The 57671-nt window shown below is 73.8% G+C and carries 44 protein-coding genes and 1 pseudogene (1 of these 45 running past the window's edge); 22 read left to right on the forward strand and 23 right to left on the reverse strand.

What is annotated here, in order from left to right; translation table 11 throughout:
* The first annotated feature begins 11 nt into the window (after positions 1-11).
* Positions 12-2195 (forward strand): alpha-N-acetylglucosaminidase, encoded by a 2184-nt coding sequence (locus ABZ497_RS25470; RefSeq protein ID WP_359808497.1) that lies wholly within the window; start codon positions 12-14, stop codon positions 2193-2195.
* Between the two features lie 134 nt (positions 2196-2329).
* On the opposite strand, the gene ABZ497_RS25475 is transcribed toward ABZ497_RS25470, so the two are convergent.
* Positions 2330-2560, reverse strand: coding sequence for a hypothetical protein (locus ABZ497_RS25475; protein WP_359808499.1), 231 nt, complete (start codon positions 2558-2560; stop codon positions 2330-2332).
* Between the two features lie 760 nt (positions 2561-3320).
* Between ABZ497_RS25475 and rph the strand changes: the two genes are divergently transcribed.
* Complete coding sequence (gene rph / locus ABZ497_RS25480) at positions 3321-5918, forward strand: rifamycin-inactivating phosphotransferase (RefSeq protein ID WP_359808501.1); 2598 nt, start codon at positions 3321-3323, stop codon at positions 5916-5918.
* 84 nt (positions 5919-6002) lie between these two features.
* Here the strand turns inward: rph and ABZ497_RS25485 are convergent, their stop codons facing one another.
* Positions 6003-7226, reverse strand: coding sequence for a saccharopine dehydrogenase NADP-binding domain-containing protein (locus ABZ497_RS25485; RefSeq protein WP_359808503.1), 1224 nt, complete (start codon positions 7224-7226; stop codon positions 6003-6005).
* A gap of 165 nt (positions 7227-7391) precedes the next feature.
* Here ABZ497_RS25485 and ABZ497_RS25490 point away from each other — a divergent pair, with 165 nt between their 5' ends.
* Positions 7392-8651, forward strand: a complete 1260-nt coding sequence (locus ABZ497_RS25490) for a pyroglutamyl peptidase (RefSeq protein ID WP_359808505.1) — start codon at positions 7392-7394, stop codon at positions 8649-8651.
* A gap of 37 nt (positions 8652-8688) precedes the next feature.
* On the opposite strand, the gene ABZ497_RS25495 is transcribed toward ABZ497_RS25490, so the two are convergent.
* From ABZ497_RS25495 to ABZ497_RS25530, 8 genes are all read right to left on the reverse strand, one after another.
* Positions 8689-9456, reverse strand: a complete 768-nt coding sequence (locus tag ABZ497_RS25495) for an isocitrate lyase/phosphoenolpyruvate mutase family protein (RefSeq protein ID WP_359808507.1) — start codon at positions 9454-9456, stop codon at positions 8689-8691.
* The gene (locus ABZ497_RS25500) at positions 9453-10070 is read right to left on the reverse strand and encodes a hypothetical protein (RefSeq protein ID WP_359808509.1); all 618 of its coding nucleotides are present in this window, start codon (positions 10068-10070) and stop codon (positions 9453-9455) included. Before ABZ497_RS25500 ends, ABZ497_RS25495 begins: the two co-directional genes overlap by 4 nt.
* A gap of 134 nt (positions 10071-10204) precedes the next feature.
* On the reverse strand, positions 10205-12403 hold the full coding sequence (locus ABZ497_RS25505; RefSeq protein ID WP_359808511.1) for a transglycosylase domain-containing protein: 2199 nt from the start codon (positions 12401-12403) through the stop codon (positions 10205-10207).
* A gap of 490 nt (positions 12404-12893) precedes the next feature.
* On the reverse strand, positions 12894-13661 hold the full coding sequence (locus tag ABZ497_RS25510) for a 3-oxoacyl-ACP reductase (RefSeq protein WP_352286669.1): 768 nt from the start codon (positions 13659-13661) through the stop codon (positions 12894-12896).
* Positions 13662-13666: 5 nt separating this feature from the next.
* Positions 13667-15040, reverse strand: a complete 1374-nt coding sequence (locus tag ABZ497_RS25515) for an aldehyde dehydrogenase family protein (protein ID WP_329485421.1) — start codon at positions 15038-15040, stop codon at positions 13667-13669.
* The gene (locus tag ABZ497_RS25520) at positions 15037-15774 is read right to left on the reverse strand and encodes a gamma-glutamyl-gamma-aminobutyrate hydrolase family protein (RefSeq protein WP_359808513.1); all 738 of its coding nucleotides are present in this window, start codon (positions 15772-15774) and stop codon (positions 15037-15039) included. The genes ABZ497_RS25515 and ABZ497_RS25520 overlap by 4 nt, the downstream gene beginning before the upstream one ends.
* Before the next feature lie 158 nt (positions 15775-15932).
* The gene (locus tag ABZ497_RS25525) at positions 15933-17288 is read right to left on the reverse strand and encodes a glutamine synthetase family protein (RefSeq protein WP_329485423.1); all 1356 of its coding nucleotides are present in this window, start codon (positions 17286-17288) and stop codon (positions 15933-15935) included.
* Positions 17285-18736 carry an amino acid permease gene (locus ABZ497_RS25530; protein WP_359808569.1) on the reverse strand — a complete coding sequence of 484 codons (1452 nt, stop codon included), beginning with the start codon at positions 18734-18736 and terminating at the stop codon, positions 17285-17287. The genes ABZ497_RS25525 and ABZ497_RS25530 overlap by 4 nt, the downstream gene beginning before the upstream one ends.
* Before the next feature lie 348 nt (positions 18737-19084).
* On the opposite strand from ABZ497_RS25530, the gene ABZ497_RS25535 reads away from it, so the two are divergent.
* Together ABZ497_RS25535 and ABZ497_RS25540 are read left to right on the forward strand one after the other, a co-directional pair.
* Entirely contained in the window at positions 19085-19834 is a 750-nt protein-coding gene (locus tag ABZ497_RS25535) for an FCD domain-containing protein (protein WP_329485424.1), read from the forward strand.
* Between the two features lie 232 nt (positions 19835-20066).
* Complete coding sequence (locus ABZ497_RS25540) at positions 20067-21872, forward strand: hypothetical protein (protein ID WP_359808515.1); 1806 nt, start codon at positions 20067-20069, stop codon at positions 21870-21872.
* A gap of 162 nt (positions 21873-22034) precedes the next feature.
* On the opposite strand, the gene ABZ497_RS25545 is transcribed toward ABZ497_RS25540, so the two are convergent.
* Complete coding sequence (locus ABZ497_RS25545) at positions 22035-23192, reverse strand: Dyp-type peroxidase (protein ID WP_359808516.1); 1158 nt, start codon at positions 23190-23192, stop codon at positions 22035-22037.
* A gap of 172 nt (positions 23193-23364) precedes the next feature.
* Between ABZ497_RS25545 and ABZ497_RS25550 the strand changes: the two genes are divergently transcribed.
* Complete coding sequence (locus ABZ497_RS25550; protein WP_359808517.1) at positions 23365-24651, forward strand: right-handed parallel beta-helix repeat-containing protein; 1287 nt, start codon at positions 23365-23367, stop codon at positions 24649-24651.
* A gap of 77 nt (positions 24652-24728) precedes the next feature.
* Here the strand turns inward: ABZ497_RS25550 and ABZ497_RS25555 are convergent, their stop codons facing one another.
* On the reverse strand, positions 24729-25634 hold the full coding sequence (locus tag ABZ497_RS25555) for a hypothetical protein (RefSeq protein ID WP_359808519.1): 906 nt from the start codon (positions 25632-25634) through the stop codon (positions 24729-24731).
* 125 nt (positions 25635-25759) lie between these two features.
* Complete coding sequence (locus ABZ497_RS25560; protein ID WP_359808520.1) at positions 25760-28459, reverse strand: SdrD B-like domain-containing protein; 2700 nt, start codon at positions 28457-28459, stop codon at positions 25760-25762.
* A 784-nt stretch (positions 28460-29243) separates the two neighbouring features.
* Here ABZ497_RS25560 and ABZ497_RS25565 point away from each other — a divergent pair.
* The 7 genes from ABZ497_RS25565 (at position 29244) to ABZ497_RS25595 (ending at position 34194) form a co-directional block, all read left to right on the forward strand.
* Positions 29244-29729, forward strand: a complete 486-nt coding sequence (locus ABZ497_RS25565; protein ID WP_359808522.1) for an NUDIX domain-containing protein — start codon at positions 29244-29246, stop codon at positions 29727-29729.
* A gap of 5 nt (positions 29730-29734) precedes the next feature.
* A complete protein-coding gene (locus ABZ497_RS25570) occupies positions 29735-29971 on the forward strand; it encodes a hypothetical protein (RefSeq protein ID WP_359808523.1) in 237 nt (78 codons plus the stop codon).
* Between the two features lie 212 nt (positions 29972-30183).
* Positions 30184-30747 (forward strand): papain-like cysteine protease family protein, encoded by a 564-nt coding sequence (locus ABZ497_RS25575; RefSeq protein WP_359808525.1) that lies wholly within the window; start codon positions 30184-30186, stop codon positions 30745-30747.
* Between the two features lie 10 nt (positions 30748-30757).
* Positions 30758-31633, forward strand: coding sequence for a hypothetical protein (locus ABZ497_RS25580; protein WP_359808527.1), 876 nt, complete (start codon positions 30758-30760; stop codon positions 31631-31633).
* A 256-nt stretch (positions 31634-31889) separates the two neighbouring features.
* Positions 31890-32249 (forward strand): nucleotide pyrophosphohydrolase, encoded by a 360-nt coding sequence (locus ABZ497_RS25585; RefSeq protein WP_359808528.1) that lies wholly within the window; start codon positions 31890-31892, stop codon positions 32247-32249.
* A gap of 117 nt (positions 32250-32366) precedes the next feature.
* On the forward strand, positions 32367-32855 hold the full coding sequence (locus tag ABZ497_RS25590) for a GNAT family N-acetyltransferase (RefSeq protein WP_359808530.1): 489 nt from the start codon (positions 32367-32369) through the stop codon (positions 32853-32855).
* A gap of 169 nt (positions 32856-33024) precedes the next feature.
* Positions 33025-34194 carry a hypothetical protein gene (locus tag ABZ497_RS25595; RefSeq protein WP_359808532.1) on the forward strand — a complete coding sequence of 390 codons (1170 nt, stop codon included), beginning with the start codon at positions 33025-33027 and terminating at the stop codon, positions 34192-34194.
* Positions 34195-34320: 126 nt separating this feature from the next.
* On the opposite strand, the gene ABZ497_RS25600 is transcribed toward ABZ497_RS25595, so the two are convergent.
* The 6 genes and pseudogenes from ABZ497_RS25600 to ABZ497_RS25625 all read right to left on the reverse strand — a co-directional run bounded on the left by ABZ497_RS25600 (position 34321) and on the right by ABZ497_RS25625 (position 40689).
* The gene (locus ABZ497_RS25600; RefSeq protein WP_359808533.1) at positions 34321-35304 is read right to left on the reverse strand and encodes an SDR family NAD(P)-dependent oxidoreductase; all 984 of its coding nucleotides are present in this window, start codon (positions 35302-35304) and stop codon (positions 34321-34323) included.
* 102 nt (positions 35305-35406) lie between these two features.
* On the reverse strand, positions 35407-36591 hold the full coding sequence (locus tag ABZ497_RS25605) for a zinc-dependent alcohol dehydrogenase (protein ID WP_359808535.1): 1185 nt from the start codon (positions 36589-36591) through the stop codon (positions 35407-35409).
* A 369-nt stretch (positions 36592-36960) separates the two neighbouring features.
* On the reverse strand, positions 36961-38406 hold the full coding sequence (gndA, locus tag ABZ497_RS25610) for an NADP-dependent phosphogluconate dehydrogenase (protein ID WP_359808537.1): 1446 nt from the start codon (positions 38404-38406) through the stop codon (positions 36961-36963).
* A 24-nt stretch (positions 38407-38430) separates the two neighbouring features.
* Positions 38431-38691, reverse strand: coding sequence for a co-chaperone GroES (locus tag ABZ497_RS25615; protein ID WP_329485443.1), 261 nt, complete (start codon positions 38689-38691; stop codon positions 38431-38433).
* 266 nt (positions 38692-38957) lie between these two features.
* Positions 38958-39349 (reverse strand): annotated as a pseudogene (locus ABZ497_RS25620) (VOC family protein).
* A 122-nt stretch (positions 39350-39471) separates the two neighbouring features.
* A complete protein-coding gene (locus tag ABZ497_RS25625; RefSeq protein WP_329485445.1) occupies positions 39472-40689 on the reverse strand; it encodes an aminotransferase class V-fold PLP-dependent enzyme in 1218 nt (405 codons plus the stop codon).
* 194 nt (positions 40690-40883) lie between these two features.
* Here ABZ497_RS25625 and ABZ497_RS25630 point away from each other — a divergent pair, with 194 nt between their 5' ends.
* The 7 genes from ABZ497_RS25630 (at position 40884) to ABZ497_RS25660 (ending at position 50414) form a co-directional block, all read left to right on the forward strand.
* Positions 40884-41393 carry a GNAT family N-acetyltransferase gene (locus tag ABZ497_RS25630; protein WP_359808539.1) on the forward strand — a complete coding sequence of 170 codons (510 nt, stop codon included), beginning with the start codon at positions 40884-40886 and terminating at the stop codon, positions 41391-41393.
* Positions 41394-41618: 225 nt separating this feature from the next.
* The gene (locus ABZ497_RS25635; RefSeq protein ID WP_359808540.1) at positions 41619-43118 is read left to right on the forward strand and encodes an FAD-dependent oxidoreductase; all 1500 of its coding nucleotides are present in this window, start codon (positions 41619-41621) and stop codon (positions 43116-43118) included.
* A gap of 58 nt (positions 43119-43176) precedes the next feature.
* Positions 43177-43839 carry an SGNH/GDSL hydrolase family protein gene (locus ABZ497_RS25640; RefSeq protein WP_359808542.1) on the forward strand — a complete coding sequence of 221 codons (663 nt, stop codon included), beginning with the start codon at positions 43177-43179 and terminating at the stop codon, positions 43837-43839.
* Between the two features lie 128 nt (positions 43840-43967).
* Positions 43968-46217: a PQQ-binding-like beta-propeller repeat protein gene (locus ABZ497_RS25645; protein WP_359808544.1), complete on the forward strand. Its 2250-nt coding sequence runs from the start codon at positions 43968-43970 to the stop codon at positions 46215-46217.
* Between the two features lie 2 nt (positions 46218-46219).
* Positions 46220-48604, forward strand: coding sequence for a protein kinase (locus tag ABZ497_RS25650; RefSeq protein WP_359808545.1), 2385 nt, complete (start codon positions 46220-46222; stop codon positions 48602-48604).
* A gap of 155 nt (positions 48605-48759) precedes the next feature.
* A complete protein-coding gene (locus ABZ497_RS25655; protein ID WP_359808546.1) occupies positions 48760-49074 on the forward strand; it encodes a hypothetical protein in 315 nt (104 codons plus the stop codon).
* Positions 49075-49244: 170 nt separating this feature from the next.
* Complete coding sequence (locus ABZ497_RS25660; RefSeq protein WP_359808548.1) at positions 49245-50414, forward strand: acyl-CoA dehydrogenase family protein; 1170 nt, start codon at positions 49245-49247, stop codon at positions 50412-50414.
* A 158-nt stretch (positions 50415-50572) separates the two neighbouring features.
* On the opposite strand, the gene ABZ497_RS25665 is transcribed toward ABZ497_RS25660, so the two are convergent.
* Positions 50573-51445 (reverse strand): serine hydrolase, encoded by an 873-nt coding sequence (locus ABZ497_RS25665; RefSeq protein WP_359808549.1) that lies wholly within the window; start codon positions 51443-51445, stop codon positions 50573-50575.
* 176 nt (positions 51446-51621) lie between these two features.
* Here ABZ497_RS25665 and ABZ497_RS25670 point away from each other — a divergent pair, with 176 nt between their 5' ends.
* Positions 51622-52482 (forward strand): NAD(+)/NADH kinase, encoded by an 861-nt coding sequence (locus ABZ497_RS25670; RefSeq protein ID WP_359808551.1) that lies wholly within the window; start codon positions 51622-51624, stop codon positions 52480-52482.
* Positions 52483-52653: 171 nt separating this feature from the next.
* Here ABZ497_RS25670 and ABZ497_RS25675 read toward each other — a convergent pair whose 3' ends face one another.
* From ABZ497_RS25675 to ABZ497_RS25685, 3 genes are all read right to left on the reverse strand, one after another.
* Positions 52654-54057 (reverse strand): amidohydrolase family protein, encoded by a 1404-nt coding sequence (locus tag ABZ497_RS25675; RefSeq protein ID WP_359808552.1) that lies wholly within the window; start codon positions 54055-54057, stop codon positions 52654-52656.
* A gap of 241 nt (positions 54058-54298) precedes the next feature.
* Positions 54299-55162 (reverse strand): helix-turn-helix transcriptional regulator, encoded by an 864-nt coding sequence (locus ABZ497_RS25680; RefSeq protein WP_359808554.1) that lies wholly within the window; start codon positions 55160-55162, stop codon positions 54299-54301.
* 389 nt (positions 55163-55551) lie between these two features.
* The gene (locus ABZ497_RS25685) at positions 55552-56535 is read right to left on the reverse strand and encodes an aldo/keto reductase (RefSeq protein WP_359808555.1); all 984 of its coding nucleotides are present in this window, start codon (positions 56533-56535) and stop codon (positions 55552-55554) included.
* A gap of 722 nt (positions 56536-57257) precedes the next feature.
* Between ABZ497_RS25685 and ABZ497_RS25690 the strand changes: the two genes are divergently transcribed.
* A protein-coding gene (locus ABZ497_RS25690) for an ATP-dependent DNA helicase (RefSeq protein WP_359808557.1) crosses the window boundary here: on the forward strand, positions 57258-57671 show its 5' portion. It continues 1674 nt past the right edge of the window; 414 of the gene's 2088 nt are visible here — the first part of the coding sequence; its start codon is at positions 57258-57260; the stop codon falls past the right edge of the window.

Genomic DNA, 57671 nt, shown 5'->3' on the forward strand with positions numbered 1-57671 from the left:
AGAGGTGGGCAATGCGCACGGGGGGGTGGGGGCGGGCGCGGGGGCGGGCGGGGCCGGGGGCGCCCGCGGGGCCCCCCGCCGCCGCGCCGGCGGGGCCGGCGTTCGATCCCGGTCCGGCGGCCGCCGCTCTGGCGCGTCTGCTGCCGGCGCAGCACGACCAGTTCACGCTGGTCCCGGTCGCCAAGGGGGCGGGCGGGGACTCGTTCTCGGTGTCCGGCACGGCAGGGGCCGTCACGGTGTCCGGGACGTCGCCGGCGAGTCTGCTGACCGGAGCCGGCTGGTACCTGGAGAACGTCGCCGACGTGGACATCGGCCTGCCGGGAGACTCGCTGGGCGCGCTGCCCGCCGTCCTGCCCGGCGTCGGCTCCCCGGTCGGCCGCACCGCCGTCGTCCCGCACCGCTACGCGCTCAACGACACCGACGCCGGCTACTCGGGCGCCTACCGGGACTTCGCCGCGTACCAGCACGAGGCGGACGTCCTGGCGCTCCACGGCTTCAACGAGGTGTTCGTCCAGACCGGCGCCGAACTCCCCTACTACCAGGCGCTCCAGGGCTTCGGCTACAGCGCCGCCGAGCTGCGGTCGTGGATCCCGGCCCCCGCGCACCAGAGCTGGTGGCTGCTGCAGAACCTGAGCGGGGTCGGCGGGCCGGAGTCCGAGCGGCTGCTCACCGCCCGGGCGGCCCTGGGCCGACGGATCGCGGACCACCTCCGCGGTCTGGGGATGACACCGGTGCTGCCCGGCTTCTTCGGCACCGTTCCCCCCGGCTTCGCGGCGAGGAACGCCGACGCCAGGGTGGTACCGCAGGGCACCTGGGTGGGGCTCGACCGTCCCGACTGGCTCGACCCGACGAGCGCGGCCTTCCCGAGACTCGCGGCCGCCTACTACCGCGCTCAGCGCGAGGCGTTCGGCGACAGCGCGATGTACAAGATGGACCTGCTGCACGAGGGCGGCACCGCGGGGCCGGTGGACGTGGGCGCCGCGGCCGGGGCCGTGCAGCGGGCCCTGCTGGCGGCGCACCCGCAGGCCACCTGGGCGATCCTGGGTTGGGAGAGCAACCCGTCGGGCGCCGTGCTGTCGGGGGTGGACCGCGGCCGGATGCTGATCCTGGACGGCCTGGCCGACCGCTACGACGGGCTCGACCGCGAGCCGCAGTGGCAGGGCGCCCCGTACGCCTTCGGGACGATCCCGAACTTCGGCGGCCACACCACGCCGGGAGCGAACTCGGCCGTGTGGGTGCGGCGGTTCCAGCAGTGGCGGACCAAGCCGGGCAGCGCACTGCAGGGCATCGCGTACCTGCCGGAGGCGGTGGGGACGGATCCTGCGGCGTTCGAGCTGTTCGGCCGGCTCGCCTGGGAGCCCGCCGGGATCGATCAGGCCGCGTGGTTCGCCGCCTACGCGGCGCGCCGCTACGGCGCGGCCGACCCGCATGCGGCGGCGGCGTGGGAGGCCCTTCGGCAGGGCCCGTACAGCATGCCGTCCGGCCGGTGGAGCGAGGCGCAGGACAGCCTGTTCGCGGCGCGCCCGAGCCTGACCGTGGCGACCGCCGCGACGTGGAGCCCCCCGGCGATGCGCTACGACCCGGCACGGGTGCGCGCCGCGCTCGACGAACTGCTGCTGGTGTCACCGGCGTTGCGGTCCTGCGACGCGTACCGGTTCGACCTGGTGAACGTCGCCCGGCAGGCGCTGGACAACCGGGCGCGAGCGCTGCTGCCGCAGATCGCGAGCGCCTACCACGCGCGGAACCGGACGCTGTTCCGGTCGCTGGTGCGCGAGTGGGGGGCCGACCTCGCGCTGGTCGACCGCCTGTCCGGGACCGACGCGCGGTCCATGGTCGGGCCGTGGATCGCCGCCGCCCGCTCGTGGGGCGCCGACGCGGCGGAGCGCGACCGGCTGGAGTACGACGCGCGGTCGGTCCTGGCGAACTGGAGCGGCCGCGTCCCGAGCGACGTCCACGGGCTGCACGACTACGCGAACCGGGAGTGGGCGGGCCTGGTCGCCGGCCTCTACGCCCGGCGGTGGAGCTCCTACTTCTCGTCGCTGGACGAGGCTCTGACGAGCGGCGCGCCGCCGGCGGCGATCGACTGGTTCGCCATGGACGACGCATGGTCGGGGCAGACCGGGCCGCTTCCGACCTCCCCCTCGGGGGACCAGGTGGACCTGGCGCGGGAGGTCGCGAAGGCCCTGCCGGGCTGAACGGGGCGGTGAGCGCCACCCGTTTCACGCGGTTCCGACAACGGCCGGGCCCTACCGGTGACATGCCCCCTCGGCGGAGCGCGGGGCCGGCACCCTTCCGGGTACCGGCCCCGCAGGTCAATCCAGCCGGCGGATCAGTAGAACCAGACGGAGAGTCGGGCCGTGTTCGGGGCCGCGTCACAGAAGTAGGTGACCGCCTGGCCCGACGACACGTAGGCCTTGCCCGCGGTCTCGCACGCGGCAGCGCTCGGGTACATCCCGACGTAGGTGAAGCCGGTCGCCTGGGCGGCCGGGGCCGCCAGGAGCGCGCCACCGGCCAGAACGCCGGCCAGGGCCACGGAGGAGACCACTCTGCGAATCGCCATGATGGTGTAGTCCAATCTCGTAGAGGAACACCTGGAGGCCGCACCCTCGCTGTCTGAAGGGGAGCCTCCACCAGTCCCGGCACCTGCGGCAATGGGCCTCGGGAAGTTCGGCCGGAAGCCATCGGATCATGGAGCACCGCAAACCGGAACCGGCGCCGCCACCTGTGAAAACGCCTACACAACCCACCCGGGTCCGACGCGGCTCGGCCGAAAACAGCAGCACCGCTGGTGCGGACCCGGCACGTGCCCACCTCACGCACCACGCCGGGCGAACCACCCCACCCGCCCCACCCGCTCCACCTCCGGATCCGGCGGACGGCGGTGGGCCCGCACGTGCGAGAAGCTCGTCATTCCATCGCACGGGAATGGGCCCGGAAATGGCGAAGGCAAGGAGAGAACTCTCCTTGCCGTTATCAAGATATAGCGCAGCGGGGGGCTTGCCGCAAGGCCCCCGGCACGGTGCAGAATCGTCGGCCGAAGCCACCACCTGCGGAAATCGGGGTGCGCCGGCCGTGTGTCGCTGTCGACGCACGGCGGGCACGGTGGCGTCGAATCAGGGGCAGGACCAGTGGCGGGGCCAGCGGTGGAGTCGCCGGTGACCGGTGCGGATGCGTGGGGGTACGCCCCGGCCGACGCGCCGGCGGAACGGCCGGCGGGAATGAGGAACGTGCTCGACAGGAAGTTCGACGAAATCGCGGGCGCCGGTGATCCGACCGGCCGCCGCAGCGCAAGGGAAGACGGCTGCCCCGGAGGTACGGCAATGAATGAGCAGTACGTGCGGGATCTTCATGAGGTGGACGAGAGCCAGAGCGCGATCGTCGGCGGCAAGGGTGCGCACCTGGGCGCGCTCGCGCGGATCGAAGGCGTCCACGTGCCGGACGGCTTCTGCGTGACGACGGACGCCTTCCGGCGGATCATGGCGGAGGCTCCGTCGATCGACGGTCTGCTCGACCGACTCTCGCGCCTGGACCCGGACGACCGCGACGGGGTCCGCACCCTCAGCGCGCGGATTCGCCGGGCCGTCGAGGAGATCGCCCTCCCCCACGACCTCGCGGCGGAGATCACCGGCGCACTCGGCCGGTTCGGCGAGCGGGCCGCCTACGCCGTCCGCTCCAGCGCGACGGCGGAGGACCTGCCGACGGCCTCCTTCGCCGGCCAGCAGGACACCTATCTGAACGTCGTGGGGCCGGCGGCGGTCCTCCGGCACGTCAGCCTGTGCTGGGCCTCGCTGTTCACCGAGCGGGCGGTGGTCTACCGCCGGCGCAACGGCATCGACGACCGTACGGTCCGGATGGCCGTGGTCGTGCAGCGGATGGTCCTCCCGGAGGCGGCCGGCATCCTGTTCACGGCCGACCCCGTCACGGGCGACCGGACGGTCGCCACCGTGGACGCCGGTTTCGGCCTCGGCGAGGCCCTGGTCTCCGGGCTGGTGAACCCGGACGTCTTCAAGGTGCGCGGCGACGAGGTCGTCGTCCGGACGATCGCCGCCAAGCAGCGCGCCCTGTACGCCCTGCCGGGCGGCGGCACGCGGGAGGTGGCGGTCGAGCCGCGGCGCCGCGAGCAGCCCGCGCTGACGGATGCGCAGGTCCTCCGGCTCGTGCGGCTCGGGCGGCGGATCGAGGCGCACTTCGGCACCCCGCAGGACATCGAGTGGTGCCTGGTCGACGACGGCTTCCGGATCGTGCAGAGCCGGCCGGTCACGACGCTGTTCCCCGTCCCCGAGCGCGGCGACCGGGAGAACCACGTCTACGTCTCCGTCGGTCACGGTCAGATGATGACCGACCCCATGAAGCCGCTGGGGTACTCCATGTGGCAGCTGACGGCCATGGTGGCGATGCACGAGGCCGGCGGCAGGCTGTTCGTGGACGTCACCCCGCGCCTCGCCTCGCCCACCGGCCGGGTCGCCCTCCTGGACCTCATCGGGAGGGGCGATCCGCTGGTCAGGGACGCGCTGGAGACCGTCCTGGACCGCGGTGACTTCGTCCCGACGGTCCCGGACGCGGCGCCCGTCGGCCCGCCGGCCGGTGGCGCGCCCACCCCGATCGCGACCGATCCGGCGATCGTCACCGGGCTGATCGAACGCAGCCGGGCGTCCGTCGCCGCTCTGGAGCGCGACATCCGGACGAAGACCGGTCCGGCGCTGTTCGACTTCCTGCTGGAGGCCTTCGAGGAGCACAAGCGGGTGCTCAGCGACCCGCTGAGCCTCCAGGCGATCATGGCGGGGATGGAGGCCACCTGGTGGCTCAACGACAAGCTGCGGGAGTGGCTGGGCGAGAAGAACGCGGCCGACACCCTGACGCTGTCCGCCCCCGGCAACGTCACGTCGGAGATGGGGCTGGCGCTGCTCGACGTCGCGGACGTGATCCGCCCGCACCCGGAGGTGGTGGCGTTCCTGCGGGGCGTCGGGGACGAGGACTTCCTGGACGACCTGGCGAAGCTCGCGGGCGGGACCGAGGCGCGGGACGCCATCGAGGCCTACCTCGACCGGTACGGCATGCGCTGCGTCGGCGAGATCGACATCACCAGGCCGCGGTGGCGCGAACGCCCCGACACGCTGGTGCCCGTGATCCTCGACCACGTCCGGAACTTCGAACCGGGCGCCGCCGCACGCCGCTTCGAGCAGGGGCGGCGGAAGGCCGAGCAGAAGGAACAGGACGTGCTCACCCGCCTGCGGGCCCTGCCGGAGGGGGACCTCAAGGCCGCCGAGACCAAGGCGATGATCGACCGGGTCCGCACCTTCATCGGGTACCGGGAGTACCCCAAGTACGGCATCATCAGCCGCTACGCCGTCTACAAGCAGGCCCTGCTCCGGGAGGCCGAACGCCTGGTGGAGGCCGGTGTGCTGACCGAGCGGGAGGACGCCTTCCACCTCACGTTCCAGGAACTCCACACCGTCGTGCGAACGCACCGGGTGGACGCCGGGCTCCTCCGGCGGCGCGAGGACGCGTTCCGCTCGTACCACGCGCTCACGCCGCCCCGGGTGCTCACCTCGGACGGTGAGGCCCTCACCGGGGCGTACCGGCGCGACGACGTGCCTGCCGGGGCCCTGGTCGGCGTACCGGTGTCCGCCGGGACGGTCGAGGGAAGGGCCCGTGTCGTCCTCGACATGGCGAAGGCCGATCTCGAAGCGGGCGACATCCTGGTCACGGCCTTCACGGACCCCAGCTGGTCGCCGGTGTTCGTCGGCATCGCGGGGCTGGTGACGGAGGTGGGCGGCCTGATGACCCACGGCGCGGTCATCGCCCGGGAGTACGGCCTGCCGGCCGTCGTCGGCGTCGAGCGGGCCACCCGGCTGATCCGGGACGGGCAGCGGATCCGCGTGCACGGGACCGACGGGTTCGTCGAGATCCTGTCCTGACCGACGCACCGGCCCGGCCCGGTCGGGGCGGGGCGGGCCGGGCCGGGCCGGGGCGTCGGGGCCCTGCCGTCGTGGTGCCCGGCGCTAACCCCGGCTCGGGGCGGTGGCCGGCGGAGCGTCCAGGACGGTGAAGCGCAGACCGGCCGCGGTCAGGCGGTCGATCAGCGCGCTGCCCATCGCCACCGCCGGGGTGACCTGGCCGGCGGTGGGCGGCAGTTCGTCGTAGGCGAGGCTGAGCGCCGACTCGGCGAGCATCTTGGCGGTCTCCGTGTAACCCGGGTCGCCCCCGGACACCTCGGTGAAGACCCGGTGCCCGGGGCCGGTCTCACCGACGAAGCGGACGGTGAACCAGGAGGCCGCGCGCTGCTCGGCGCTGGGCCCCGCGCCGGGCTTGCGCAGGCCGGTCAGCGCCCTTCGCAGCGGCGGCAGTTGGGCGGCGAGCGCCAGCAGGGCGAGTCCGGCGCCGCCGGCCAGCAGCACCGGAAGCCGCCGGACCGCCGCGTAGTGGCCGTAGCGGAAGACCGGGCCGTAGTCCGGCCGGGCGGCGGCCGAGCGGGCGACCACCAGCGGATCGATGGTGGGCATCGGCACCGCCCAGGCGCGGGCCTCGGCCGACCGCCGGACCGGGCCGGCCTTGGCGCTGATCCTGCGGCCGGCCGGATGGGGGTCGGCGGCGCGGCGCTCCCGCGCGGCCCGGGCGGCCGCGCGGGGGCGGGACATCACGGTCAGCGCGGAGGCGAAGGTGCCGCCGGAGAACGTCCCGCCGGCCCGGACGAAGCCCCGTACCGAGACCGCGGCGCCGTCGGGCAGGGCGCCGAGTTCGCGCATCCGCTCCAGGGTGAAGAGCACTCCCAGGTCGTGCGGCACCGAGTCGAAGCCGCAGGAGTGCACCAGCCGGGCACCGGTCTCGACGGCCCGGCGGTGGTGCAGCAGGTACATCCGGTCGACGAACTCGGGTTCGCCGGTGAGGTCGACGTAGTCGGTGCCGGCGTCCGCGCAGGCGGCCACCAGCGGCTCCCCGTGGCTGAGGTAGGGGCCGACGGTGGAGACCACCACCCGGGCCGCGGCCGCCACCTCCCGCAGCGAGCCGGGGTCGGTGGAGTCCGCGATGAGCAGCGGGAGGTCGGCGCAGCCCGGCTGCAGGGTGGCGAGGTGCGCGCGCAGCGCCTCCAGCTTGCCCCGGTTGCGGCCGGCCAGCGCCCAGCGGCAGCCGGCCGGCGCGTTCCGGGCCAGGTACTCGGCCGTCAGTGCGCCGGTGAAGCCGGAGGCACCGAACAGGACCAGGTCGTACGGGCGATCGGCGTCCATGAGCGTTCCCTACCGGCCGGTAATGACGGAGCGCCTCACGCTAGGGACCGGGGTACGACGGTGTCAACCGTCCACCCCGGGGCCCGGCGCCGCCGGCAGCGGCGGGGCAGGCCGCCCCGGGGCGATCTGGCGGAGCGTCAGCAAGCCGATGTAATGTCACACTTCATGACATGCACCCGCTATCTCCTGGCCGCGAGCCTCGTCGGCGCGCTCGCCCTCCCCCTGGTCCCGACCAGCGCGGCTGCCCAGGCCCAGCCCGCCTGTCGCACCGCCACCGCGCCCCCGGTCGACGCCGAACAGGCACGGCTGGCGGATCCGAGGGCGGCCGCCTTCACCGAGCGGGCCGGGCTCGGTGACTTCGTCGGGAGGTTCCCCGCCGCCCTGTGCTCCGCGCGGAACGCCGCCGAGGCCCGAGAACTCGTGGACGCCTGGGGCCGGGCGCTCTGGCGGGCGGCGGTGGACCGCGCCCAGGACCGGCGGCGCGGCGGCGACCTGCCCGCCCGGGACGACCGCCCGCTCTACTGGACGCGGCTGGCCATGACCGTCCGGCTCGCCCAGTGGCAGCCCGCCTTCCCCGTCGACACCGCCGACCTCCGCTCGCGGTTCGAGGACGCCTCCCGCGGGCTGCTGGACAACGAGTTCAGCGGGACGCCGGGCCTGCGCCGGGTGTTCGTCAGCGGCTTCGACCCCTTCGGCCTCGACGGCGAGCTCCGCCGCGCCAACCCCTCCGGCGCCGCCGCCCTGCGGCTGAACGGTCTGCGGATCACCCTGGCGGACGGCACCCGGGCCGAGATCCGGGCCGTACTGCTCCCCGTCCGCTACGCCGACTTCGACCACGGCATCGTCGAGCGCGCCTTCGGCCCGCGCCTCTCCCCCGGCCCGCGGTCCGCCGACCAGATCACCACCATCAGCCAGGGCTACCCCGGGCTGTTCACCGTGGAGGCCTGGGCCGGCCGCGCCCGCTCCGCCGACCCGTACCCGGACAACACCGGCACGCTCTCCGGCGGCACCCGGGAGCACCCGGTGACCGCCCCGGGCATGGGGCCCGGTGCCGAGTTCATCGCCACCACCCTGCCCGCCGCGGCCATGACCGCCGTGCAGCAGCCGTACCCCGTCCAGCTGAACACCGTGGTCACCGAGATCCCCGCCGGGGGCGACGCGCCGGTCGACCGCGAGGACGGCCCCACCCCGGGCTCCCGGGCCGTCGAGGGCGGGGGCGGCGGGTACCTGTCCAACGAGGTGGCCTACCGCTCCAACCGACTGCGGCTGGAACTCGCCCCGCGGCTGCCCGGCGGCCACCTCCACACCCCCGTGCTCACCGGCCTCCCCGAGCCCGCCGACCGGCTCACCGGCCCGGACCTGGAACGGAACGAGGCCGCGATCACCGACGAAGTCCTCGACATCCTCCGCCACGCCACGCCGTGACCTCCCCGGACCGCCGGGGTGTCCGGTCGGCCCCGGGCTAGCCGCTGAGCGCGTCGACCTCCGCGTAGCCGGGGATGCCGGCGGGCAGCTGTCCGCCGTCCCGGACGGCGACCGCCGTACCGACCGCGGCACCCAGGGCCGCACGGAACAGCAGGGAGCCGGTGCTGACCCGGCGCACGCCCAGCTCCGCCAGCCGGTCCAGGCCCAGCGCCGGCAGGTGCAGGACGTTCACCGGGACCGGCACCGCGGCCGTCACGGCGGCGATGTCCCCCTCGCGCGCTAGGCCGGGCACGAAGACGCCGTCCGCGCCCGCGTCCACGTACCGTCGCGCCCGGTCCAGCGTCGCGGGCACCGAGGCCTCCACCCCGAGCCAGTAGGTGTCCGTGCGGGCGTTGAGGAAGATCCCCGGCGCCCGGCGCTTCACCTCGCGGACCAGCGCCTCCTGCGCCGCGGGGTCGGCCAGGTGGTCGTCGCGGCCGTCCTCCAGGTTGACCCCGGCGACTCCCAGCTCGGCCAACTCGACTGCCAGGTCGCCCACTTCGGCCGGGTCCGTACTGAAGCCGGCCTCGATGTCGACGGTGACCGGACAGGGCAGCCGGACCAGCCGCCCGGCCAGTGCCACGGTCTCGTCCCGGGCCAGGCCCGCGGCGTCGGGAATGCCGTGGGCCGCGGCCACGCCGAGGCTGGTGGTGCCGAGGGCGGCGAACCCGGCGGCGGACAGCGCCGCGGCCGAGGCGAAGTCCCAGGCGTTGGGCAGCAGCAACGGCCGGTCCGCGTGGTGCAGGGCGTGGAAGGCGGTGGTCATCGGGCCGTCGCCTCCACCAGGCCGGCCGCGAGGGCGAGCGCGTGCGCACGGCCGGGGCAGGCGTGCGGGCCGGCGCCGAACGGTTCGTCCGCCAGGCCGACCTCCACGAGCGTGCCGTCCGGCGCCACCCGGCGGGTCAGGGGCACCGGCGGATCGGTGCGCCCCGCCACCGTGTGGGCCACCAGGGCCTTGGTCGCGTCGCAGGCCTGGACGAGCAGCCCGATCCGGTTGGCCGTGGCCTCGTCGGCGACGCCTCCGCACACCTCGACCAGCCGGGCGAGCGCCCGGTCCGCCTCCTCCGTGACCGCGGTGTGCGGCTGGTACGACGCCGCCACGACGGCGACGTCCCCGGCCACCGCCGGCGGCAGGCCGAGCGCCTCGGCGAGCACCTCGACCGGCCCGTCCCCCCGCTCGGCCGCCCGCAGCCGAAGAGCGTCCGGGTCGACGGACGCCAGCTCGGCCTCCGCGAGCGCACGTCTGCGGCGGTGGGCCGCGCCGCTGCTGAAGCGCGCGACGGACGACCTCAGCCAGGCGACGCCGCCCGGCGGGGAGTCGGGGACCGGTGGGACGAGGAACTCCGGGTCGGTCAGCACGGCGTGACTCAGCAAAGGCATGGCGCCAGGCTAACGGGCGCCTCCGACACCGCCCCTGAGCCGCCGGACTGCCGGGCCGCCCGGTTGTCCGGCAGCCCGGCGACGGGAGAACCACGGCGGGTGGTCGGGGCGCGCACCCCGACCAGCCGCGGGCGTCAGTGCTGCGGACCGGCCGGGGTGGTGGCCGGCGGAGCGGACGGCGGGGTCGAGCCGCTCGCGTTGGGGTCGGTCTTCGGCGCCGGGTCGGGGATGTCGGCCATCTTCAAGGACTTCTTCGGCTCCCCGCGAAGGGCCAGGTTCATCGCCAGCTGCCAGATCGGGCCGGGGCCGTCGGCACCGAACACCTCCGAGAAGTGCTTGCCACCGATGGTGATGTTGCGCATCTCGACACCGCCGGCCGGCCCGCCGAGCCAGACCGACGTGGCGAGCTGCGGGGTGTAACCGCTGAACCAGGCGGCCCGCTTCTTGTCCGAGGTGCCGGTCTTGCCGGCGATCTGCCGGTCGCCCTCCAGGTTGAGCGCCGATCCGGTGCCGTCCGCGGTCACGCCGTTGAGGATGGTGTTCAGCACCTGGGCCGTCGACTCGGAGAACGCCTGGCCGCAGTTGGCAGCCGGGACGGCGATGTCCTTGCCGTCCACGGTGGTGATCTTGTTGATCGCGGTCGGGGCGCAGTACTTGCCCCCGGCGGCGAAGGTCGCGTAGACGTTGGCCATGGTCAGCGGGCTCATCTCCTCCACGCCCAGCGCCATCGCCGGCACCTCGTCCAGGGGCTTGCCGCTGGCCCGGGTGGTGATGCCGAGCTTGTTCGCCATCTGCTTGACCGAGCAGAGGCCGATCTCCTGCTCCATCTGCACGAAGTAGGTGTTGATCGAGCGGGCCATCGCCTCCTTCAGCTGGTAGGGGCCCTTCTCACTGGCGGACTCGTTCGGCACCACGGTCTTGGGCTTGTCGGTGTTCTTCCAGGTGCCCGCACAGGTCTTCATCGTCGGGTACTCGAGCTTGTTCGGGGAGGAGTACTCGGTGACCGGCGACAGGCCCGCCTCCATCGCGGCGGCCGCGACGATCGGCTTGAAGGTCGACCCGGGCTGGAAGCCGTTGCCGCCGCCCATCGCCGCGTCGACGTTGAGGTTGACGACCGTCTGGTTCTTCTTCGCGTCCAGGCCGTAGGGGCGGGTCTGGGCCATCGCCAGGATCTTGCCGGTGCCCGGCTCCATCATCGTCGCGGCGGCCGACACCGAGTCGGTGACCTTCACTTTGGTGGTCACCGCGTTCTGGGCGGCGGCCTGCTTGTCCGGGTCCATGGTGGTGTAGACGTTGAGACCGCCCTGGTCCCAGAACTTCTTCCGCTCGGCGGCACTCGCGCCGAACGCCGGGTCCTGCTTCACCACGTGCCGGACGTAGTCGCAGAAGAAGCCCATGCCCGCCTGGGCGGTGATGCAGCCGTTCTGCGGCTCCCGGTACTGCAGACCCAGCGGCGCGGCCTTCGCCTCCTTGGCCTGGTCCGCGGTGAGGTGCTTGTTCTCGACCATCTTGTCGAGCACCACGTTCCGGCGCTTCACCGTGTTCTCCGGAAAGCGCACCGGGTCGTACAGCGAGGGGTTCTGCACCATGCCGGCCAGCGTGGCGGCCTCGGCGACGGTGAGGTCCTTGTTGCTCTTGCCGAAGTAGCGCTGCGAGGCCGCCTCCACCCCGTACGCGCCGTGACCGTAGAAGGTGATGTTCAGGTAGTTGGTGAGGATCTCGTCCTTCGTCATCTCCTCTTCCAGTTTGATGGCGACCTTCAGCTCCTGGATCTTGCGGCCCAGCGTCTTGCGCTGCGCCTCCAGGACGGCCGCCTGGTCCTCGCCGGCCTTCTCCACATTGACGTTCTTCACGTACTGCTGGGTCAGCGTCGAGGCACCCTGCGAGGCGGTGCCGCTCTCCGCGTTCTTGCCGGCCGCCCGCAGCACGCCCTTGAGGTCCACCGCGCCGTGCTCGTAGAACCGCGCGTCCTCGATGTCGACCTGCGCCTGGCGCATGAACGGGGACATCTGGTCGGCAGGAATGACGGTGCGGTCGCGCTCGTAGACCTTGGCGATCAGCCCGCCCTTGGCGTCGAAGATCTGCGTGGCCTGCGTCAGCGGCGGCGTCTTGAATTCGCCCGGAATGTCCTCGAAGCTCTCCGCCGTGCTCTTGGCGGTCAGCCCGAACGCGCCGACGGCGGGCAGCGCCACACCGGCCAACAGCGCACCGGACACCACGCTGACGCCCAGGAAGGTCCCACCGTGGCGGACCAGCCGCAGCGGCGAACTTCGCGCCGGCGGGTTCTCTCCGGCGTCGGACGCATTCCATATCGGGGGAAGTTGAGAAGCCATGCCGGAATGCTAGCGCCCATTTCTGACGCATCGAACGATCAGGCGAACAGTAATGTCCCGGCCGTGTCACAGATACCCGGAGTCCAGCCGTGAATTCCGCCGCGCATTTCTTCGGACGGCATGCGGGAAAAGGGCCTCCGGTGAATTCCCGAGAAGGCCCCGCCGATGAGGAGAACGCTGACAGGCCGCCGGTCCGGCGGCGACCGGGCGCCGGCACCCGCCCCGGGTCCGCGTGTCCGTGACTACACCTGAAGCACCCCTCCCCCTCACAGCACCCTGACACCAGGTAGATGCGGTGAGCGGGTCGAAAGGTTGCACGCACACCGGGTTTCCGCTTCACGGTGGCCGGAGCCTCACCTCGGTGTGTCCTCGCGGAGTGCCCACGCGAGATCGCCGCGACGTCGCCCCGGACGCCACGGCCAGTGATCGTCAAGCGGCCGGCCGGCGCATCCCGCGGTGCGCCGGCCGGTCCTGGTGGTGGGGGCGGGGACTACTGGGGGGTGACGTAGGCGCCGGAGATGCCGCCGTCGACGAGGAAGGTGTTGGCGGTCATGAAGGACGAGTCGTCGGAGGCCAGGAAGGCGACCGCCGCGGCGATCTCCTCCGGCTCGGCGAAGCGGCCGACGGGGATGTGGACGAGGCGGCGGGCGGCGCGCTCCGGGTCCTTGGCGAAGAGCTCCTGGAGCAGCGGGGTGTTGACCGGCCCCGGGCAGAGGGCGTTGACGCGGATGCCCTCGCGGGCGAACTGCACGCCCAGCTCGCGCGACATCGCCAGCACCCCGCCCTTGGAGGCGCTGTAGGAGATCTGCGAGGTGGCGGCGCCCATCACCGCCACGAAGGAGGCGGTGTTGATGATCGAGCCCTTGCCCTGGCGCTGCATGTGCGGGATCGCGTACTTGCAGCAGAGGTAGACGGAGGTCAGGTTGACCTCCTGGACGCGCTTCCAGGCGTCCAGGCCGGTGGTGAGGATCGAGTCGTCGTCCGGCGGGGAGATGCCCGCGTTGTTGAAGGCGATGTCGAGCCGCCCGTACTCGTCCACGGCCCGCTGGAAGAGGTCGCGGACGGCGTCCTCGTCGGTGACGTCGGCCTGGATGAAGAGGCCGCCGACCTCGTTGGCGGCCTTGGACCCGGTCTCCGGGTCGAGGTCCACGCAGACCACCTTGGCGCCCTCGGCGGCGAACCGCCGGGCGGTGGCCAGACCGATGCCGCTGCCCGCGCCGGTGATGACGGCCACCCGGCCGTCGAGTCGCTCGCTCATGCTGATCATTCCTCCGTGGAGATGAAGACGTTCTTGGTCTGGGTGAAGGCGGCGAGGGCGTCCGGGCCGAGCTCGCGGCCGAGCCCGGACTGCTTGAAGCCGCCGAAGGGCGTCGAGTAGCGCACCGAGGAGTGCGAGTTGACGGAGAGGTTGCCGGCCTCGACGCCGCGGGAGACCCGCAGTGCGCGGCCGACGTCCCTGGTCCAGATGGACCCGGAGAGGCCGTACTCGGTGGCGTTGGCGATCCGCAGCGCGTCCTCCTCGTCGCGGAACGGGACGACGGTGACGACCGGTCCGAAGATCTCCTCGGTGAACGCCGGGTCGTCGTGCCGGACGGGCGCCAGCACCGTCGGCGGGAACCAGAAGCCGGGGCCGTCCGGGGCGGTGCCCCGGAACGCGACCGCCGACTCGTCCCGGACGTAGGAGGCGACCCGGGCGTGGTGGGCGGCGGAGATCAGCGGGCCCATCTCGGTCTTCTCGTCGGCCGGGTCGCCGACCCGCACGGCCCGCACGGCCGGCTCCAGCAGCGCCATGAACTCGTCGTGGACGGAGGCCTCGACGAGGATCCGGGAGCGGGCGCAGCAGTCCTGGCCGGCGTTGTCGAAGACGGCGTAGGGGGCGGTGGCGGCGGCCTTGGCGAGGTCGGCGTCGGCGAACACGAGGTTGGCGCTCTTGCCGCCGAGTTCGAGGGTGACCGGCTTCACCTGGGCGGCGCAGCCCGCCATGATCTCCTTGCCGACCCGGGTCGAGCCGGTGAACACCACCTTGCGCACGTCCGGGTGGGTGACGAAGCGTGCGCCGACCACCGGGCCGCGGCCGGGCAGGATCTGCAGCACGCCCTCGGGGAGGCCGGCTTCGAGGGCGAGTTCGCCCAGCCGCAGGGCGGTGAGGGGGGTGAGTTCGGCGGGCTTGACGATGACGGTGTTGCCGGCGGCCAGCGCCGGGGCCAGGGCCCAGGCGGCGATCGGCATCGGGAAGTTCCAGGGCACGATGACGCCGACGACGCCGAGCGGTTCCTGGAAGGTGACGTCAAGGCCGCCGGCCACCGGGATCTGCCGGCCGAAGAGCCGTTCGGGGGCGGCGGCGTAGTACTCGATGACGTCGCGGGCGTTGCCGGCCTCCCAGCGGGCGTTGCCGATGGTGTGGCCGGCGTTGGCCACCTCCAGGGCGGCGAGGTGCTCCCGGTCGCCGTCGACGGCGGCGGCGAAGGCGCGCAGCAGCCGGGCCCGGTCGGCGGGGGCGACCCGGCGCCAGGTGTCGAAGGCGGCCCGGGCGCGGGCGACGGCGGCGTCGGTCTCGGCGAGGCCGGCCAGTTCGACGGTGCTGATCACCTCCTCGGTGGCGGGGTTGACCACCTGGTAGAGGTCGGGGTCGGTCATCGGGTCGTCTCCCTGGGGCGTGCGCGAGCGTGATCGGCGGGAAGGCGGCTCGCCTCGACGAGCGCGCGGAACAGGCGCGGGTCGTCCGGGTCCGTCTCGGGGTGCCACTGGACGCCCAGCGCGAAGCGGTGGCCGGGCAGTTCGAGTGCTTCGACCGTCCCGTCGTCGGCCCGGGCGGTGACGCGCAGCCCGTTTCCGGTGCGGTCGGTGGCCTGGTGGTGGTAGCAGTTGACCTCGGCGGCCGGTCCGAGGACGGCGGCCAGTCGGCTGCCCGCCTCGACGTCGACGCGGCGGCGGACGAACTCGGCCGGGACGATCTGGTGGCTCCGCTCGGGCAGGTGCTGCCGGAGGGTGCCGCCGAGGGCGACGTTCAGCAGCTGCATGCCGCGGCAGACGCCGAGCACCGGCAGGTCGCGGTCGAGGGCGCCGCGCAGCAGGGTCAGCTCCCAGTCGTCGCGGGCCTGGTGCGGTGGGCCGGTCCGCGGGTCGGCCTCGGCGGCGTAGCGGGCGGGGTCGATGTCGGGTCCGCCGGCCAGCACCAGGCCGTCCAGCGCGTCCAGCAGAGGGCCGGCGTCGCCGGGCTGCGGCGGTAGCAGCACGGGCGCGCCGCCCGCCGCGGCGACGGAGTCCACGTAGGTCTGCGGGACGAGGCTGGCGCGCTGGCGCCAGACGGACCAGGCGGCCTCGTCCTGGTAGCTGGTGATGCCGATCAGGGGGCGTCGGTCAGGGTTCACGGTCGCTCTCTGTGGTCACGGTCGCCGGGGGCGGGGTCGGTGTCGGTGTCGGGCTCGGTCGTCGGTGTCGGTGTCGGTCGCCCGGGGTCGGGTCGGTGTCGGGCGGGGCATCAGTGTCGGGCGGGGTCGTCGGTGTCGGTCGGGGTCGTCGGGCGCGGTCACAGCCGTTCGAAGCCGCGGCGGCGCTCCCAGTCGGTCACCGCCCGGTCGTAGGCGGCGAGTTCGACCCGGCCGGCGTGGGCGTAGTGGCGGACGACGTCCTTGCCGAAGGCCTCGCCCGCGGCGGCGCTCCGCTCGAAGGCGGTGACCGCGTCGCGCAGGTTGGCCGGTACCCGGGGGGCGTCGGAGGCGTAGGCGTTCCCGGTGAACTCCGGTTCGAGTTCGAGCTGTTGCTCGATGCCGTGCAGGCCGGCCGCGATCAGGGCGGCGACCGCGAGGTAGGGGTTGACGTCGCCGCCGGGGACGCGGTTCTCGAAGCGCAGCGAGGGGCCGTGGCCGACCACCCGCAGGGCGCAGGTGCGGTTGTCCCGTCCCCAGGCGATCGCGGTGGGCGCGAAGCTGCCGGGTACGTACCGCTTGTAGGAGTTGACGGTGGGGGCGAACAGCAGCGCGAAGTCCGCGAGGCAGGCGAGCTGTCCGGCCAGGAAGTGCTCCATGGTGCGGGAGAATCCGTTCGGCCGGTCCCCGGCGAACACCGGCGCGCCCTGTTCGTCGCGGAGGCTGAGGTGGATGTGGCAGGAATTGCCCTCGCGCTCGTCGTACTTGGCCATGAAGGTGAGGCTGTAGCCCTCCTGCGCGGCGATCTCCTTGGCGCCGGTCTTGTAGACGGAGTGGTCGTCGCAGGTGGTGAGGGCGTCGGCGTACTTGAAGGCGATCTCGTGCTGACCGAGGTTGCACTCGCCCTTCGCCGACTCCACGGTGAGGCCGGCGCCCGCCATGCCGTTGCGCAGCCTGCGCAGCAGGGGTTCGATCCGGCCGGTGCCGAGGACGGAGTAGTCCACGTTGTACTGGTTGGCCGGGGTGAGCTTGGTGTAGTCCTTGTCCCAGGCCTGTTCGTAGGTGTCCCGGAAGACGATGAACTCCAGCTCGGTGGCGGCCTGGGCCTGCCAGCCGTACCCGGCCAGCCGGTCCAGCTGGCGGCGCAGCACCTGGCGCGGGGAGACGGCGACGGGCGTGCCGTCGTGCTGGGTGATGTCGCACTGGACCATGACGGTGGCCGGGTGCCAGGGCACCGCGCGCAGGGTGGCGAGGTCGGGGCGCAGGGTGAGGTCGCCGTAGCCGCTCTCCCAGGAGGAGATGTCGTAGCCGTCCACGGTGTTCATGTCGATGTCGACGGCGAGCAGGTAGCCGCAGCCCTCGGCGGCGTTCGGGACGACGTCGGTCAGGAAGTAGCCGGCGGCGACGCGTTTGCCCTGGAGACGGCCCTGCATGTCGGTCATCGCGAGCACGACGGTGTCGACGGAGCCGTCGGCCACGCGGGCGCGCAGCTCGTCGAGGGTGAGCCTGCTGTTCAACGGATCTCCAGTTCGGCGTCTTCGGCGTCCGGTGCGGCGGGCCCCGGCGGGGTCTCGTGGATGCGGGGGCCGGTGAACCAGTGGCGGGCGGAGGCGAGCCACCAGAGGCCGGCGAAGCCGACCACCACGGTGACGGCGACGGGCGTGTAGTTGAAGCTCTCGGCGGTGATCGGGCTGACGGTGGGCAGCATGAACAGGACGGTGATCACGGCGGTCCAGCCGACCGCGACGGTGCCAATCACCCGGCTCCAGCGGCCCAGGTGCCACGGGCCGCGCGGGAACGCCTCGCCCTGGCGCAGCCGCAGGTAGACCGGGATGACGTAGGAGATGTACAGGCCGATGACCGAGATCGAGGTGACGGCGGTGTACGCGGTGGAGTTCCAGAGCGCGGGCAGGCCGAGCAGGAGCGCGCCACCGGCCGCCAGCCAGACCGCGTTGGTGGGGGTCTGGGTGCGCGGGTCGATGCGGTGCCAGAGGGCGGAGCCGGGCAGTGCGCCGTCACGCGAGAAGGCGTAGATCATGCGGGAGTTGGCGGTGACGGAGGCCATGCCGCAGAAGAACTGGGCGCCGATGACGATCAGCAGGAGCAGCTCGGCGCCGTTGGTGCCGATCGCGTCGATGAAGATCTGGGCCGGCGCCACCCCGGTGTCGCTGTGCAGCGCGCCGTCGTAGTCGCGGATGGCGAAGGTGATGCCGAGCAGCAGGATCCAGCCGGCCACCAGGGAGACGGTGATGGCGTTGACGATGCCGCGCGGGCCGGAGCGGGCCGCGTCCTGGGTCTCCTCGGTCATGTGCGCGGAGGCGTCGTAGCCGGTGAGGGTGTACTGGGCGAGGAGCAGACCGAGCATGGCCACGTAGAGCTGGTTGTGGAAGCCGGTGTTGTTGACGAACTCGGTGAGGACGAAGGACGCGGAGGCGTGCCGGTCCGGCACGAGGACGAGCACCCCGACGATGACGGCGACGCCCACCAGGTGCCACCAGACGGACAGGTTGTTGAGGAAGGCGACGAGCCGCACACCCCGGGTGTTGAGCAGGCCGTGCAGCACCAGGATGACGGCGAAGATCTCCACGGTGTGCGCGGGGCCGGCCGCGAAGCCGAACTGGAGGCTGAGGAAGGCGTTCGTGAAGAAGGCGGCGCCGTAGTCGACGCCGGCGGTGACCGCGACCTGGCCGAGGAAGTTGAACCAGCCGGTGAACCAGCTCCAGGCCGGGCCCCGGCTGCGGGCGAGTTTGGCGGACCAGTAGTAGAGGCCCCCGGCGGTCGGGTAGCTGGAGCAGATCTCGGCCATCGCCAGCCCGACGCAGAGCGTCAGCAGACCGACCACCGGCCAGCCCCAGATGATCATGGCGGGTCCGCCCGCGTTCATCCCCGTCCCGTACAGGGTGAGGCAGCCGGACAGGATCGAGACGATGGAGAAGGAGACGGCGAAGTTGGAGAATCCCGACATCGAGCGGGCGAGCTCCTGGGTGTAGCCCAGCTCGCGGAGGCGTTGTTCGTCGGCGGAAACGAGTGGTGCGCCGTCCGGAAACACCGGCGGGGCAGGGTGGTCGGGTGAGCGTTCGTCGGTCATGGGCACCCCTGGGGGTTGAGGGTGTGCCGGGCCGTGCGCGACCACGGCGGTGTGGTGCGCGGCTCCCGGCGGGTCAGACGGTCGGGCGGCTCTCCAATGGTCTGGAACCAGACCATTGAGGTGGGTGAGCAGCATCGTTCACCCAGCGGCAGGGCCGCGTCAAGGGCTCCGGGGGCGCGAGTCGGAAGGTGCGTGCCGGAGGGCGCTCATAGGTACGATTCCGGCGTGGACGTCGACGAAGCACGCGAACAGGCGCGCCTGGACTGGCAGGCCGGGGCGATCTTCCGGCCCGTCCGGACCGGCAACGCCTTCGAGGAGACCGTCGAACGCCTGCTGCAGGCGATCAAGCTCGGGGTCTTCGGGCACGGCGACCGGCTGCCCGCCGAACGCGACCTCGCCGCCCGGCTCGGGGTCAGCCGCGAGACCCTGCGCGAGGCCCTCCACACGCTCCAGGAGGCCGACTGCGTCGAGTCGCGCCGCGGCCGCTACGGCGGCACCTTCGTCACCTATCGGATGCCGCCGCCGGACGTCGGCGAGCTGCGCCGCGCCGTCCGCGACCTCGGCGGCGAACTGGAGGACGCGCTCACCTACCGCCTGGTGCTGGAGACCGGCGCCGCCGAGGCCGCCGCCCGGCGCACCCTCTCCCCCGACCAGCGCGCCTACCTGGAGCGTCGGCTGGCCGACCTGGAGGGCGCACCCGCGGAGCGGTACCGCCAGCTGGACTCGCGCTTCCACCTCGCCGTCGGCGAACTCACCGGCTCGCGCACGCTGGCCACCGGCATCGCCGAGGCCCGGATGCGCCTCAACGACCTGCTGAACGCCATCCCGATGCTCGACCGCAACATCGAGCACGCCGCCGACCAGCACCGGGCGATGGTCCGGGCGATCCTGGACGGCGACGGCGAGGCCGCCCGCCGCGCCACCGAGGAGCACCTCGCCGGGACGGCCGCCCTGCTCCGGGGCTTCCTGGCCTAAGGGGTGTTTGCGAGGTCCCGACTGGACTCCGCTCCCGCCCCGGACGAACCACCGATCACCCTAACCCTCTTGATTTCCAAGGGAGTTCAGGCCAGACGACGACCGGTTCGGGCCAGCTCCGGGCAATCGCGACACCCGGGCCGCAGGACGGTGCCTACCGTCGATGGGCCGGTTGGCACCCGTCCTGTCGGCCGCCCCGTCGTGTGGAACACCGAGGTAGGGAGTCCGCGCTGTGTCATCCTTGCTGCACTACGAGCTCGTCGCCGATCCGACGTCCCTCCAGGCGTCGCTCCAGGACGAACCCTCCCTGGGGACGGTCTACGTGATCGTCTCCAACACGCACCAGTCCCAGGTGGAGTGGGAGTACATCGACGTGGTGATGCCGTTGCTCGCCATGTCCTCCGACCTGACGGACAACGCCGCGGCGGTCACCGCGAGCGTCGAGCGGACGTACCAGAGCCCGTTCGACGACGCGCTGGAGTTCCGCTGGGACAGCGCCCAGGGCCACTTCCGGGCGCAGCTCTCCCAGGCGCAGCCCCCGACGAGGAAGAACGCGCTCCTGAGCAGCCACGGGGCGCTGATCCTGAAGCTGGAGAACATCCCGGTCTCCGAGGGCGCGGGCCTCACCCTCCTGGAGATCCGCGAGAAGGCCGGCGGCGGCGACGCCAACGAACCCATGCGGCGGGACCACTGCACCACCACCCTGGGCCTGGTGAAGCAGGCGCCGAGGGTCCCGCGCAACTTCCGCGCGCAGCGGTCCCTGGTGAACGGGGACGCGGGCGAGACCCTGGTGCTCCAGTGGGACGGGCCCACCGGTCTCGACTACGCGATCCTGGATCCGACGGGGGCCGAGGTCCACCGCGAGCCGGCCGTGCAGGGAGCCGCGGGGGCGCACCGGGACTACAGCTGGCCCACCGCCGCCCCGAAGCGCGGCACCACGTACACCCTGGTCGCCAAGGCCCCCGGCGGCGGGCAGCAGCGGGGGTACTTCCTCACCACCACCGTCCACGCGCTCGTCCCCGAGTTCGAGAGCGGGACGCGCACGCCGTGGATCGAGGGGACGGCGAACAAGGCCCTGGTCACCTTCACCGCGGACGGCCTGGAGGTCCGCGACGCCAAGCGCGACCTGGGGACGGTGCGGGCCAACAAGGTCGACGTGGACAACGTGACCACCCGGCTGGTCCAGGGGCGGACCGACAGCGCCGGCTGGATCACCTTCCCGGACATCGGCGTCAACGTGTACCACGGCACGAACAGCGACCTGGGCGTCCTCACGGCCGCCCGGGCCGACGTGGAGGGTGTCAACACCACCTGGGCGGGCAGCCGGGCCGGCGGGAAGGGCTGGATCGACTTCACCCAGCCCGGCGCCACCCTCCACAAGGACGGCAACCAGGGCCTCGGCACCCTCACCGCCGACAAGGCCGAGCTGAACGGCCTGAACACCACGTGGGTCGGCGACCGCGACGGCGGAAAGGGCTGGATCGACTTCCCCCAGAACGGCATCGACGTCCACAAGGACGGCGGCCAGGAATGGGGCGTCATCGCCGGCGACAAGGCCGACCTCAACGGCATCAACACCAAGTGGGTCCAGGGCCGGAGCACCACCGACGGCTGGATCGAATTCCCCGCCAACGGCGTCCGCGTCCTGCGCGACGGCGGCCACGAACTCGGCACCGTCACCGCCGGCGAGGCCGATCTCAGCGTGCTGCGCACCGAGCAGGCCCGCGTCTCCGGTGAGGCCTGGGTCACCGGTGGAGTGCGGGTGAAGGGTCTGCTCACCGCCACCGGGGGGATGAAGCTCTACCACGAGGGCGAGCGGATGTTCGTCACCATGCCGGACCGGATCCTCTTCTACGGGATCAACGAGTTCACGCAGTGGGTGACCTTCGCCCAGGGCATCGCCGTCACCTACGGCGACAGCAGCGTCTCGATGGCCAAGGGCAACGGGATGCTGGTCAGGAACAGCAACCTCCAGATCCAGCACGGGACGCTCTCCATTTCCTCCGGCGGCAACCCGCCGCAGGTCCGGGAGCTGTGAGGAACCCCGCGGCACCTGACCGGCGCCAGGCCCCGCCCCCGCGGTCTCGGGGGGCGGGGCCGTCTCGTGCGCCCGGACCGGGGTTGACTCAACGGGCGAACCGGGGCGAACCGGGATCACCCGTGAAGGGTCTCGGCCCGGCGGGCGCGACCGCCGGTGGCCCTACGCCCAGAGCGGTTCGCCGAGCGTCCCGCCCGGTGCGGCGCCGGGGAGCACATAGGCCACGGCCGAGGCCCGGTGCTCGACGAACGGGCCCAGCGCGTCGCGTTCGGCCAGGCGGTTCTGGACCCGGGTGAACAGGGCGGGATCGCGCATGAAGGCGCAGAACAGCAGGCCGCGGTCGTCGAGGCCGTCGTCGTAGCTGTAGCTGCGGCGGAGCATCCGGGCGCCGCCGTCGAGACGGGGGCTGCTGAGGCGGACGTGCGCGGACGCGGGGATGACGTAGGAGCCGTCCGGGTTCTTGGCGTAGATGTCCGGGTCGTCGTGCTCGGCGGTGCCGGTGAGCGGGACGCCGTCGCCCCCGCGGCGGCCCATCACCGCGTCCTGCCGCTCCCCGGGGAGCGCCGCGAAGCCGTCGACGTCCATCCGGATCCGGCGGTACACGAGGACGGTCCCGTTCTCGTGCGGCCCCGGCGGGCCCCAGACCCACTGCCGGGCGGCGTCGTCGTCGGGATTGGCGGTGCCGTCCTTGAAGCCGAACAGGTTCCGCGGTGTCACGCCCCGGGGCGTGAGGGGCAGGAAGCCGGACTGGGTCCAGCGGGGGACGAGGCCGGCGGCCTTCGCGGCGGCGGTGGCCAGTTCCGCGACGACCGTCGGGGTCCAGCGGTCGGCGGAGCACAGCTGGACCACCAGATCGCCGTGGCTGCGCGCCGGGTCGAGGCGCTCGCCGGGGAACGGCGGCAGGTCGGCCAGTCCGGCGGGCACGTTCAGGCCGAGCCGGGAGGCGAGTCCGGGACCCACGCCGACCAGGGAGGCGATCCGGGTCGGCACGCCCGTCCCCAGGCGCGGGTCGGGCAGCGTACCGGCGGCCGCGCCGGAGAGGGTGCGGGTCAGCGCGTCGAGGACGGCGCGGAGGGTCTGCCGGTCCGCGGCCGCGGTGGTCGCCGGGAGGTCGAACGACAGCAGCTGTGCGACAGGCAGTTGAGGCTCCGTCACCCCGGCCTGCCGGGGCCCGTGGAAGGGGACCGCCGACCCGGGCGGCGGGCCGGCGGGGTGCGACCGGTCGTCCGGTGTCAGGACGTCGCCCGCCAGCGCCTCGGCGGCCGCGCCGATCCCGGCGGCCAGCACCGCGCCCGCCGCGAGCACGGCCCTGCGTCCCAAACCGGCCGCAGCTGGTCGTGCCGGTTCCTGCGGATTTCCCGGTTCGGTATGCATGGCCGATATTGGAGACGATAGAACACGTATCATGCAAATCCCCTCTCCTCAGCGCCTGTTGTCCGCTCGGTCCGCCCGGCCCGCCGCATTCCGGGCGACGCTGCCGGGACGCCTGTCGGTGCTGGTCACCCTGGTCGCGGTGGCGGCGACGGGGTGCTCGGCGACGGATTCCCAGCCGTCCGGGAAACCGCATCCGGCCGGGAACGTCGTTCGCGTACCGGAGGACTTCGCCACGGTGCAGCAGGCGGTGGACATCGCGCGTGAGGGTGACACCGTGCTGATCCAGCCGGGGGTGTACCGCGAGAGCGTGCGGGTCACCGTGCCGCGGGTGGTCGTGCGCGGCACGGACCGGAACGCGGTGGTCCTCGACGGCGGGGTGCGGCTCGTCAACGGCATCACCGTCACCGGCGCCGGCTCGGTGGTGGAGAACCTCACCGTCCGCGGCTACCTCGCCAACGGCGTCCTGTTCACCGGGGTCACGGACGACCAACTGCAGCGTCGCGGCGCCGGCGGCTCGGCCTACGACCCGCTGGACACCGTCCGCTTCCCGCCGGTGCAGGGCTTCCGGGCCTCCCGGGTGACGGCGTACAACAACGGGCTCTACGGCATCTACGCCTTCGACGCGCGCGGCGGCGTCATCGAGGACTCCTACGCCTCCGGCGGCGCCGACTCCGGCATCTACGTCGGCCAGTGCAAGCCCTGCGACACGCTGGTGCGCGGCAACACGGTCGAACGCAACGCGGTCGGCATCGAGATCACCAACGCCTCGGACAACCTCACGGTGCTCGGCAACCGCGTGGTCGGCAACCGCGTCGGCGTGACGGTCAACTCCAACGACCTGGAAGCCCTCGCCCCGCAGCACGGCGCGGTGATCGCCGGCAACGTGATCGCCGGCAACAACGCCGCGGACTCGCCCGAGCAGGCCGACGGCGGCTTCGGGATCGGCATCGGCATCGGCGGCGGCACCGCGAACCAGGTGCTGCGCAACCTCGTCCGGGACAACCGCGCGGCCGGGGTCGTCATCACCGACCCGCCCGGACACCCCGCCGTCGGCAACCGCGTCGAGGGCAACCACGCCACGGCCAACGGCGTCGACCTCGTGCTGGCCTCGACCGATCCCGCGAACTGCTTCACCGGCAACTCGCCCGCGACGCAGAGCCCGAACGGCCTGGAGGACGTGGCCGGGTGCGGCGCCGCCGCGCGCCAGGCCGTCCCGGCCGGTCGGCCGGCCACCGTCGAACCACCGCCCGGCACACCGTTCAACTCCGTGCCCGTGCCGCCCGCCCAGCCGTCGATGCCCGATCCCTCCGCGCCCGGCCGCCCGGCGACGGACCTGCCCGGACCGGTCGATCCGAACCGCTACCCGCTGCCGACCGACGTCGCCGCCATGCCGCAGCCGAACTGAGCCCGACCGGCCGACAGCGCTGCCCGCCGGTCGGGGATCCCGGGGGGACCCAGCGGCGCCCGGCCGGCGGCGCCGTGTCAGCCGGCGGCCCAGGGGGCCTCGGGCAACTTCGCCGCCTCGTCGCGCCCGGTGATCTCGACGGTCGTCGGGGTGCCGAGGCCGGGCATCCGCATCGTCACCCGCCGCAGACCGCCGTCGCCGTCGATCCAGTAGGTCAGCGGCGACAACTCACCGTCGGCCCCCGCCCCGTGCGCGGCGTCGCCGGAGCGCGGCCCGGAGAACCGGTCGTAGCTCCGGCCGTCGATCAGGTCGCGGCCCAGCCATCGCGGACCGGACTGCGCGAGCAGCAACGGGTTGTCGGGCCGGTCCGCGCCCAGCTGGATCAGCAGTTGGAGGCCGGAGTCCAGGGGGTCCGCCGTGTAGCCGCGCGGCGACCAGCCCGGGCGGGGGATGTGCTCGGCCTGCTGCCAGGCCGGGCCGCCGCCTTCACCCGCCTGCGGCGCCAGCCCCAGGCCGGCGCCGTCCCACACGATCAGCCCGTGGTCCAGCTCACCCGTGGGCCCGGTGACCCGGTAACGGCCCGCCGCCCGGTGCGTGCGGTAGTCCACGACCCCCTCCACCCGCACCATCACGCCACCGCCCTCGGCGGCGGTGAGGGTCACCGTCGCCGGGCTCGCCTGGTAGAGGTTGAGGCGCGACACCGCGATGCGCGATGCCTCGTCGACGGTCACCGGTCGGCTGGTGGTGCTGTCGGACACGTTCCGGTAGACGACCACGCCGCCCGTGGCGGCCCCGCACACGGTGACCGCCAGCAGCACCCGGAGCCAGCCGGCCCGCCGCGGCGCGCGGGCGCCGCCGGACTTCCACCGGGCGGTGAAACCGCTGGGCTTCCTCCCGGCCGTCTTGTCGCCGCGCTTCGTCCCGGCCGTACTGTCACCGGGCTTCCGCCCGGCCGTCTTGTCGCCGGACTTGCTCCGGGCCATGACCATGCCTTCTCTCACGTCGGTGACACACTCGGGCGGGTTCGCGAACCCGATGGTCCGCGAACCCGCCCGATCCGCCCCTGCCGGCCGCCGGCCCGTCGGGCTGCGACGGCCGGGCCGGGGTGTTACCGGTGCCGGGCCCTACGCCCGCGCAGTCCTACCAGCACCCCGCCGAGCGCCGTGAGCCCCACGGCGACGAGGGCCATCGGTACGAGCGGCCCCGTGCCGGTGCTCGCCAGGGGCGAGCCCGGCGCGGGCCGCGGCGGGCCCGGTGCGGCGGCCGGCACGACGGGCGGCTCCGGCGGGTTCGACGCGGGCGGTACGCCGGCCGTCTCCGTCGGGGTCGGCGTCGCGGCCGGCGTCGTGGGCGACGGGGTAGGCGATGGACTGGGCAGCAGCCGGTTGACCGCCGTGACCGAGACGCCCTCCGCGAGGTTCTCGGACGTCAGCACCAGCGGACCGAACACCGTCGTGTCCGGCGCCGCGTAGCCCTCGGGCGGGCTGAGCTCCTGCCAGTAGTACGTCCCCGGCTCACCGGCGCCCCGGCACAGGCCGTCGGCGCCGGTGGTGCACGGGCTCCCCAGCTTCGCGTCCGGCTTGTCACCGGTGAGCTGCAGCCCGTCGGTGCCGTTCGTCTCGTGCCACAGCTGGAACCTCGCCCCCGCCAGCGGCTTGCCGTCCTGGTCGTGCTTGACCAGGCGCAGCGCGCCCTCCTGCCGGCGGAACCCGAAGTCGAAGGTGTGGTCGTTCTCGCCCGGCCCGCCGGTGGTCAACGCCCGCTCGGGGAACCGTCCGCCGTCGGGGACGACGCCCTTGGAGTCGATGAAGTGGTTGTCGCCGACGTCCGCGTCGGTGGGCACCCACTGGTACAGGGGGCCGCCCTTGGCGTAGTCGGCCGGGTTGTCCAGCCTGATGGTGTACTTGGTGCGCGGCTTGAGGCCGCCGTCCACGTCGGAGTCGTCGAAGTAGTACTCGCCGCGGGCGGTCGTCCTCGTCGTGCCGACGAGCTTCCCCGACTCGTCGTAGAGGTGGACGGTCGCGCCCGGGACGGGGCGCTGGCCCGGGCGCTGGACGCCGGTGCGCTCCGGGTCGTACCAGACCCGGTTGCCGATCTGCAGCGGCGCCTGGTCGCAGAGGACCTCCAGGTCGCCCATCGACGCGCCCTTGCCGAACGGGGCCACCGTTCCCGGCGGGTTGAGCCGCAGGCCGAACTTCGGGTCCTGCTTCCCGTCGCGCTGGAGGAACGACGTGCCGTACCCCAAGGCGGTGTGGTTGGGGTCGAAGGCGGAGACCGCGATGGTGTTCTCGGCCTTGGAGAGCGCCATGCCGGCGAACGCCGTGTTGCGGTGGCCGCCCCAGCTGGTGTCGAAGAACCGGGTGCCCCGGGGAGAGAGCCCGCAGCCGTTGTTGGTGTCCAGCAGGAACGTGCCGCCCGCCGGGCAGGCCTTGTTCAGGTCCCCGCCGGACATGACGACGGCGACGGAGCCCGGTGCGGGGGCGGCCGGGGCGCGGTCGGCGAAGCGGTCGCGGAAGGCCAGCAGCATCGAGCCGTCGCTCTCGAAGGCGATCTCGCCCAGCTCGGGCTCGGGGTTGGCGATGGTGGAGGCGCCGCACGGATTGCCGTTCTGCGACGTCGGGTAGGTGCTCGTCCACGGGAACCAGCCCGCGCCGTCGCACGGGCCACCGCCGACGGTCGACTGCCGCGGGTAGTCGAGCGGCTGGTCCAGCACCGGCTTGCCGAACACCCCGGTGGCGAGGTCGAACGGCAGGACGACCGCGCGGAGGTCGGCGACCTTGCCGGTGGACTCGCCGGAGCACACCCCGCCGAGGTAGCCCTTGCCGTCCTGGAGGCCCAGGCCGAAGGGGCGCCAGTCCCCCGCCGCCGGGCAGCCCGGATCCGGGACGGCGTAGGAGGCCTTCGGCGCCGCCGCGGTGGGCGCGGTGGCGTCGTAGCGGTAGAGCCTGCGGTCGTTGAGGTTGACGACGAACAGGTCCCGACCGTCATCGGTGATCTTGAGGCCGCCCAGGCTCTCCTTGCCCGGCACACCGAGGAAGGCGTCGTCGGTGCCACCGCCGTGGACCGTCGCACCGGCCTCCGGGACGGTGGTGAACAGGGTGGTCCTCTTCTGGGCGAGGTCGGTGACGTAGATCGCCCCGGCGCCGCCCGGACCGTAGTCGGTGGTGCGCTTGGCCAGCGCGGAGGAGAACACCCGCCGGTCGGAGCGGTTCCACCCGATGCCGTAGAGCGTGCCGGTCTCGGCGTCGGTGGCGATGTCCGTGACGTTCACGTCCACGCCGTCCTGGCCGCGCGCGCTGTAGGGGAAGGACACCAGCGTGCGCTGGGCGCCGCCCTCGCGCGAGGTGGGCTGACAGGTCGTCACCAGCGGTGCGTTCTTCTGGCAGTAGTCACCGGGGTTCCACAGCCCCGTGGTGAACGCGACGTTCTTGCCGCCGGAGAGGTCGACGAACTCCTCGTTGCTGCTCAGTCTGTTCGGAGCGCCGTCCAGTCCCTCCCGGGAGGCGAAGGCCGGGAACAGCACGCCCGGCTTCGGATTCACCACCTGGACGCGGTACTTGCCGCCGGACAGCTTCGCCGCCGGGGCGAGGGTGACCGTGCCGTCCGCCGCCGTCGCCCCCTGGACCGCGGTGCCTGCGTCATCGGTGAGCGTCACCGTGACACCCGCGAGGCCGGGTTCCAGCGCCGGCGTCCAGACCCCGCTCGTGTCCACCGCCCGCACCACCCGGACCGTCACCGACCCGTCGCCGGACTGCGGGAACGCCGCCGGCGCGACGGCCAGCGAGCAGCCCGCGATCCCCAGTGCCACTGCCGCGGTTCTCGCCACGGCCCGGCGGCCGGGCGAACCCGACCGCCCCCAACCCGGCCCGCGCGCGGAGCCGTTCAACCGATCACTTGTAGATGTCATTCCCACTCTCATCGTCGAGAGGCCTACGCCCGGCCGCCTGAGGAGCCGTGTGGAGTGACGGAGCACCCGCCATTCAGCGGAAGCTTAAAGGCGTCGCAAGGAAGGTGCGGGCACAATCGTCATTTTGACGCTCCATCAGGCGACTCTCCCCGATCTCGGCGGCGACCCGGAGGTCCGCGGGCGGTACGTCTGCGGACCGACCCCCGACCCCGACATACCGACGCCCCAAACCTTCCCGGGCAGCTCGCCAGCCGAACGGGTGAATCCGCCGACGGCTGTCCGCCGCGCACCCTCCCCACCCGACGAGCACCCGCCACCGGCGCGAAGCCGCACGGTCCGCCAGTGCTCGAACGCGCGCTCGCCGCCCGCGCACTGGGCTCCGCCACCCTCGCCGCACTCCCTCGCGACCACCTCGGGGTGTCCCCGGAAGCGCGGGGGGTGCTCGAAAAGTCCCCGTTCGCCCCGGGCACGCCCGACGGAAATCCGCTTGAACGCCGCACTCGAACAGCACCATCATCAGACGCCACCCGACCCGAGGTGACCAAGCGAACTCGACCCGTCCACAGCTCACTTGACGCTCACCGCCGGCCAGACGGCGCGCCGGCCGGCCTGAGCACGGGTGCACCGCCGCACCCCGCCGACCACCGCGAGTCCCCGTCAGCCGAGCAGTCCCGGAGGTAGCACCGTGGAGATCCTTCGCCAGGCCGTGTCCGTCATCGTCCACGACCAGCACCGAGATCTGGTCGCGACGCTCCGCTACGCCGCGCACGGCTGGCACGCGACGCCGGCGTGGACGATCCCCGGCGGCAAGGTCGAGGAGGGCGAGCGGCTCGACGAGGCCGCCGCCCGCGAGTTGCGGGAGGAGACCGGGCTGATCACCGATCCCGGGGGCCTATGGCTCGTGCACACGATCCAGGTCCGCCAGGGCTGGGACGGCGAGGGCCCGTTCCTGCTGTCGGTGTTCCTCGCCACCGCCTGGAGCGGTGAACTGACGAACGCCGAGCCGGACAAGCACCTCGGCGCCCACTGGTCCCCGGTCGACGCGCCACCGCTGCCGATGTTCGCCACCGCCCACGCCGCCCTCACGCTCTACCGGGGCGGGGGCCGCGGCTTCTCCACCCACGGCTGGGGCGGCGAAGGGTCCGACCCGCGTGCGCTCGTCGGCGCGTGAGACCGGTGGGCCGACACCGCCGACCGCCCGACCCGCACCTGCCGGACGACGCTGACCTGCGGCTGCGCGCGATCGCGCGGCAGCAGAACGTCGTGGAGGAGGGCGTCGCCGTCCTCCCCGGCAGCGCCGCCCCGTACGCCTACCGGACGGTGCACCGGCCGGACGGCGGAGTCGACCACCACCTCGTCCGCCTCGATCCCCCGCCGCCCCCGCGCTCCCGCCGGCCGGGTGAACCGCGATGACGCCCGCGCCCGCCCCGGCCCCGCCGTGGGACCGCACCGCGGGGATCACCTGCCCCGGTGTGAGGTCCTCGGCGTCGTCTGCCCTGCATATATGACGATTCGTCCTTGTAGGTGCAGTTTCTATACACACCATGGGTAACAGCGCGAATTCGTGCTGTCATAGCTGCGCAAGATCCCCGGCACGCATCGCACCTTCGCGGGAAGGCAGGAAGATGGGCAGATCCACGTTCGCGGCCACGACGATGGCCGCCGCACTGACGGTTTCGGGGTTGCTCGCCGCCGTAGGGAGCCCGGCCCACGCCGAGGCGGGGCAGGACAACATCGGCATGTACAAACAGGAGAAGACCCAGTGGTGCTGGGTCGCCTCCGGGCTGACGATCGCCAAGTTCCAGGGCTACGGCAGCACACAGACGGACTTCTGCACCCGGGCCCAGCCCTCCTACGGCTGCAACAACCAGCCCGCCACACTCGACGACATGGCCAGGGGCTGGAACAGCCTCGGCATGGCCCACCCCGGCTCCGGCCTGAACAGCGCGGCCACGTTCAACCAGGTCTACACCGACGTCAAGGCGGCCCGCCCGGTCGCCGCCCGCATCGGGTGGACGTCCGGCGGTGGCCACATGAACGTCGTCTACGGCTTCGACACGTCGAACAACACCATCGCCGTCGCCGACCCGTGGCCGGACACCGCCACCTACACGTGGTGGAACTACAACGACTACGTCAGCAACAGCTCGTTCAAGTGGACCCACTCCCGGATCGGCATCTCCCGTTAAGGCAGGCGGCATGCACCGAGCAAGAACGTCCAGCAAGGGGGCGGCCTCCCGCCGCTCCCGCCTGACCACCGTCCTGGTACTGAGCGCGGCCGCGCTGCTGACAGTCGCCGGCCCCGCCCACGCGACCGCGCCCATGGACCCGCTCCCGGCGGACATCCCGGACTACCAGGCCGCCCTCGACCTGGTGAAGTCGGCCGACGTCCGCGCCACCATCTGCCGCTTCCTCAGCGTGCCGGTGCCCCAGGGGGACGCGGTCGGCGCACCGCAGGCGATCCCCGACAAGGCCGACCCGTGCGAGGGCCTGCCGACGTTCACCGTCAAGGACCCGTTGGCGCTGAACGAGATCACTCCCGGCTTCGCCGCGGGGACGTCCCTGCCGATCGCCACCGAGGCGGTCAAGCTGAGCTATCTGGTCTCCGCGCTGAACGCCCCGGTCAACGGGCGGAACGCCACCGTCATGCTCGCCCCCACGCAGGGCGGCGGGTGGCATCTGGCGGCCGTGCGCGAGGGCGACAGCGACGCCACGTTCGCGGGCAGTGCCACGGTGGGGACGCTGGTGTTCTCCGAGCCGCAGATCCGCGGCTGGTACCAGCTGAAGCTCACCACGGTCGAACCCCTCAACGACCAGGCGCGGCAGGGGCTGGACGGCCAGTCGGCGGTCTCGCTGAGCGCCTACCAGAAGCTGGTCAAGGCCCGTTACGCCGACAAGCTGCCCGGCTCGGTGTACGACACCACGGGCATGTCCAGCGGCTACGGCGTCGCGAAGAAGTCGGCAGCCACCCCTTCCTCGACACCCGTGCTCGTCGGCGGTTCGGGCGTGGCCCTGGCGCTCGCGGGTGGCGCCTTCGCCCTCCTCCGCCGCCGTCGGCGCGACAACGTCGCCTGAACGCGGCCACCATCGCCCCGACCCCGCCGCCGAACGGGGTCGGGGCGAAGCCGCCCACCGGTGCTGACCCACGACGCCATCGAACGGCACGACGTACCGCAGGGTGAACCCCTCGGAAGAGGTTCGACCGGGACTCGACTTGTCAGGACTGACGAGGCGTCATAGAACGGGGACTGACAGCGACTCAGGTGAATCGCCGGGCGCGCGTCGACGTGATGGCGACGCACGCCCGGCGCCGTCCGTACGGGAGCCGACCATGTCCGACCGGGAGCGGCTGCACGACGCGGTGCTCGAAGTCCGCGAGTCCTACGACCGGCTGAACGAGCAGCGGCTCGGCCGCCGGTGGGACCTCACCGACCACGCGCTCGGTTCCGTGGGCGACGTGGGGGCCCTCGCGAAGCCGGTGATGGCCCACGAGGGCCACCGCACCGACGTGGCGGGCGGCCGCGAGCTGCTCGCCCACGAGCTGTCGGACTGCCTGTTCTCCCTCCTGGTGATCGCCGAGAAGACCGGCATCGACCTCGAAGCCCGGTTCCCGGCCGACATGTCCGCTCTCGCCGCCCGGGTCCGCGCGCAGCTCGCCACGGGAGCGACGCCGCCTCCCGCCACCCCCTGACCCAGCCGGGCGCCACGCGGCACGAGCGACGAACGCCCCGCCCCCGGGGCGGATGCCCCGAATGGTGTTGCGCCTCGCCGACGTGTGGTGGAGCCTCTCAGGCTGGAGGTGGTCCAGGTGACCGACATCAGGGTCTCGCTGTCCGTGCGCGACCTCACCCATGAGGACCTGCCCTCGTGCGGCTGGGCGGGCTCCGCCCTGCACGTGCGCCGGCTCGCCGACCAAGTGCGGCGGGCCGAGCGCGGTGAGGTCGACTACCTGGCCGTGCACGGGCCCGCCGGCCTGCCGGTGGCGATCGGCGGCGTCGACTACACGGTCAGGAGCGGTGCCGGCACGCTCTGGCAGCTCGGCGTCCATCCGGCGCTCCGGTCGTGCGGCATCGGCACTCTGCTGATCGCCTCCGCGGAGGCCCGGATCACCGCCCGGGGCCTGACGGTGGCCGAACTGGGCGTGGAGGAGGGCAACCCCAGGGCCCGCGCCCTCTACGAGCGGCTCGGCTACCGGGCCTACGGCCGCGAACCGGACTCCTGGGAGGTGGAGACCGCGGAGGGCTCGGTCGAACGGTACGAGACCGTGTGCACGTTGATGCGCAAGGACCTCACGTAGCCGAGGACGAGCTGCACCGACGAAGTCGGCTGGGTGCCGCAGGCTCCGCCGAAGTACCCCGTCCCCGTGCGGTGCGTCACCGGGCGGAAAAGCTCACCCCCGGCCGCGGCGCACGCCAGAATCACCTCAGGCCAGTCGGTGCGCCGACACGATCCGAAGGAGCGCCGCCATGACCCGCTACAGTGTCGACCCCGCCCGACACGAGCTGATCGCCGCCTGGGGAACCGGCGGCGGCGACCTCTCCGCCCGCGTCGCCGTCCTTCCCGCCGAGGCCGACACCGCCGCGCTGCTGCGCCTGGCCGGCACGCTCACCCAGCTGTCCGAGGCGGCCTGGCGCACCTACACCCACCCGGCCAGCGCCGCCGACTCCCTGGAGTCCGGCAGCGAGGGATGGCGGCGCGAGCGGGAGCGCGAGGCCTTCGGCGAGGTCGCCGCCGCCGTCGCCCGCCCCAACCTGCCCCAGGGCGGGATGCTGACCGTCTCCTACAGCCCCCTGGTGGAGTCCGCGAACCGGATCGGCCGCGCCCTGGTGGCCCTGGGCGACCCGGAACTCACCGCCACCGTCCTGGCCGAGGCCGCCCAGGAGCTCGCCGCCGTGGAGAGCGCCGAACTCGGCGACCTCTCCGGCCGCGCCCAGCAGGCCGTCCTGCTCAGTCGCGAGGACGCCTCGCCCGCCCAGGTCGCCGCCGCCGACCACCTCTTCCGTCAGGACCCGTTCGGCCCCGCTGAGCTGTTCTCCGGCATCGACCCCACCGCCGCGGCCGTCGCCGCGGCCCACTGGCTCACCGCCGCGGCCGAGATCGCCGCCGAGGCCTCCGGCCACGACCGCGCCACCGTCGTGCTCGAAGCCGACGCCATCGAGGCGCTCGCCCACGAGACCCCCACCCTCGTCCTCGAACTCATCGACGCCGGAGCGTCCCCGCACGACGCCGTCGCCGGGCTCGTCCGGCACGCCCTGCAGGTGGCCGACGGTCTGCTGCCCGACCCCACCGCCCTGCGGGACCAGCTCAACGACTTCGAGGAGGCCCTCGCCGAGTACGCGGAGGACGACGGCGACGAGGGCCTCGCCCCGGAGGACACCGGCCTGCGCCTGACCCCCCTCGACCCGCGGCGCCCCGCCCGCGACCTCCTCGAAGACCTCCTCGCCGGCATCCACGGCTGCTGGCTCCTCCACGACCAGTACACCGACGCCGACCACGACGAGGACGCGACCCCGGAGACCCCCGCCCACGAGGACGACGAGGAGGCCGCGGAGGAATTGCACCAGCAGCGCAGCCGTGGTCAGTTCGCCGCCCGGGTGCGCGCCGTCGCGGCCCGCGATCGCGACCGGCTGGTCTGACGCCGCAGCGCTGTCGAACCGCCACCGGCGGCGGCCGCTCCGCCGGCGCGACCCGGGGCGACCCGGCGCGTGCCGGCGGCGACGGACCGGACACGCCGCCGGGATCGGGGGTCCGCCCGGAACTCGTCAGCGGCCGGGTCCGGGTTCGCCGAAGCGCCGCCCCGCGCGGTCGCCGAGCACGGTGACGGCTGCGGGGAGCGGCGAGTCGACCGCGGCCCGGGACCCGCGGACGTTGCGGCGCGGGTCCTGCCCCGGCCCCGGCAGGATCCGTGCGGCGAGGCCGAGCAGGCGGGTCGTGGTGGCGGGAGCGAGGCCCTGGAGCCGGACGCCCACCTTGGCCGCCGGGGTGAGGACGAGTTCGGGCCTGCGGCGCTCGGCGGCGCGGACGATGGCGCGGGCGGCGCGCTCCGCGTCCATGGACAGCAGGGGGAGCGACGCCGCCGCGGCGAACCAGCTGTACTCGGCGCCGGGCCTGCCGTGGAAGCGGGCCGCGGTGTGCGAGCCGGTCCGCATCAGGCCGGGCAGCACGGTGGTGACACTGACCCCGGCCCCCTCGCCCGCTCCGGCTCCCGCTGCGGCGAGTTCGGCCCGCAGTCCCTGCGACAGGCCGGCCGCGGCGAACTTCGCGGTGGCGTACGGGAGCAGGTGGGGTGCGGCGATGCGTCCGCCGACGGAGGAGATGTTCACCAGCGTGCCGGCCGTACTGGCCCGTAGGTCGGGCAGGGCCGCGAGGGTCAGCCGCAAGGGGGCGAAGAGCATCGTCTCCATCGCCTCGCGGAAGTCCTCCTCCCGCAGCGCGTCCAAGGGGCCGACCTGGATGATGCCGGCGTTGTTGACCAGCACGTCCAGCGGCCCGAAGCGGTCGTGCACCGCGTCCAGCAACGCGCGCGGGGCGGACTCGTCGGTGATGTCGCAGACCACGGACGCCACCTCGGCGCCCTCGGCACGCAGACGGCTCTCGGCGAATCCGAGCTCACGCGGGTCGCGGGCGCAGAGCATCACCCGGCAGCCCCGCCGGGCGAGTTCCTGGGCGATGAGCAGGCCGAGGCCTCGCGACGAGCCCGTGACCAGGGCGGTCCGGTCGGCGAAGCGGTGCAGCGTTCGGGACATGGGGGCTCCCGGGAGCGGTCACGCCGGTGCGGCGTCGGGGACGGGGATCAGTCGGAGGCGGGATCAAGCGGGGCGGGGGGCGGGATCAGGCGGGGACAGGGATCAGGGATTGAAGAGGATCTTGACGGCGCCGTCCTGCTTCTTCTGGAACAGGCGGTAGGCGTCGGGCGCCTCGGCGAGCGGGAGATGGTGGGTGGCGAAGGCCTCCACGCCCAGCGGGTCGTCGTCGGAGAGCAGCGGGAGGATGTCGTCGGACCAGCGGTGGACGTTGGCCTGGCCCATGCGCAGCTGGATCTGCTTGTCGAACAGGGTGAGCATCGGGAGCGGATCGGTCATGCCGCCGTAGACCCCGGACAGGGAGATGGTGCCGCCGCGGCGGACGATGTCGATGGCGAGGTGGAGGGCGTGGAGGCGGTCCACTCCGACGTGCTGCATGAGCCGGGCGGCCAGGGCGCTCGGCAGCAGGGCCGTGGACTGCTGGGCGAGGGTCGCGGCCGGCGAGCCGTGCGCCTCCATGCCGACGGCGTCGATGACGGCGTGCGGGCCGCGGCCGTCGGTCATCTCACGGATCGTGTCGGCCAGGCCCTTGCCGTGCCGGTCGAGGTCGAGGACGGTGGTGCCGCGGGCGCGGACCCGCTCCAGGCGTTCCGGTACGAGGTCCACCCCGATCACCTGGCCGGCGCCGCGGTGGGCGGCGATCCGGGTGCACATGTCGCCGATCGGCCCGAGGCCCAGGACGACCAGGCTGCCGCCATCGGGCACGTCGGCGTACTCCACGGCCTGCCAGGCGGTCGGGAGGACGTCGGAGAGCAGGACGTACCGGTCGTCGGGCGGCCCCTGCGGCACCTTGATGGGCAGCGTGTTGCCGAACGGTACCCGCAGTAGCTCGGCCTGCCCGCCGGGCACCTGGCCGTAGAGCTTCGTGTACCCGAACAGTGACGCCCCGGTGCCGTACTCGCGGACCTGGGTCGTCTCGCACTGCGAGTGCAGACCCTGCGCGCAGGTGAAGCAGGTGCCGCAGGAGACGTTGAAGGGCACCACGACCCGGTCGCCGGGCCGGACGGCGGTGACCTCGGGGCCGACCTCCTGGACCACGCCCATCGGTTCGTGGCCGAGGATGTCGCCCGGATCCAGGAACGGGCCGAGGACCTCGTAGAGGTGGAGGTCCGATCCGCACAGTCCGGTGGTGGTGATCTTCACGATGACGTCGGTCGGGTCCTCGATCACGGGATCGGGCACCGATTCGACCCGTACGTTCCGCCTTCCTTGCCAGGTCAGAGCCTTCACGGCCACTCCTCTCGCTGGATCCCCCCTCGGCGCCGCGGCTCGCACGCGAGCCGCGCGAACGCGCGATTGCCGGTGCGCGCCCACCGGGAGGCGACTGTTTCCCGCCGTCCCGCACGGCCCGCGCCTGCCCGGGCGCGGGAACGTGAAACGCCCCCCGCGCAGGGGTGCGGGTCGCCGCCGTCGCCCTCGCCCGCCGTGCGCGATCGGGCCGAAACTGCTCTGCTGGGTGCGGATGTGCCTTCCGAGCGGATGCCGGCCGGCGCCGCCCGCTTCCGGATGGTCGTCACCACCGGCTGACCCGTGGCGCCCGCGTGGCTCGGCCCTCCCGGGTGGACCCGGGAGGGCCGAGCCACGCTTCGGGCGGGCCGCTCAGCGCCGCTCCTCCGGGCGCTGCGGCTCCTCCCAGCGGGTGTGGAAGACCCCGTCGCGGTCGACCCGCCGGTAGGTGTGCGCGCCGAAGAAGTCCCGCTGCCCCTGGACCAGGGCGGCCGGCAGCCGCTCGGCCCGCAGGCTGTCGTAGTACGCGAGCGCGGTCGCGAAGCCCGGCGCCGGCACGCCCAGCTGGGCCGCCGTCGAGACCACCCGCCGCCAGGCCGACTGGGCGGACCCGAGCGCCTCCGTGAAGTGGGCGTCGGTCAGCAGGGTGGGCAGCTCCCGGTTCCCGTCGTAGGCGGCCTTGATCCGGTCGAGGAACCTGGCCCTGATGATGCATCCGCCGCGCCAGATGGCGGCCATCTCGCCGGGGTCGATCCGCCAGGAGTACTCGGCGCTGCCGGCCTGGATCTGCTGGAAGCCCTGGGCGTACGCGACCATCTTGGAGGCGTACAGGGCCTGCTCGACGTCGTCGGCGAAGCGGTCCGCGGCGGCGCTGTCCAGCCAGGTCTCGGTCGGTCCGGGCAGGCCGCGGCCCGCCTCGCGCAGGGACACGCCGCCGGACAGCGACCGGGCGAAGACCGCCTCGGCGATGCCTCCGACGGGCACCCCGAGCTCCAGCGCGGTCTGGACCGTCCAGCGCCCGGTGCCCTTCTGCTCGGCCCGGTCCAGCACGACGTCGACGAAGGGCCGGCCGGTGTCCGCGTCGGTGTGGGCGAGGATGTCCGCGGTGATCTCGATCAGGTAGGACTCCAGCCGCCCGCCGTTCCAGGTGCGGAACACCTCGGCGATCTGCGGCGGCTGCAGGCCCGCGGCGTGGCGCAGCAGGTCGTAGGCCTCGGCGATCAGCTGCATGTCCGCGTACTCGATGCCGTTGTGGACCATCTTGACGAAGTGGCCGGCGCCGTCCGGTCCGACGTGCGTGCAGCAGGGCTTGCCGTCGACCCGGGCCGCGATGTCCTCCAGCAGCGGTCCCAGCAGCCGGTACGCCTCCGCCGTGCCGCCCGGCATGATGCTGGGGCCCTCCAGCGCGCCCTGCTCGCCGCCGGAGATGCCGCTGCCGACGAAGTGCAGCCCGCGCCCGCGCAGGGCGGCCTCCCGCCGTCGGGTGTCGAGGAAGTGGGCGTTCCCGCCGTCCACCAGCACGTCGCCCTCGTCGAGCAGCGGGACGAGTTCGTCGATGACCGCGTCGGTCGGCTCCCCGGCCTTGACCATGACGACGATCATGCGCGGGCGTTCGATCGCCGCGACGAACGCCTCCGGCGAGTCGGCCGGGACGAACTCGCCCTCGTGCCCGAACTCCTCCAGCAGGGCGGTGGTCCTGGCCCGGGTGCGGTTGTGCACGGCGACGCGGTAGCCGTGGCGGGCGAAGTTCCTGGCCAGGTTGCGGCCCATCACGGCCAGTCCGGTGACGCCGATCCGGGCCTTCGACTGCTCGGTCATGACGTTCTCCTCCTCGGCGGGCTCCTACTCGGCGGACAGCGAGAGGACCTCGTCCTCGGGGACCTCCAGGTACCGCTCCCCCGCGACCTCGATCTCCGAGCCCGAGAACGTGGCGAAGACGATCCGGTCGCCGACCTTGACGTCCACCGGGTGCGGCTTGCCGCTCTCCAGCGGCCGGCCGGGTCCCACCGCCACCACCTCGCCCGTACGGGTGTCGGCGTCGGCGGCGGGTTCCCCGATCGGCCTGACGACCAGGCGATCGTGCTCCGGGTGGAAGTCGGGCATGGGGTGCTCCTCGGTACTGGGCGGTACGGGTGCGGGCGGTGGAACCGGTGGAATCGGCGGAACCGGGCGGCCGACGCGCGGCCGAACCGGTCCGCCTCCGATTCTCCCGGGGTTCCCGGATCCTGCACGGTCTGGCCGCGCGTCTTCGGCCTCCCGGGGCTCGCCGGGTCCTTCCGTGGGCCTCACCCGGAGTACACGCGGACCACACCGCCACCTCGCCCGGACCACACCCGGACAGCGCAGCGCCGCGGGCGGTCGCTCAGCAGTCAGCGGGGCTGGAGCCGGGTGCGCAGGAGGCAGAACTCGTTGCCCTCCGGGTGTCGGCCGGCACGTGCCAGTCCTCGGCACCGGTCTGGCCGATGTCGAGGGCCTGGCGCCGAGCGCGAGCGGCCGGGCCGGTTCGGCGTCCTGGTCCCGGTCGGTGGGGCTGACGTCGATGTGCAGCCGGAGCTTCCTTCCTCCCGGGCTGGGGGCCACCACTGGGGCTGAGGACCAGGGTGGGCTGCGGGCCGCCGAAGCCGACGCCGGGCGGCCCGATCTCGATGCTCCCGTCGGCCTCCCGGCCGAGTTCGACGTAGCCGAGGACCTCGCTCCAGAACGCGGCGAGTTGCTCGGGGTCGGCACAGTCGATGACCAGCTCACTGATGCGGCAAGCCATGCCCGCCAGTGTACGGAGCCGGGCCGGGCGGCCGGCCTCGGTGCTCCCCCGAGCCGCCGGTTCCGGCCCCGGCGGCTCGGAGGCCTCCGACGGGAGGTGGCGGCCTCCCGTCGGAGGCCGGCTCAGTGCCGCTCCGCCGTACCGCGGGCCCAGCTGCCGAGCACGGGGACGCAGCGCTCGGCGAAGTCCTCGTAGTCGGCGGCCGTGTTGTAGACGTGGGTCGAGAGGCGGAAGTAGCCGACGCCGTCGAAGCTGGTGAACGCGGCCTCGACGCCCAGCTCGGCCGCGACCCGGTCGCGCAGGGCGTCGGCTTCGAGGCGGGTGGCGGCCAGGCCGTCGGGGAGCCGGACCAGCCGCAGGGCGTTCACCGGCATGCCGACGTCGACGGCGGCGCTCTCGCCGGTCAGCTTCGTGACGGCCTCGCCGACGATGCGTTCGGCGTAGTCCGCCAGCTCGCGCAGGTAGTCGCGGGCGGCCGCCCAGCCCCAGGTCCGCTCGATGAAGCCCAGCGCCTCCGGGGCCGCCAGGTAGCTGCTGGCGTCGATCGTGCCCTGGGTGTCGAAGCGCTCGGGGAAGGGGGCTTCGGCCGCCCAGGAGTCGATCAACGGGTAGAGCTGGTGACGGAGTTCGCTGCGGACCACCAGGGCCGAGGCGCCGCGCGGGGAGCAGCCGAACTTGTGCAGGTTGCCGACCCAGACGTCGAACTCCAGCCCGGCCAGGGGGTCTTCGGCCAGGCCCGGTACGTGGGCCCCGTCTATCAGCAGGGGGATGCCCAGCTCCCGGGCCGCCGCGCCGATCTCCTTCACCGGCATCCAGCGGGCGGTGGCCGAGGTGATGTGGTCGAGGACGATCAGCGCGGTCCGGTCGGTGACCTCGGCGAGCACGGCCGCGCAGGCCTCCTCGGCCGTGGCGTCAAGCGGCACCCGTGCCGTCCGGACGCTGCCGCCCCAGCGGCGGGCCAGCCGCTCGGCGCCCATGGTGACGGCGCCGTAGCCGTGGTCGGTGACCAGCACCTCGCCGCCGGGCCGGGCCGGGAGGTTGCCGTAGACGACGCTCGCGCCCGCGCTGGCGTTGGGCACGAGGGCGAGGTCGCGCGGGTCGACCCGCAGGAAGTCCGCGACCTTCGACCGGGCGGCCGCCACCCGCCCGGGCAGGGCCGGGAACCACACCACCGGCGCCCGGTCCATCTCGGCGCGCAGCCGCTGCTGCTCCTGCTGCGCGGCCTCCGGGACGGCGCCGAAGGAGCCGTGGTTGAGGTGGGTCAGCGCCGGGTCCAGCGTCCAGGCGCCGGCGGCGGGCCGGCCGTCCGGCAGCAGCAGGGGAAGCGGGGCGGGACTCATGTCGTCTCCAGGAGGGTGCCGTCGGTCGCAGGGTGAGGGTCGTCCGGTGGGGCTGCCGGAGAATCCGGTCCATCATGACGTCCGAGGCCTACGGTGCTCACCGCGGCCCCCGGTTCGGGCCCCGGGCCCGGGCCGGCCCGTGGTGCTCGCGCCCTCCGGTGCGGGCGCGGCGCCCGGCCCGGTAGCGTGCCGGGATGGGAAAGATCGTCACGTATCTGGAGATGACCGGTCGCGAGGAGCTGATGCCGGGTCGGGCGGTGCCCGGGATGGAGCTGCGGCGCGAGGAGGGCTTGTCGGCGCTGGTGCGTTCGGTCCAGGCCCGGGTCGGGGCCGCGTACGGCTGGCGCAGTTCCAGCCGGACCGACCAGCAGTGGACGGAGCTGGCGCGGGCGCACCCGCACCGCCAGTACTGGCTGGTCGAACTGTCGGGCACGACGGCCGGGGTCGCCGCCCTGGAGCCCCAGGCCGGCGGGGAGGTGGAGATCGTCACCTTCGGGCTCCTGCCGGAGTACGTCGGGCAGGGGCTCGGCGGCCACGCGCTCACCCTCGCCCTGCGGCAGGCCTGGGCGACCGAGCCGTTCGAGGCGGAGTCGGTCCGCAGGGTGTGGCTGCACACCGATTCGAACGACCACCCGACCGCGCTGGGCAACTACCTGAGCCGGGGTTTGCGGGTCCACCGCACCGAGACCGTCGAGGGCGCCTGACCGGGCCGTCTCCCGCCGGCCGCGGCTGCCCCGGCGCCACACCGCGGCGGCCGCGGCCGCCCCCTCCTGCCGGTCGTGCTGCCCGCGCACCGTCTGGATCGCCCGCCCGTGCAGGCTTGCTGTCAGCGGCCTGTGATGCCGTGTCAGTGAGCTGTGTGCGATCCATCAGTGGCGCGGTGGAACCTCGGAGTGCCTGAAGGGTTCAGGCTTCGGAGGGGAGTTCCCGTGCATGACGTGGTAATCGTGGGCGCCGGCCCGGTCGGTCTGTTCCTCGCCTGTGAGCTCGGCCTCGCGGGCTGTTCGGTCCTGGTGCTCGAACGGGAGGCCGAGCCCGGCTCCCCCTGGCGGGCGGCGCCGCTCGGGAGCCGGGGCCTCAACACCGCGTCGGCCGAGGCGTTCCACCGCCGGGGGCTGCTGGACCGGCTGCGGAAGGCCGCCGGTCTCGACGACGCTCCCGGGTCGGCCCGGCCGCGCCTGGGCGGCCACTTCGGCGGAATGATGCTCGACCCGGCCAGGATCGACGTCGCCGCCCTGCCGTTCCGGCTTCCCGGCTCGGCCACGGAGAGCATGATGGCGTCCCTCGACGTGGTCGAGGGGCTGCTGTCCGAGCGGGCAACCGCACTCGGCGTGGAGATCAGGCGCGGCGTCACGGTCTCGGCGGTCACCCAGGACGACGAGGGCGTGGTGGCCCGGGCGGCCGAGGACGCGTACCCGGCGCGCTGGCTGGTCGGCTGCGACGGCGGGCGCAGCGCCGTGCGCCGGCTCACGGGCTTCGACTTCGTCGGCACCGGGCCGCAGCTCACCGGCTACTCGATGCGCGCCACCCTGGCCGATCCCGAGGAGCTGGCTTTCGGCTTCAACCTCACGCCGACGGGCCTGTACGTCCGGATGCCCGGCAAGGGGCACGTCGCCATGATGGACTTCGACGGCGGCGCGTTCGACCGCTCGCAGCCGCCCACCCGCGAGCACCTCCAGTCGGTGCTGCGCCGGGTCTCCGGGACGGACGTGACGCTGGGCGAGGTCGACCTGGTGTCGACCTTCACCGACCGGGCGATGCAGACGACGACCTACCGGCAGGGGCGCGTCCTGCTCGCGGGCGACGCCGCGCACATCCACTCCCCGCTGGGCGGCCAGGGGCTCAACACGGGCATCGGCGACGCCGTGAACCTGGGCTGGAAGCTCGCGGCGACCGTGCACGGGCACGCGCCGGACGGACTCCTCGACAGCTACACCCGGGAGCGCCACCCGGTCGGCGCCGCGGTGCTCGACTGGACGCGCGCCCAGGTGGCGGCCATGCGGCCGGACCCGCACGGGCGGGCGATCCAGGCGGTGGTGCGCGAGCTGATCGGCACCCGTGACGGAGCGACCTTCGTGTTCGAGCGGATATCGGGCGCCTCGGTCCGCTACGACCTCGGCGACGAGAACCCGCTGGTCGGCCGCAGCGCCCCGGACTTCCTCCTCCGGGACGGCACCCGCCTCGGCGAGCTGCTGCGGGACGGCCGGGGCGTCCTGCTCGACTTCACGGCCGACCGGCACCTGCGCGAGGCGGCCGGGGACCGGGAGAGCCGGATCCGGTACGCGGCCGGGCCGGCCGCGAACGACCTCGGGTTCGGCGCCGTACTCGTCCGGCCCGACGGCACCGTCGCCTGGGCGGACGGCCACGACCCCGACCGCAAGTCGCTCGCCTCCGCCGCCGACCGGTGGTTCGGCGCTCCGGCGTCCTGACGCGGTCCCGGCTCCTCCCCTCCTCTCCCCTGCTCGACCGAGTTCCAGGAGCACGCCCATGACGATCAACCTCCGCCCCGGGAGCACGGTGATGTTCACCGGCGATTCGATCACCGACTGCGGGCGGCCGGCGACCGAGCACGGCCTCGGCTCCGGCTACCCGCTGCGGATCGCGGGCGAGTGGGGGCTGCGGCACCCCGAGCGGGCCGTGACCTGGCTGAACTCCGCGGTCCCGGGCGACAAGGTGCGGGACCTCGAAGCCCGTTGGCAGGCGGACGTGCTCGACGCGCGCCCGGACGTGGTGTCGGTCCTCGTCGGCATCAACGACGTCGGCTGGCACACGATCGCCCCGGAGGGGCACGTGGTCCCCGTGGAGGACTTCGCGGCCGGCTACGACCGCCTGCTCGCTCCGCTCGCCGCGGCCGGCACCGAGCTGATCCTCGTCGAACCGTTCCTCCTGCCGATCGGCGCCACCGTCGAGGCGGGCGACGCCCTGGTCGACGCCGGGATCCGGAAGCAGTGGCGGGCCGATCTGGACCCGAAGATCCAGGTCGTGCGCGAGCTCGCCCGCACCTACGGCGCGCACCTGCTCGCGGCCGACGGCATGTTCGCCGAACTCTGTGCGACGGCTGGACCGGAGCACTGGTCCGAGGACGGCGTGCACCCGACACCGCCCGCCCACGCCGCGCTCGCGGCGGCCTGGCTGCGCCTGGTCGCCTGACCTCCGCCGGCGATCGCCGGTTTCCCGTGAGCAGCCGGCCGGACCGGGTTCCTGCGGGAAACCGGTGATCGCCTGTCATGACCCCACCGTTCCCCCTAGCCTGTGAGGGCTCACGGGAGGGGGACACGTTGGAGCGACTCGGGGCCGGGGACCCACGTCAGGCCGGGCCGTACACGCTGATGGGGCGGCTCGGGGCCGGCGGCATGGGCGCGGTGTATCTGGGGCGGTCGGCCGGCGGGCGGACCGTCGCGGTCAAGGTGGTGCGGCCGGAGCTGGCCGGGGACGGGTCCTTCCGGGCGCGCTTCCGGCAGGAGGTCGCGGCGGCCCGGCAGGTCTCCGGGGCGTTCACCGCCCCGGTGGTGGACGCCGACACCGAGGCCGCCACGCCCTGGATGGCGACCGCGTTCGTGGTCGGCGTCCCGCTCCAGGACGCGGTGGCCCGGCACGGCCCGCTGCCCGGGGTGACCGTGCGGACGCTGGCCGCCGGGCTGGCGGAGGCGCTGACCGAGGTGCACCGGGCCGGGCTGATCCACCGTGACCTGAAGCCCGGCAACGTGCTGCTGGCACTGGACGGGCCGCACGTCATCGACTTCGGGATCTCCCGGGCGGCCGACGGCACCGGGCTGACCACGACCGGCGCGGTCATCGGGTCGGCGCCGTACATGTCGCCGGAACAGGCGCTGGGCGAGCCGCTCACCCCGGCGAGCGACGTGTTCGCGCTGGGCTCGACGGTCGCCTACGCCGCGCTCGGCACCCGGCTGTTCGGCGACGGCGCCGGGGCGGCGGTGCTGTTCCGGGTGGTGAACACCGACCCGGACCTGAGCGGCCTGCCGGACGGGATCCGGCACCTGGTCGCCGGGTGCCTCGCCAAGAACCCGAACCACCGCCCGACACCGCGCCAACTGGTCGAACTGGTGGAGCGGATCGGCCGCCCGGACCCGGCGGACGGCTGGCTCCCGCCGGCCGTCGCGACGGACGTGATCACCGCACGCGGTGTGCTGACCGCCCTGCCCCTCCCGGACCCGGGCCCGCCCGGCGCTCCCCCCGCGACGACTCCGCTGCCCGCCGACCCCGGCCCCCGGGGCCGGCTGCCCGAGGACGCGGTGCCCGCCCGCCGCCCGAGCCGCCGGACGGTGCTGTTCGGCGTCGGCGGCGGCGTGCTCGCGGCGGCGGGGGCCGCCACCACGATCGCGCTGCTGAACGACCGGGGCGGCCGCGGCGCCACGGCCGGCAGCACGGGCGGCAGCACGCCGTCCGCCCCCGTCCGCCCCTCGGGCGCCGACGTGCCCGAGATCGGGCCGAGCTGGCAGGCGACCCAGCCGAACCCCTGTCCCCAGGTGCTCTCCGCGGACGGCGTGGTGGTCGGCGTCTCCATCCTCAACATCTGGGGGGTGGACGACACCGGCCGCACCAAGTGGACGGTGGACGGCGCCACCGTGAGCGGCGCCTTCGCGATGGACCCGACCACCCCGCGGTCCGTCGCCGGGCTCGACGGCGACCGGCTCTACGCCTTCGGAGCGTCACCCACGGCGCCCGAGCTCCTGGCGTTCACCCTGGCCGAGGGCAGACTCGACTGGCGGCTGCCGCAGGGCCGGAAGAACGCGGCGGGCGTCCTCTCCTTCGCCGGGATCCGCGCCGGCAAGGCCTACTGGCTCGGCCTCGGCGACGGCAACGACCACGGTGACCTCGTCCCGGCCGGCACCCACGTCTGGGCGGTGGACCTCGCCACCCGGCAGAGCCTCTGGTTCCACGGCGAGGACACCATGCTGCTCCAGTCGACGGTGCCGACGGACGACCGGATCGTGGTCTCCGACCTCGACCAGCTGAAGGCCCTGGACGCGAAGGGCGGGACCGTCTGGGAACGCAGGCTCGCCGCGTTCGGCCTCGGAACCGCCGGGAGGTACGTGCTCGCCCCGGACAAGGACGGCACGCTGACCGCCCTGGACCCGGACACCGGCGGCCCGGCGTGGACGGCGAGCGGCGTCGTCGGCGCCTCGAAGCTCGGTGACGGCTTCGCCACCAGCGAGGACGGCCGCCTGCTCTACCTCCTCTGGCGGGACGGGGACGGCGGTTGCTCGATCGGCACCGTGGACCCGGCGAACGGCCGCCCCGGCTGGCGGACCCCGCTGCCGCCCGACTCCCCCGACGCCCCCTTCCTCGGGGCCCGCCTGCTCCGCGCCGACGGCAACCTCTACCGGATGGGCGCCGACGCCGTGCTGTGGGCGCTCGACCCGGCCGACGGCAAGGCCCGCTGGAAGTACTCCGGGCTCAAGGGCCGGGACGCCACGAAGCTGGCCTGGAGCGCCGGCGCCGGACGGCTCTGCGTCTCCGACACGACGACCCGGACGATCACCTCGCTGCCCGCGAAAGGGGCCTGAGCATGCGCCGGCTGGAACCCGCCGACCCCACCCGGATCGGCCCGTACGCCCTGCTCGGCAGGCTGGGCGCCGGGGGCATGGGGGTGGTCTACCTCGGCCGGTCGGCGGGCGGCCGGACCGTCGCGGTCAAGGTGGTCCGGCCCGAACTGGCCGCCGACCCGGGGTTCCGCGCCCGCTTCCGGGCCGAGGTGAACGCGGCCCGGGCGGCCTCCTCCGCGTTCACCGCCCCGGTCGTGGACGCCGACACCGACGCGCCCGTGCCCTGGATGGCGACCGCCTTCGTGCCCGGGATCGCGCTGGACGAGGCGGTCCGGCTGGTCGGCGCGTTCCCCGAGCACGTGCTGCGCATCCTGGCGGCCGGGATCGCCGAGGAACTGAGGAACATCCACGCCGCCGGGCTGACCCACCGGGACCTCAAGCCGAGCAACGTGCTGCTGGCGCTGGACGGGCCGCACGTCATCGACTTCGGCATCGCCCGGGCGGCCGACGGCACCGCACTGACCGCCGAGGGCACCGTCCTCGGCTCGGCCGCCTTCATGTCGCCGGAACAGGCGAGCGGCGAGCGGGCGGGCCCGCCGAGCGACGTGTTCTCGCTCGGCTCGACGCTGGCCTACGCCGGTACCGGCGGGACCGCGCCGTTCGGCGGCGGGCATCCGCTGCAGGTCCTGTACCAGGTGGTGCACGAGGAGCCGGACCTCGCGGCGGTGCCCGCCGGAGTTCGGCTGCTGGTCGCCGCCTGCCTGGCCAAGGCCCCGGGCGACCGGCCGACGCCGCAGCAGCTCGCCGCCTCCCAGGGCGCGGGACCGCTGACCCCGGGGACGTGGCTGCACCCCACGCTGGTCGCGGCGATCGAGGAGGCGGCGGCCGTGATGGCCCCGTCGTCCGCCGCGGCGGCCCTGCCGCCGTCCGGGCTGTCTCCCCTGCCGCCCCTGCCGCCGCTGCCGCCCGGGCAGCCGGCGGCGGGCCCGGACTCGCCGCCGACCGCGCGGCAGACGGTGCGGCTCGGACCGGTCGACGTCCGGCCCCGGCCCGGTCGACGCAAACTGCTGCTCGGCCTGGCCGGCGGGGTCGTGGTTGCCGCGGCCGGCGGCGGCACGGTGTTCCTCACCGGCGGCGGCGCGCCCGAGAAGCCGAAGACCCCCGGAGCCGGTGGCCCGCCGGCGACGGCGCCGGCCGCCGACCCGACCGACTCCTCGCGCTCGCTGGACACGGACGTGGTGGCCACCCCGCTCTGGACGGTTCCGCTGGTCGAACCGGTGATCGCGCTGACCGGGAGCGGCGACACCGTCGTGGCCGCCGGGATGACGGGCGTGTGGGCGGTCGACCGCGCCGGGCAGACCCGCTGGGGGCCGTTGACCAACTACACCTCGCCGTCCGGCGCCGGCCTCGGCGACCGCCCGGTGGCCGTCGACGCCACCATGGCCTACCTGATGGGCTACGGCGGCTCCGGCAACCTGACGTACGCCCTCAAGGCCGTCGACCTCGCGACCGGCGCCGCCGCCTGGACCCTCTCCCCGCCCGACCTGCACGTCTCGCCGTCCGCCTCGGTGGTCGGCCTCCTCGACGGCCTCGTCTACGTCGCCGGGGAGGCGAAGGGCACCTTCCACCTGGCCGACCCGACCGCCCCGGTCACCTACGCGGCGGCCTTCGTCTGGGCGGTGGAGCCGGCCACGGGCCGGCTCCGGTGGCAACTGGTGCGCCCGCACGACGTCCTGGAGAACTCCAGGCTCTCCGTCCCGTCCGCCGGGACCCGCCTGCTGTTCGAGACCTACGCGATGGACCTCACCACCTACCGGAGGACCGGGAAGCTGGAGGCGCTCGACACCGGCAACGGCGGAAAGAGCCTCTGGGAGCAGCTGGCCCCCGGCAGTGGCGCCCTCGTGCCCGGGCTGCCCTACTTCGCCGACGGCCCGCACACTTCGGCCGGCGGCTACTTCCTCCACCTCGCCGACCGGCTGTACGCGGTCGACCCGGCGGACGGCAAGGTGGTGTGGCAGTCGGCCGGGGAGTGGAACTTCCGGAGCGCCGTGGCGAGCCCCGACGGCACCACCGTCTTCGCCGTGGGATCGCACTACGCGAAGGGAGTGGTGGTCGTCCAGTCCTTCGACGCCCGGACCGGCGCCGTCCACTGGTCGGGCTCGCTGGCGAGCGCGCCGCTCCTCGACATGGCGGCGCACTACGCGGACGGCACCGTCTACATCTGGGTCCACGGCAAGGTCTGGGCGCTGGACCCGGCTACCGGCGCACCCCGCTGGACCTTCGGGTTCCACCCCAACGGAGGTTCGACGACCCCCGTGCCGTACTGGGCGGGCGGCGGGCGGATCTACGGCCCGACCGACAAGGGCCTGGCGGCGATCGCCGCCGACGGCAAGGCGGCCCACGGCTGAACCCGCCCGCCCGGCCGGGAGCCGGGCGAGGCGGGGAACCCGGTCGGGGCGAGGAACCCGCCGGGCAGCGGAACCGGCCGGGCCGGGTGCCGCGTCGAAGCGAACGAGGGCGCGCCGGTTCGGCGGCAGCGCCGGGACGGGGGTCCGCACCGGTCATGGGATTCGTCATCCTGCTGCTCGTACTCGCCGGCGGGGCGGGCCTGATCCTGTCCGGCGTCAGCAAGCTGAACACCGCCGTACCCACCTGCTACGGCAAACCGATGGTGCCGGGCGACGTCTGCCACCCCAAGGTCACCGGCTCGTTCTCCGAGGGCATGCCCGAGCCCCACGACACCACCTACCAGGAGCAGTTGAACAGCCTGACCAGCGGCGGCTGGACGTCCATCGGGCTCGGCGCGGTGCTGATGGTGCTCGCCGTGGTGATCGGCCTCGCCTGGGCCGCCGCCGCGGGCCGCGCCCAGGAGCCGTGAGGCGGCCCGCCGGCATCCGCGCCTCCCGCACCTCGACCGCGGCCGGGCCGGTGCCGTACCCGGTCGCCCGTCCGCCGGGCTGCGTTTGGAGGGCGATCAAGGGGTAGGCGGGGCATGGTGGCGGCACCGATGTCGCCGCCCCTGTCGTCACCGAGCCGAGGAGCACACCCATGACCGACGACGTACTGGTCGAGGATCTGTACCGGTTCGAGGACCTGCTGGTCCCCGAGGAGGCCGAGGTGCTGCGGCGGGTCCGTGACTTCCTGCGGCGAGAGGTCGCCCCGCACGCCAACGAGTGGTGGGGCCGGGCCGCGTTCCCGCACCACCTGATCCCCCGCTACGCCGAGCTGGGCATCTGCGGCCTCGCCTACCGGGAGAATCCCGCCAGCAGCCTGCTGAACGGCTTCATCGCCCTGGAGATGGCCAGGGTGGACGCCTCCCTGTCGACCTTCTACGGGGTCCACGCCGGGCTGGCGATGGGCAGCATCGCCCGTTGCGGCTCGCCGGAGCAGCGCGAGCGCTGGCTCCCGGCGATGACCCGGATGGAGCAGATCGGCGCCTTCGCGCTGACCGAGCCGCAGGGCGGCTCCGACGTCGCCGCCGGGCTGCGCACCACCGCCCGGCGCGAGGGCGACACCTGGGTGCTCAACGGCGCCAAGCGCTGGATCGGCAACGCGACCTTCGCGGACCTGGTGGTCGTCTGGGCCAAGGACGAGGAGAGCGGCCACGTCCTGGGCTTCGTGGTGCACGGTGACAACCCCGGCTTCACCGCCACCAGGATCGAGAACAAGATGGCCCTGCGCACCGTGGAGAACGCGGACGTGGTGCTCACCGACTGCCTGGTCCCCGAAGCGGACCGGCTGCAGCGGGCGGAGGGCTTCCGCGACACCGCCGACGTGCTGCGGCACACCCGGAGCGGGGTGGCCTGGGAGGCGGTCGGGGTGATGCTGGGCGCCTACCGGATCGCCCTGGACTACACCCGTGAGCGCGAGCAGTTCGGCGGCCCGATCGCCCGCTTCCAGCTCGTCCAGGACCTGCTGGTGCGGATGCTCGGCAACGCCACCGCCTGCCTGGGCATGGTGGTGCGGCTGGCGCAGCTGGAGGACGCCGGCACGTTCCGGGACGAGCACTCCGCGCTGGCCAAGGCGTACTGCACCAGCCGGATGCGGGAGACCGTCGGCTGGGGCCGCGAGCTGCTGGCGGGCAACGGCATCGTGCTGGACTACAGCATCGCCCGCTTCGTCGCCGACGCCGAGGCGCTGTACTCCTACGAGGGCACCCGGGAGATCAACACCCTGATCGTCGGCCGCGCCGCGACGGGCATCGGCGCCTTCGTCTGACGCCCGCCCAGGACCCCCGGGCGCCGCCGGATCCTCGAACTCAACGCGGGGTCCACACCCGTCCGGGACGCCGTCGCGGCCAACCTCCGCTCCTGAGCACCGCGTGCCGGAGCCGGAGCCGGATCCGGCCGGGGAGCCCGGGTGGCGGCGGCGGTCGGTCACCGGCTCGCCGCCGCCACCCGGGCGGCGTGGACGACCCGCGCGACCGCCTGGACGGTGTCGATCCCGTACTCCTCGCTGGGGTTGTCCCGGGTGAGGATCGCGATGCGGTACGGCTCGCCCGGGTCGGTGAAGATCCCGAGGCTGTGCACGTGCCAGGCGTGGCGCTCCCGCGGCGCCCAGCCGTTCTTCACGTGGACGGTGGTGCCGTCGGGGGCGCCGAGCGGGGCGCCCCAGGCCTGGTCCTCCTCGACCTGGTTCATCAGGTCCAGGCCGAACGCGCGGTGCTCCGGGGTGAGCACCGGGCCCGGTGCGGCGAAGACGGCGAGCTGCTTCATCTCGTCACCGGCGGTGATCTGGGTGCGCCCCCACCGGTCGCCCTCCGCGAGGACGGTGTCCGCCATGCCGGAGAGGCGCAGGAACTCCGCCAGCCGCGCCCGCCCCAGGTCCCGCCAGAGGGCGGTGGCCGCGTCGTTGTCCGACTGGACGATCATCGGCCGCAGGTTGTCCTCCTCGAACGGCGTCAGCGCGCGCCGTTCGTCCTGGGCGCGGCGCAGCACCGCACCCATGATCGTCACCTTGATGACACTGGCCGAGTCGAACCGCTCGCGGGCCCGGACCGCGCAGGACAGTCCGGTGCCCGGGTCCTCGACCGCGACGGCGACGGTGCTGTGACGCTCCGACACCACGCGGGTGATCGCGCGGGTCAGCTCCTCGGCGGGCCGGGAGTGGGCCACCGAGGAGCAGCGGCCGGACTCCGGGCCTGCGGGGCCGGTGACGGCCGGTGCGGGTTCCGAGGCCACGAACAGCAGGGTCGCGGCGGTGATCAGCCTGGTCGTGGTGCGGCTGCCGGCGGGGAGCGGAAGGGTCATCGCCCGATCATCGCGGACGGGACGGGCGCCCGGCCGATGACGCACCGTGGCCGCCCGGGGCGGCGTGCCGGGCGGCGTGCCGGGGGCGCCGGCCCGGGTCCCGGTGACGTCGCCCCCCGGTCCGGGTGGATGCTGGGAGGAGCGAGGCGGGCCGATCGGGATCGAGGAGGTCCGGGATGGGATTCATCGGCACGGTGGGGCTGGTGCTCCACCCCGAACGGACCAGCGCACCCACCGTGGCCACCGTGGTCCGCTGGAGCCGGGCGCGGGACGCCAAGGTCCTCGGACTGACGTCGGAGGTGGCCCGGATCGGGTGCGACGCCGTGGCGGTCGGGGCCGAGGAGATGGCCGCCACCGCCGATCTGCTGATCAGCCTGGGCGGGGACGGCACGATGCTGCGCGCGATGCGGCTGGTAGCCGGGGGCCGGGTCCCGGTGCTGGGCGTCAACGTCGGGCGGCTGGGCTTCCTCGCCGAGGTCGACATCCCGGAGCTGCCGGACGCCCTCGACGCGATCGACGATCTGCGGTTCACCGTGGAGTCCCGCTCCGGTGTCCAGGCCACGTTCGGTGACTCCCGGGAGACGGCGCTCAACGACGTGGTGCTGCTGCGCAGCCCCGGGCACAGGTCGGCGGTCGTGGCGGTCCGGGTCCAGGGGCAGCCCTTCGTGTCGTACACCGCCGACGCCGTCGTCGTGGCCACGCCGACCGGCTCCACGGCGTACAGCTTCTCCGCCGGCGGGCCGATCGTCTCCCCCAACGCCGAGGGCCTGCTGGTGACGCCGGTGGCCCCGCACGCGGCGTTCAACCGGTCCGTGTTCCTCTCCGGCGGGGAGCGGCTCGCCCTGGAGGTCCTGCCGCGCAGCGGGGACCTCGCCATCGAGGCCGACGGCCTGCTGGTCGGCCGCGTCCGGCCGGGCGACGTCGTCGAGGTGACGATGCTCCCCGCCGCCTCGCGGGTCGTCCGGCTCGGCCGCACCACCTTCTACCAGCGCGCCCAGCGCAAGCTCCGGCTCACCGGCTCGGCGGAACCCGCCTGAGGAAGGCCCTCTCCCGAGGAAGGGCCGTCTCCCGACGGTGCCCGGCCGGTGCGCTGCTCGGGTCGGCCGGAGGCGGTCGTCGTCGCCCGAGCCGCTCGTCGGCGGCCGGTGAGGGACCGGCCCCGGCCACGTCACCGGCGGTGTGGTCACGCCCCCTGGCCGCAGGGGTGGTCAGGACGTGGGCGGGGCGCTCAGCACGTGGGCGCGGGAGGCGTGGACGTCGGCGCGCAGGGCGGTCAGGTCGACGTCGAGGACGTGTCCGTTCCACTTGCGGGGCTCACCGTCGATCAGGACCGCGGCGATGTTGCGGGCGTCGGAGCCGAGGACGAGCGTGCCGATCGGGTCGTTGAGCGGCATGTTGTTGAGGTCCTCGGCCCGGACCACCAGCAGGTCGGCCTTCTTGCCGGGGGTGAGGGAGCCGGTGACGGCGGCGAGGCCGTTGGTGCGGGCGCCCTGGAGGGTGGCGAAGTCCAGCACGTCGTGGGTGGTGATCCGGGAGGGCTGCCGGTCGGTGCCGTGGGCGGCGTTGACGGCGCGCATTCGCTGGATGGCGTGCAGGGTCCGCATCTGGGTGAACATGTCGCTGGCCAGGGCGACTTCGACGTCGATGCTCAGGCCGGGGCGGACGCCGGCGGCGAGGGCCTCGTCCACGGCGGGGATCGCGGTCTCCAGGCCGATCTGGGCGTCGGAGGTGGGGGCGAGTGCCACGGTGGTGCCGGTCTCCCCGATGGCCTTCCAGGCGTCGGAGGTGAGCCCGGTGGCGTGGATCAGGGTGACGTCGGGGCCGAGGATGCCGTGCTCCGCCCAGCGGAGCACCGCCTCGGAGGAGGCCGTGCCGAAGACGGCGTCCACGCTCACGCCGATGCCCAGGTCCTCGGCGACGCGGGCGAGTTCGGGACCGTAGGCGAGCGCGGGGCCGGCGATCTCCTCGGTGGCCAGGGCCGCCAGGCGCAGGGTGAGCAGTTGGTCGTCGCTGCCGAAGTAGCGGTCCCTGAGCCGGGTCAGGTCGCCGGGCCACTGCTGGTCCCAGGTGCCGAAGTGCGGGCCCATGGAGGCGTGCACGCCGCGGATGCCGGTGTCGACGAGGGCCTGGACGGCGGCGTCGGAGTGGTCGCGGGTGCGGGAGTTGTGGGAGAAGTCGAGCATGGTGGTGATGCCGCTGTCGATCGCGGTCAGGGCGGCCAGCCTGGTCCCGGTGTACATGTCCTCGGGCCGGTAGGCGGTGGCGTAACCGGCCAGGGTCGCGGTGACGTAGCCGCCCAGGTCGTCGACGTCCGGCATGATCCGGCGCAACTGGGCCTCCCAGGCGTGGCGGTGGGTGTCGACGAAGCCGGGGCAGAGGATCGTGCCGGTGGCGTCGACGACCACGGCGTCGACCGCGCTCAGGCCGGGCCCGACGGCGGCGACGGTGTCGCCCTCGACGAGCAGGTCGCCCCGGTCGAGGACGCCGAGCACCGGGTCCATGGTGACGACGGTGGCGCCGGTGAACAGGATCCGCCGCCGGTCGGCGGGCAGGCTCCGGATCCGGGCGAGGGCGGCGTCTTCGGCGGTGGGGCGGGTGTGGGGGACGTGCACGGGGTTCCCTTCCGGCGGTGGGTGCGGCGGCTGCCGCGGAGCCAGCCTGCCGCTCCGCCGTGGCCGGAACCAGGCCGCGCCGTCCCCGGGTGCCGGGCACCCACCCGCCGCGGCGCGCGCCGGTGTCGACCCGCGCCGACGGATACGGAACACCCAGCCCGCCTCGATGGAGGCGGGCCGGGTTGCGGGTGTGGCGGGAGGACGCGCGGGGTCGGGGGTGTGGCGCGAAGGGGGCGCCGGGTCAGCCGGTGCTGAGCGCCCGGGCCGGTGGCACCCGCGTCGTCGGGGTGAGCCCGGCCCGGGCGCGGAGTCCGGCCAGGGCGGCGGCAGCGGTGGGTTCGGCCTGGTAGACGACCAGTTGCTGGTGCGGTGCGCCGTTGACGGTGAAGGCGGAGAACTCGATCTCCAGGGCGCCCACCTCGGGGTGCGCGAGCCGCTTCGACTGCTGCGTCTTGGCCCGCACGTCGTGCCGCGCCCACAGCTCGCCGAACTCCGGGCTCCGCGCGCACAGGGCGGCGACGACTTCGGCGATCCGCGGCGAGTCGGGGTGGTGTCCGTGGGCGGCGCGGAGTTCGGCGACGCAGGAGTGCGCGGAGCGCTCCCAGTCCCGGTAGAAGGAGCGGCCGGCGGGGTCGAGGAAGGCCATCCCGGCCAGGTTGTCGAACCTCTGGAACCCACTGTGCAGGGCGCCGGCGAGGCGGTTGTACGCCAGGACGTCCAGGGCGGGCCCCAGGACGAAGGCGGGCGTGTCGGGCCAGCTGTCGAGCAGTCGCCGCAGCTGGGGGCCGACGCGTTCGTGCCCGGCGGGCGCGCCCCGGCGTTCCTGGGGTGCCCGGACGAGTCGGCGCAGGTGGTCGAGCGCCTCGCCGTCGAGGTGAAGGGCGGCCGCGACGGCGTCGACGACCTGGGGCGAGGGATTGGTCTCGCGCCCCTGCTCCAGGCGCGTGTAGTAGTCGGCGCTCACGCCCGCCAGCATCGCGACCTCCTCGCGGCGCAGCCCCGGGACCCGACGGCGGCCGTGCTCCGGCAGGCCCACGCCCTGCGGCCGGAGGGCTTCGCGCCGTGCTCGGAGGTACTCGCCCAAGGAACTGCTGCTGTCGCTCATGACCCGACCCGGTGGAGGAGGAGGCCGGCTCCGTGGGTGCGGCGCGGGAGGCCCGGGCGTCCCGCACCGCGCCCGCGGGGCCGATCCGACGCGGATCGGATCGCCGGGCCGCGGTCCGCGGTGCCCGGCGGCACGAGGTCATTCCTACCCTGTCGGCGGCCGGTGAGCCTGGCCCTGCCGCACCCAGGCAACCCCGCCCCTGGTCCCGGACGTCCCGGTCGCCAACCGGCCCGTCGTCGCCGCCTTTCTGGCGCACGGCTTCGCCGGTGCCGTCGCGGCCCGCTCGGCGACGACACCGTGACCAAGGCGGACCTGTCGACGCCGCGGTGGCCGCCGCACCCTCCTGGTGGCGCTGACACCCCCGGAGCGCGGGCTCCGTCGGCCGGCGGTCAGCCGTTGAGCGTCTTCATGTACTCCGGCGGGTACCGGTCGCCGGTGACCGCGCCGTGGGGTGCGACCGCCTCGATCGCGGCGATGTCCTCGGGGGTGAGGGCCACCTCGGTCGCGGCGACGTTCTCCTCCAGGTAGCTGCGGCGCTTGGTGCCGGGGATGGCGACGGCGCCCTGGTGCCGGACCCAGGCGAGCGCCAGCTGGGAGGGCGTCACGCCCTTGGCGGCGGCGATCCGGCGGACCTCGCGAACGACCTCCAGGTTGCGGTCGAAGTTCTTCCCCTGGAAGCGCGGATCCGTCCGGCGCCAGTCGTCCGCGGCGAAGTCGTCGGGGCTGGTGATCGCGCCGGAGAGGAAGCCGCGGCCCAGCGGGGAGTAGGCGACCAGACCGATGCCCAGCTCCCGCAGCGTCTCCCGCACCCCGTCGTGCTCGATGCCGCGCTCGAAGAGCGAGTACTCGGTCTGCACGGCGGTGAGCGGGTGGACGGCGTGGGCACGCCGGATGGTCCGTGCGGACGCCTCGCAGACGCCGATGTAGCGGATCTTGCCGGCGGCCACCAGCTCGGCCAGCGCGCCGACGGTCTCCTCGATCGGCACCCCGGGGTCGATGCGGTGCAGGTAGTACAGGTCGACGTGGTCCGTGCCCAGGTGCCGCAGCGACCGGTCGAGCGCCCGCCGCACGTACTCCGGGTGGCCGTTGAGCCCGGACGCCCGACCGTCGTCCGCGAGCTCCACTCCGGTCTTGGTGGCCACCACCGCGTCCGCCCGGCGCCCGTGCAGCGCTTTGGCCAGCAACTGCTCGTTGCGGAACGGTCCGTAGCTCTCGGCGGTGTCCAGCAGGGTGACGCCGAGCTCCAGCGCACGGTCGATGGTCGCCAGGGACTCGGTCTCGTCGGTGGCGCCGTAGAAGGCGCTCATCCCCATGCAGCCGAGACCCTGTACGCCTACGGTCAGGCCCTGGCTGCCCAGTGCTCGGTCTTCCATGATCTTCCCCTTACGTGACCGGTGACCGGTGACCGGTGACCGGTGACCGGCCGGCCCGGTGCGGGCCGGCGGCAGGTAGTTGACACCTGTACGTTACGCGCGCACCGGCCGTGACGCCCTCGGACGCCTCTCCGGCGCGCCCTCGGGCACGGGGAGCGCGCGAGGCCGGGAGCGCCTCGGCCGGAGCCCTGGGCAGTCGCCTTCCCGGTCTCCCGATGCCCAGTCAGAAACCCGCGCCGCGTGCCCAATTCTCCTGGGCCGGCGCCATGCGGACGGCCACTTGGAAACCTTCGTCCACGACGGCGCGAGCGGGCCGCTCTGGCACACCTGGCAGTACACCGCCGGTGACGACGGGAGCTGGTGGAACTTGCGGCCGCTCGCCGGCGGTGTCGCCGGAGCCCCGGTCGTCGCCCCGAACGCCGACGGCCGCCCGGAGGTCTTCGCCCCCTTCACCGGCGGCAGCATCCGGCACATCCGGCAGGTCACCGCCGGCTCGACCGCCTGGTCGGACTGGCAGTCACTCGGCAGTCCTCGACCGGCCGGCGCGGCCGAGCACGCGACCGGGCGACGGGGCGAGGGCATCCTCCCTCGGAACGGCAGGTCGGTCCGGGGGTGTGCACCAGAGGTCATATTCCACCCGGTTCGGTCAATATTTACTTTCCCGGATTCCCTCTGCATAGTGGCGCCTCGAAACAGTGGTGGATCGAGCCGAGAGGGCTTTCTTGTCTCAGATCAACGAGGTTGCCGCCCGCGAGGTGGAGCTTGAGCGGGTGCACGTCTCCGCCCTGGGCGACCTGTTCGACCAGCGGCTGGCCGGGGTGCGGGAGCAGCTGGCGCGCGTCCTCGCGGCGCCGTCCGACGGCGCGGGCGAGGTGTACGAGAGGGACTTGGCGGCCGAACAACTGGCGCGCGAGGTACGGCGGTTGGAAGGGGCCGAGGACGGGCTGGCCTTCGGCCGGATCGACCTGGCGGACGGGACCGTCCTGCGGATCGGGCGGCTGGGGCTGCAACGGGACTCCGACGAGCTGCCGGTACTGGTGGACTGGCGGGCCGAGGCCGCACGGCCGTTCTACGAGGCGACGCCGGTGCACCCGATGGGGCTGCGGCGACGGCGCCATCTGCGGCTGACGGGCCGG

This window comes from Kitasatospora sp. NPDC005751, from assembly GCF_040630835.1.
GTDB lineage: Bacteria > Actinomycetota > Actinomycetes > Streptomycetales > Streptomycetaceae > Kitasatospora.

What these genes read in the sequence shown, in the direction of transcription:
- ABZ497_RS25585 (WP_359808528.1), top strand. Translation starts at nt 31,890, where the DNA reads ATGTCCGACCGGGAGCGGCTGCACGACGCGGTGCTCGAAGTCCGCGAG.
- ABZ497_RS25680 (WP_359808554.1), bottom strand. Translation starts at nt 55,162, where the DNA reads ATGAGCGACAGCAGCAGTTCCTTGGGCGAGTACCTCCGAGCACGGCGC.
- gndA (WP_359808537.1), bottom strand. Translation starts at nt 38,406, where the DNA reads ATGACCGAGCAGTCGAAGGCCCGGATCGGCGTCACCGGACTGGCCGTG.
- ABZ497_RS25575 (WP_359808525.1), top strand. Translation starts at nt 30,184, where the DNA reads ATGGGCAGATCCACGTTCGCGGCCACGACGATGGCCGCCGCACTGACG.
- ABZ497_RS25530 (WP_359808569.1), bottom strand. Translation starts at nt 18,736, where the DNA reads ATGTCGGGATTCTCCAACTTCGCCGTCTCCTTCTCCATCGTCTCGATC.
- ABZ497_RS25595 (WP_359808532.1), top strand. Translation starts at nt 33,025, where the DNA reads ATGACCCGCTACAGTGTCGACCCCGCCCGACACGAGCTGATCGCCGCC.
- ABZ497_RS25625 (WP_329485445.1), bottom strand. Translation starts at nt 40,689, where the DNA reads ATGAGTCCCGCCCCGCTTCCCCTGCTGCTGCCGGACGGCCGGCCCGCC.
- ABZ497_RS25660 (WP_359808548.1), top strand. Translation starts at nt 49,245, where the DNA reads ATGACCGACGACGTACTGGTCGAGGATCTGTACCGGTTCGAGGACCTG.
- ABZ497_RS25615 (WP_329485443.1), bottom strand. Translation starts at nt 38,691, where the DNA reads ATGCCCGACTTCCACCCGGAGCACGATCGCCTGGTCGTCAGGCCGATC.
- ABZ497_RS25630 (WP_359808539.1), top strand. Translation starts at nt 40,884, where the DNA reads ATGGGAAAGATCGTCACGTATCTGGAGATGACCGGTCGCGAGGAGCTG.
- rph (WP_359808501.1), top strand. Translation starts at nt 3,321, where the DNA reads ATGAATGAGCAGTACGTGCGGGATCTTCATGAGGTGGACGAGAGCCAG.
- ABZ497_RS25670 (WP_359808551.1), top strand. Translation starts at nt 51,622, where the DNA reads ATGGGATTCATCGGCACGGTGGGGCTGGTGCTCCACCCCGAACGGACC.
- ABZ497_RS25510 (WP_352286669.1), bottom strand. Translation starts at nt 13,661, where the DNA reads ATGAGCGAGCGACTCGACGGCCGGGTGGCCGTCATCACCGGCGCGGGC.
- ABZ497_RS25650 (WP_359808545.1), top strand. Translation starts at nt 46,220, where the DNA reads ATGCGCCGGCTGGAACCCGCCGACCCCACCCGGATCGGCCCGTACGCC.
- ABZ497_RS25500 (WP_359808509.1), bottom strand. Translation starts at nt 10,070, where the DNA reads ATGCCTTTGCTGAGTCACGCCGTGCTGACCGACCCGGAGTTCCTCGTC.
- ABZ497_RS25685 (WP_359808555.1), bottom strand. Translation starts at nt 56,535, where the DNA reads ATGGAAGACCGAGCACTGGGCAGCCAGGGCCTGACCGTAGGCGTACAG.
- ABZ497_RS25475 (WP_359808499.1), bottom strand. Translation starts at nt 2,560, where the DNA reads ATGGCGATTCGCAGAGTGGTCTCCTCCGTGGCCCTGGCCGGCGTTCTG.
- ABZ497_RS25655 (WP_359808546.1), top strand. Translation starts at nt 48,760, where the DNA reads ATGGGATTCGTCATCCTGCTGCTCGTACTCGCCGGCGGGGCGGGCCTG.
- ABZ497_RS25505 (WP_359808511.1), bottom strand. Translation starts at nt 12,403, where the DNA reads ATGGCTTCTCAACTTCCCCCGATATGGAATGCGTCCGACGCCGGAGAG.
- ABZ497_RS25495 (WP_359808507.1), bottom strand. Translation starts at nt 9,456, where the DNA reads ATGACCACCGCCTTCCACGCCCTGCACCACGCGGACCGGCCGTTGCTG.
- ABZ497_RS25665 (WP_359808549.1), bottom strand. Translation starts at nt 51,445, where the DNA reads ATGACCCTTCCGCTCCCCGCCGGCAGCCGCACCACGACCAGGCTGATC.
- ABZ497_RS25640 (WP_359808542.1), top strand. Translation starts at nt 43,177, where the DNA reads ATGACGATCAACCTCCGCCCCGGGAGCACGGTGATGTTCACCGGCGAT.
- ABZ497_RS25485 (WP_359808503.1), bottom strand. Translation starts at nt 7,226, where the DNA reads ATGGACGCCGATCGCCCGTACGACCTGGTCCTGTTCGGTGCCTCCGGC.
- ABZ497_RS25580 (WP_359808527.1), top strand. Translation starts at nt 30,758, where the DNA reads ATGCACCGAGCAAGAACGTCCAGCAAGGGGGCGGCCTCCCGCCGCTCC.
- ABZ497_RS25490 (WP_359808505.1), top strand. Translation starts at nt 7,392, where the DNA reads ATGACATGCACCCGCTATCTCCTGGCCGCGAGCCTCGTCGGCGCGCTC.
- ABZ497_RS25470 (WP_359808497.1), top strand. Translation starts at nt 12, where the DNA reads ATGCGCACGGGGGGGTGGGGGCGGGCGCGGGGGCGGGCGGGGCCGGGG.
- ABZ497_RS25600 (WP_359808533.1), bottom strand. Translation starts at nt 35,304, where the DNA reads ATGTCCCGAACGCTGCACCGCTTCGCCGACCGGACCGCCCTGGTCACG.
- ABZ497_RS25555 (WP_359808519.1), bottom strand. Translation starts at nt 25,634, where the DNA reads ATGGCCCGGAGCAAGTCCGGCGACAAGACGGCCGGGCGGAAGCCCGGT.
- ABZ497_RS25515 (WP_329485421.1), bottom strand. Translation starts at nt 15,040, where the DNA reads ATGACCGACCCCGACCTCTACCAGGTGGTCAACCCCGCCACCGAGGAG.